Source organism: Stenotrophomonas sp. YJH_SMC_48-3, assembly GCF_059369375.1.
The window spans coordinates 1-52,952 of the sequence record NZ_JCAFSQ010000012.1 but is presented as its reverse complement, the minus strand read 5'-3'; the positions used below and the strand labels follow the sequence as shown (position 1 = coordinate 52,952).

At 65.8% G+C, this 52,952-nt stretch carries 58 protein-coding genes, 5 tRNA genes, 1 pseudogene and 1 riboswitch (1 of these 65 running past the window's edge); of the genes and pseudogenes, 45 read left to right on the top strand and 19 right to left on the bottom strand.

The features are described from left to right. A protein-coding gene (locus AC5P65_RS17560; RefSeq protein ID WP_180832792.1) for a hypothetical protein crosses the window boundary here: on the bottom strand, positions 1–72 show its beginning. Its footprint begins 129 nt before the window's first position; 72 of the gene's 201 nt are visible here — the first part of the coding sequence; its start codon is at positions 70–72; its stop codon lies beyond the left edge, outside the window. A gap of 238 nt (positions 73–310) precedes the next feature. Between AC5P65_RS17560 and AC5P65_RS17555 the strand changes: the two genes are divergently transcribed. Together AC5P65_RS17555 and AC5P65_RS17550 are read left to right on the top strand one after the other, a co-directional pair. Continuing rightward, positions 311–712, top strand: coding sequence for an NAD(P)/FAD-dependent oxidoreductase (locus AC5P65_RS17555; RefSeq protein ID WP_021203603.1), 402 nt, complete (start codon positions 311–313; stop codon positions 710–712). Positions 713–1,303: 591 nt separating this feature from the next. After that, complete coding sequence (locus tag AC5P65_RS17550) at positions 1,304–1,786, top strand: hypothetical protein (RefSeq protein ID WP_146205507.1); 483 nt, start codon at positions 1,304–1,306, stop codon at positions 1,784–1,786. Positions 1,787–1,890: 104 nt separating this feature from the next. Here AC5P65_RS17550 and AC5P65_RS17545 read toward each other — a convergent pair whose 3' ends face one another. Continuing rightward, positions 1,891–2,568, bottom strand: coding sequence for a hypothetical protein (locus AC5P65_RS17545; RefSeq protein WP_495215778.1), 678 nt, complete (start codon positions 2,566–2,568; stop codon positions 1,891–1,893). A gap of 343 nt (positions 2,569–2,911) precedes the next feature. On the opposite strand from AC5P65_RS17545, the pseudogene AC5P65_RS17540 reads away from it, so the two are divergent. The 6 genes and pseudogenes from AC5P65_RS17540 (at position 2,912) to AC5P65_RS17515 (ending at position 8,826) form a co-directional block, all read left to right on the top strand. After that, positions 2,912–4,017: pseudogene (locus AC5P65_RS17540) on the top strand (NAD(P)/FAD-dependent oxidoreductase). A gap of 117 nt (positions 4,018–4,134) precedes the next feature. Further along, positions 4,135–4,210, top strand: a tRNA-Gly gene (locus AC5P65_RS17535). Between the two features lie 360 nt (positions 4,211–4,570). Beyond that, the gene (locus AC5P65_RS17530) at positions 4,571–6,034 is read left to right on the top strand and encodes an efflux transporter outer membrane subunit (protein WP_111097910.1); all 1,464 of its coding nucleotides are present in this window, start codon (positions 4,571–4,573) and stop codon (positions 6,032–6,034) included. Beyond that, positions 6,031–7,170, top strand: a complete 1,140-nt coding sequence (locus AC5P65_RS17525) for an ABC transporter permease (RefSeq protein WP_111097911.1) — start codon at positions 6,031–6,033, stop codon at positions 7,168–7,170. Before AC5P65_RS17530 ends, AC5P65_RS17525 begins: the two co-directional genes overlap by 4 nt. Positions 7,171–7,180: 10 nt before the next feature. Further along, positions 7,181–7,909 carry an ABC transporter ATP-binding protein gene (locus AC5P65_RS17520; protein ID WP_111097912.1) on the top strand — a complete coding sequence of 243 codons (729 nt, stop codon included), beginning with the start codon at positions 7,181–7,183 and terminating at the stop codon, positions 7,907–7,909. Beyond that, positions 7,906–8,826: an HlyD family secretion protein gene (locus AC5P65_RS17515; RefSeq protein ID WP_111097913.1), complete on the top strand. Its 921-nt coding sequence runs from the start codon at positions 7,906–7,908 to the stop codon at positions 8,824–8,826. Before AC5P65_RS17520 ends, AC5P65_RS17515 begins: the two co-directional genes overlap by 4 nt. A 2-nt stretch (positions 8,827–8,828) precedes the next feature. On the opposite strand, the gene AC5P65_RS17510 is transcribed toward AC5P65_RS17515, so the two are convergent. After that, on the bottom strand, positions 8,829–9,257 hold the full coding sequence (locus AC5P65_RS17510; protein WP_111097914.1) for a hypothetical protein: 429 nt from the start codon (positions 9,255–9,257) through the stop codon (positions 8,829–8,831). Between the two features lie 133 nt (positions 9,258–9,390). Between AC5P65_RS17510 and AC5P65_RS17505 the strand changes: the two genes are divergently transcribed. The 5 genes from AC5P65_RS17505 (at position 9,391) to AC5P65_RS17485 (ending at position 11,344) form a co-directional block, all read left to right on the top strand. Beyond that, positions 9,391–9,466, top strand: a tRNA-Gly gene (locus AC5P65_RS17505). Between the two features lie 142 nt (positions 9,467–9,608). Continuing rightward, positions 9,609–9,684: transfer RNA gene (locus AC5P65_RS17500), tRNA-Gly, on the top strand. A 66-nt stretch (positions 9,685–9,750) separates the two neighbouring features. Beyond that, a tRNA-Cys gene (locus AC5P65_RS17495) sits at positions 9,751–9,824 on the top strand. Between the two features lie 117 nt (positions 9,825–9,941). Further along, positions 9,942–10,856, top strand: a complete 915-nt coding sequence (locus tag AC5P65_RS17490; RefSeq protein ID WP_111097915.1) for an ADP-ribosylglycohydrolase family protein — start codon at positions 9,942–9,944, stop codon at positions 10,854–10,856. Positions 10,857–11,074: 218 nt separating this feature from the next. Then, complete coding sequence (locus tag AC5P65_RS17485) at positions 11,075–11,344, top strand: hypothetical protein (protein WP_005415995.1); 270 nt, start codon at positions 11,075–11,077, stop codon at positions 11,342–11,344. A 22-nt stretch (positions 11,345–11,366) separates the two neighbouring features. Here the strand turns inward: AC5P65_RS17485 and AC5P65_RS17480 are convergent, their stop codons facing one another. Next, positions 11,367–12,443, bottom strand: coding sequence for an alpha/beta hydrolase family protein (locus AC5P65_RS17480; RefSeq protein WP_495215777.1), 1,077 nt, complete (start codon positions 12,441–12,443; stop codon positions 11,367–11,369). 173 nt (positions 12,444–12,616) lie between these two features. Between AC5P65_RS17480 and AC5P65_RS17475 the strand changes: the two genes are divergently transcribed. Further along, positions 12,617–13,450, top strand: a complete 834-nt coding sequence (locus AC5P65_RS17475) for an AraC family transcriptional regulator (protein WP_019658975.1) — start codon at positions 12,617–12,619, stop codon at positions 13,448–13,450. A gap of 4 nt (positions 13,451–13,454) precedes the next feature. Here the strand turns inward: AC5P65_RS17475 and crcB are convergent, their stop codons facing one another. Together crcB and AC5P65_RS17465 are read right to left on the bottom strand one after the other, a co-directional pair. Beyond that, positions 13,455–13,847, bottom strand: a complete 393-nt coding sequence (gene crcB, locus AC5P65_RS17470) for a fluoride efflux transporter CrcB (protein ID WP_021204393.1) — start codon at positions 13,845–13,847, stop codon at positions 13,455–13,457. Positions 13,848–13,929: 82 nt separating this feature from the next. Further along, positions 13,930–13,993, bottom strand: a riboswitch (Fluoride riboswitch). 22 nt (positions 13,994–14,015) lie between these two features. Then, on the bottom strand, positions 14,016–14,417 hold the full coding sequence (locus tag AC5P65_RS17465; RefSeq protein ID WP_019658973.1) for an XRE family transcriptional regulator: 402 nt from the start codon (positions 14,415–14,417) through the stop codon (positions 14,016–14,018). A gap of 111 nt (positions 14,418–14,528) precedes the next feature. Here AC5P65_RS17465 and AC5P65_RS17460 point away from each other — a divergent pair, with 111 nt between their 5' ends. Then, positions 14,529–14,738 (top strand): helix-turn-helix domain-containing protein, encoded by a 210-nt coding sequence (locus AC5P65_RS17460; protein WP_019658972.1) that lies wholly within the window; start codon positions 14,529–14,531, stop codon positions 14,736–14,738. Between the two features lie 353 nt (positions 14,739–15,091). Next, positions 15,092–15,328: a hypothetical protein gene (locus tag AC5P65_RS17455; RefSeq protein ID WP_019658971.1), complete on the top strand. Its 237-nt coding sequence runs from the start codon at positions 15,092–15,094 to the stop codon at positions 15,326–15,328. Between the two features lies 1 nt (position 15,329). Here the strand turns inward: AC5P65_RS17455 and AC5P65_RS17450 are convergent, their stop codons facing one another. Together AC5P65_RS17450 and AC5P65_RS17445 are read right to left on the bottom strand one after the other, a co-directional pair. Continuing rightward, a complete protein-coding gene (locus AC5P65_RS17450; protein WP_021204394.1) occupies positions 15,330–16,379 on the bottom strand; it encodes a 4Fe-4S dicluster domain-containing protein in 1,050 nt (349 codons plus the stop codon). Continuing rightward, the gene (locus tag AC5P65_RS17445) at positions 16,376–16,663 is read right to left on the bottom strand and encodes a hypothetical protein (protein ID WP_019658969.1); all 288 of its coding nucleotides are present in this window, start codon (positions 16,661–16,663) and stop codon (positions 16,376–16,378) included. Before AC5P65_RS17445 ends, AC5P65_RS17450 begins: the two co-directional genes overlap by 4 nt. 179 nt (positions 16,664–16,842) lie before the next feature. On the opposite strand from AC5P65_RS17445, the gene AC5P65_RS17440 reads away from it, so the two are divergent. Further along, the gene (locus tag AC5P65_RS17440) at positions 16,843–17,283 is read left to right on the top strand and encodes a group III truncated hemoglobin (protein ID WP_021204395.1); all 441 of its coding nucleotides are present in this window, start codon (positions 16,843–16,845) and stop codon (positions 17,281–17,283) included. Between the two features lie 44 nt (positions 17,284–17,327). Next, positions 17,328–18,737: an oxygen-independent coproporphyrinogen III oxidase gene (gene hemN / locus AC5P65_RS17435; RefSeq protein WP_058980175.1), complete on the top strand. Its 1,410-nt coding sequence runs from the start codon at positions 17,328–17,330 to the stop codon at positions 18,735–18,737. A 23-nt stretch (positions 18,738–18,760) separates the two neighbouring features. Here the strand turns inward: hemN and AC5P65_RS17430 are convergent. Further along, positions 18,761–18,847: transfer RNA gene (locus AC5P65_RS17430), tRNA-Leu, on the bottom strand. A 133-nt stretch (positions 18,848–18,980) separates the two neighbouring features. Here AC5P65_RS17430 and AC5P65_RS17425 point away from each other — a divergent pair. The 4 genes from AC5P65_RS17425 to AC5P65_RS17410 all read left to right on the top strand — a co-directional run bounded on the left by AC5P65_RS17425 (position 18,981) and on the right by AC5P65_RS17410 (position 23,089). After that, positions 18,981–19,415 (top strand): BLUF domain-containing protein, encoded by a 435-nt coding sequence (locus AC5P65_RS17425; protein ID WP_111097916.1) that lies wholly within the window; start codon positions 18,981–18,983, stop codon positions 19,413–19,415. A 142-nt stretch (positions 19,416–19,557) separates the two neighbouring features. After that, positions 19,558–20,844, top strand: coding sequence for a nucleotide sugar dehydrogenase (locus AC5P65_RS17420; RefSeq protein WP_111097917.1), 1,287 nt, complete (start codon positions 19,558–19,560; stop codon positions 20,842–20,844). Positions 20,845–20,899: 55 nt separating this feature from the next. Beyond that, on the top strand, positions 20,900–22,522 hold the full coding sequence (locus AC5P65_RS17415; RefSeq protein ID WP_021204397.1) for an FMN-binding glutamate synthase family protein: 1,623 nt from the start codon (positions 20,900–20,902) through the stop codon (positions 22,520–22,522). 105 nt (positions 22,523–22,627) lie between these two features. Then, complete coding sequence (locus AC5P65_RS17410) at positions 22,628–23,089, top strand: GNAT family N-acetyltransferase (protein WP_019658898.1); 462 nt, start codon at positions 22,628–22,630, stop codon at positions 23,087–23,089. Between the two features lie 91 nt (positions 23,090–23,180). On the opposite strand, the gene AC5P65_RS17405 is transcribed toward AC5P65_RS17410, so the two are convergent. Next, entirely contained in the window at positions 23,181–24,428 is a 1,248-nt protein-coding gene (locus AC5P65_RS17405; protein WP_021204399.1) for a TIGR03862 family flavoprotein, read from the bottom strand. Beyond that, positions 24,415–24,849 carry an FKBP-type peptidyl-prolyl cis-trans isomerase gene (locus AC5P65_RS17400; RefSeq protein ID WP_021204400.1) on the bottom strand — a complete coding sequence of 145 codons (435 nt, stop codon included), beginning with the start codon at positions 24,847–24,849 and terminating at the stop codon, positions 24,415–24,417. Before AC5P65_RS17400 ends, AC5P65_RS17405 begins: the two co-directional genes overlap by 14 nt. A 70-nt stretch (positions 24,850–24,919) precedes the next feature. On the opposite strand from AC5P65_RS17400, the gene AC5P65_RS17395 reads away from it, so the two are divergent. The 4 genes from AC5P65_RS17395 to AC5P65_RS17380 all read left to right on the top strand — a co-directional run bounded on the left by AC5P65_RS17395 (position 24,920) and on the right by AC5P65_RS17380 (position 28,103). Continuing rightward, entirely contained in the window at positions 24,920–25,285 is a 366-nt protein-coding gene (locus AC5P65_RS17395; RefSeq protein WP_021204401.1) for a DUF6164 family protein, read from the top strand. Positions 25,286–25,572: 287 nt separating this feature from the next. Continuing rightward, complete coding sequence (locus AC5P65_RS17390; RefSeq protein ID WP_019658894.1) at positions 25,573–26,340, top strand: sulfurtransferase; 768 nt, start codon at positions 25,573–25,575, stop codon at positions 26,338–26,340. 200 nt (positions 26,341–26,540) lie between these two features. Beyond that, positions 26,541–27,536: an LLM class flavin-dependent oxidoreductase gene (locus tag AC5P65_RS17385; protein ID WP_111097733.1), complete on the top strand. Its 996-nt coding sequence runs from the start codon at positions 26,541–26,543 to the stop codon at positions 27,534–27,536. Positions 27,537–27,605: 69 nt separating this feature from the next. Then, the gene (locus AC5P65_RS17380) at positions 27,606–28,103 is read left to right on the top strand and encodes a pyridoxamine 5'-phosphate oxidase family protein (protein WP_021204404.1); all 498 of its coding nucleotides are present in this window, start codon (positions 27,606–27,608) and stop codon (positions 28,101–28,103) included. A 92-nt stretch (positions 28,104–28,195) separates the two neighbouring features. On the opposite strand, the gene AC5P65_RS17375 is transcribed toward AC5P65_RS17380, so the two are convergent. Both AC5P65_RS17375 and AC5P65_RS17370 read right to left on the bottom strand, forming a co-directional pair. Then, positions 28,196–28,855: an exopolysaccharide biosynthesis protein gene (locus AC5P65_RS17375; protein ID WP_021204405.1), complete on the bottom strand. Its 660-nt coding sequence runs from the start codon at positions 28,853–28,855 to the stop codon at positions 28,196–28,198. Continuing rightward, a complete protein-coding gene (locus AC5P65_RS17370) occupies positions 28,839–30,143 on the bottom strand; it encodes a hemolysin family protein (RefSeq protein WP_005416017.1) in 1,305 nt (434 codons plus the stop codon). The genes AC5P65_RS17375 and AC5P65_RS17370 overlap by 17 nt, the downstream gene beginning before the upstream one ends. A 292-nt stretch (positions 30,144–30,435) precedes the next feature. Here AC5P65_RS17370 and AC5P65_RS17365 point away from each other — a divergent pair, with 292 nt between their 5' ends. After that, positions 30,436–31,062 (top strand): DUF47 domain-containing protein, encoded by a 627-nt coding sequence (locus AC5P65_RS17365; protein WP_004152833.1) that lies wholly within the window; start codon positions 30,436–30,438, stop codon positions 31,060–31,062. 13 nt (positions 31,063–31,075) lie between these two features. Continuing rightward, entirely contained in the window at positions 31,076–32,197 is a 1,122-nt protein-coding gene (locus AC5P65_RS17360; protein ID WP_019658889.1) for an inorganic phosphate transporter, read from the top strand. Positions 32,198–32,598: 401 nt separating this feature from the next. On the opposite strand, the gene AC5P65_RS17355 is transcribed toward AC5P65_RS17360, so the two are convergent. The 3 genes from AC5P65_RS17355 to parE form a co-directional block, all read right to left on the bottom strand. Continuing rightward, entirely contained in the window at positions 32,599–34,095 is a 1,497-nt protein-coding gene (locus AC5P65_RS17355) for a S10 family peptidase (protein WP_180832953.1), read from the bottom strand. A 110-nt stretch (positions 34,096–34,205) separates the two neighbouring features. Further along, entirely contained in the window at positions 34,206–34,784 is a 579-nt protein-coding gene (locus AC5P65_RS17350) for a GNAT family N-acetyltransferase (protein ID WP_019658887.1), read from the bottom strand. 153 nt (positions 34,785–34,937) lie between these two features. Beyond that, complete coding sequence (gene parE / locus AC5P65_RS17345; protein WP_019658886.1) at positions 34,938–36,827, bottom strand: DNA topoisomerase IV subunit B; 1,890 nt, start codon at positions 36,825–36,827, stop codon at positions 34,938–34,940. A gap of 170 nt (positions 36,828–36,997) precedes the next feature. On the opposite strand from parE, the gene AC5P65_RS17340 reads away from it, so the two are divergent. The 10 genes from AC5P65_RS17340 to truD all read left to right on the top strand — a co-directional run bounded on the left by AC5P65_RS17340 (position 36,998) and on the right by truD (position 44,891). Next, positions 36,998–37,231, top strand: a complete 234-nt coding sequence (locus AC5P65_RS17340) for a hypothetical protein (RefSeq protein ID WP_019658885.1) — start codon at positions 36,998–37,000, stop codon at positions 37,229–37,231. 400 nt (positions 37,232–37,631) lie between these two features. Beyond that, positions 37,632–39,296, top strand: a complete 1,665-nt coding sequence (gene pyrG, locus AC5P65_RS17335; RefSeq protein WP_005416023.1) for a CTP synthase — start codon at positions 37,632–37,634, stop codon at positions 39,294–39,296. A gap of 89 nt (positions 39,297–39,385) precedes the next feature. Beyond that, on the top strand, positions 39,386–40,216 hold the full coding sequence (gene kdsA, locus AC5P65_RS17330) for a 3-deoxy-8-phosphooctulonate synthase (protein ID WP_010485995.1): 831 nt from the start codon (positions 39,386–39,388) through the stop codon (positions 40,214–40,216). Next, complete coding sequence (locus AC5P65_RS17325) at positions 40,213–40,560, top strand: hypothetical protein (protein WP_134735897.1); 348 nt, start codon at positions 40,213–40,215, stop codon at positions 40,558–40,560. The genes kdsA and AC5P65_RS17325 overlap by 4 nt, the downstream gene beginning before the upstream one ends. Then, entirely contained in the window at positions 40,560–40,889 is a 330-nt protein-coding gene (locus AC5P65_RS17320) for a hypothetical protein (RefSeq protein WP_019658882.1), read from the top strand. The genes AC5P65_RS17325 and AC5P65_RS17320 overlap by 1 nt, the downstream gene beginning before the upstream one ends. Before the next feature lie 96 nt (positions 40,890–40,985). Next, positions 40,986–42,278 (top strand): phosphopyruvate hydratase, encoded by a 1,293-nt coding sequence (gene eno, locus AC5P65_RS17315; RefSeq protein ID WP_014036739.1) that lies wholly within the window; start codon positions 40,986–40,988, stop codon positions 42,276–42,278. Positions 42,279–42,282: 4 nt separating this feature from the next. After that, a complete protein-coding gene (gene ftsB / locus AC5P65_RS17310; protein WP_019658881.1) occupies positions 42,283–42,636 on the top strand; it encodes a cell division protein FtsB in 354 nt (117 codons plus the stop codon). Then, the gene (ispD, locus tag AC5P65_RS17305; RefSeq protein WP_019658880.1) at positions 42,633–43,331 is read left to right on the top strand and encodes a 2-C-methyl-D-erythritol 4-phosphate cytidylyltransferase; all 699 of its coding nucleotides are present in this window, start codon (positions 42,633–42,635) and stop codon (positions 43,329–43,331) included. Before ftsB ends, ispD begins: the two co-directional genes overlap by 4 nt. Positions 43,332–43,365: 34 nt before the next feature. Beyond that, positions 43,366–43,863, top strand: a complete 498-nt coding sequence (gene ispF / locus AC5P65_RS17300; protein WP_021204089.1) for a 2-C-methyl-D-erythritol 2,4-cyclodiphosphate synthase — start codon at positions 43,366–43,368, stop codon at positions 43,861–43,863. Further along, positions 43,860–44,891: a tRNA pseudouridine(13) synthase TruD gene (gene truD, locus AC5P65_RS17295; protein WP_111103050.1), complete on the top strand. Its 1,032-nt coding sequence runs from the start codon at positions 43,860–43,862 to the stop codon at positions 44,889–44,891. Before ispF ends, truD begins: the two co-directional genes overlap by 4 nt. Before the next feature lie 123 nt (positions 44,892–45,014). On the opposite strand, the gene AC5P65_RS17290 is transcribed toward truD, so the two are convergent. Then, on the bottom strand, positions 45,015–45,554 hold the full coding sequence (locus AC5P65_RS17290) for a Smr/MutS family protein (RefSeq protein WP_111103041.1): 540 nt from the start codon (positions 45,552–45,554) through the stop codon (positions 45,015–45,017). 209 nt (positions 45,555–45,763) lie between these two features. Here AC5P65_RS17290 and surE point away from each other — a divergent pair, with 209 nt between their 5' ends. Genes surE through AC5P65_RS17270 form a run of 4 tightly spaced genes read left to right on the top strand, consistent with a single transcriptional unit; the run spans position 45,764 to position 48,632 of the window. Then, a complete protein-coding gene (gene surE, locus AC5P65_RS17285; RefSeq protein ID WP_019658877.1) occupies positions 45,764–46,543 on the top strand; it encodes a 5'/3'-nucleotidase SurE in 780 nt (259 codons plus the stop codon). Continuing rightward, positions 46,540–47,217, top strand: coding sequence for a protein-L-isoaspartate(D-aspartate) O-methyltransferase (locus AC5P65_RS17280; protein ID WP_010485977.1), 678 nt, complete (start codon positions 46,540–46,542; stop codon positions 47,215–47,217). The genes surE and AC5P65_RS17280 overlap by 4 nt, the downstream gene beginning before the upstream one ends. A gap of 18 nt (positions 47,218–47,235) precedes the next feature. Then, positions 47,236–47,850 carry a YqaA family protein gene (locus AC5P65_RS17275; protein WP_021204087.1) on the top strand — a complete coding sequence of 205 codons (615 nt, stop codon included), beginning with the start codon at positions 47,236–47,238 and terminating at the stop codon, positions 47,848–47,850. Beyond that, entirely contained in the window at positions 47,847–48,632 is a 786-nt protein-coding gene (locus AC5P65_RS17270; RefSeq protein ID WP_180832955.1) for a peptidoglycan DD-metalloendopeptidase family protein, read from the top strand. Before AC5P65_RS17275 ends, AC5P65_RS17270 begins: the two co-directional genes overlap by 4 nt. A gap of 151 nt (positions 48,633–48,783) precedes the next feature. Here the strand turns inward: AC5P65_RS17270 and AC5P65_RS17265 are convergent, their stop codons facing one another. Both AC5P65_RS17265 and yhbY read right to left on the bottom strand, forming a co-directional pair. Further along, positions 48,784–49,158 (bottom strand): Mth938-like domain-containing protein, encoded by a 375-nt coding sequence (locus tag AC5P65_RS17265; RefSeq protein WP_180832956.1) that lies wholly within the window; start codon positions 49,156–49,158, stop codon positions 48,784–48,786. Between the two features lie 13 nt (positions 49,159–49,171). Beyond that, on the bottom strand, positions 49,172–49,477 hold the full coding sequence (yhbY, locus tag AC5P65_RS17260; RefSeq protein WP_019658872.1) for a ribosome assembly RNA-binding protein YhbY: 306 nt from the start codon (positions 49,475–49,477) through the stop codon (positions 49,172–49,174). A gap of 65 nt (positions 49,478–49,542) precedes the next feature. Between yhbY and rlmE the strand changes: the two genes are divergently transcribed. The 3 genes from rlmE (at position 49,543) to AC5P65_RS17245 (ending at position 52,466) form a co-directional block, all read left to right on the top strand. Then, a complete protein-coding gene (gene rlmE / locus AC5P65_RS17255) occupies positions 49,543–50,175 on the top strand; it encodes a 23S rRNA (uridine(2552)-2'-O)-methyltransferase RlmE (protein ID WP_495215776.1) in 633 nt (210 codons plus the stop codon). A 69-nt stretch (positions 50,176–50,244) separates the two neighbouring features. Further along, on the top strand, positions 50,245–52,179 hold the full coding sequence (gene ftsH, locus AC5P65_RS17250; protein ID WP_058980127.1) for an ATP-dependent zinc metalloprotease FtsH: 1,935 nt from the start codon (positions 50,245–50,247) through the stop codon (positions 52,177–52,179). A 101-nt stretch (positions 52,180–52,280) separates the two neighbouring features. Next, a complete protein-coding gene (locus AC5P65_RS17245; protein ID WP_019658870.1) occupies positions 52,281–52,466 on the top strand; it encodes a hypothetical protein in 186 nt (61 codons plus the stop codon). Positions 52,467–52,952: the final 486 nt, after the last annotated feature.

The following is a 52,952-nucleotide window of genomic DNA, read 5'->3' as shown; positions in this document are numbered from 1 at the left end:
CACGCCCTCGGCAATCGAGGCCAGGTTGGAACGTGCCAGTTCTTCGCGCATGGCCTTCTGCGCATTGATCATCACCGCGTGGATGCCGCACATACCGCGGTTGGCCCAGCGGGTGGGGCACCATCAAACAGCGCGCAGCGCCCACAGGGAGCTGGGTGTGTCCTGGCGTCTGGGCTCGGGCGTCGCTCGCGGGGATGCGGAGGGCGTGACGTTGGAAAACGGAGAACGCATCGACGCCGCCACCGTTGTCTGGAAGGCCGGTGCACGTGCCAGTGCGTTGACTGCTTAGATTCCTGGCTAGCACGATGCGGTGGGTCGCCTGCATGTGGATCGCACTCTCAAGGCGAAGAGTGTCGACGCGGTGTTCGCCACCGGCGACTGCGCGCATGCCGCCACCGATGACGAGGGCAACGTGGCGATGATGTCCTGCCAGCACGCGATGAACCTGGGGCGCTCCACCGGACACAACGCCGCGGCTGACCTGATCGGGGAAGCGATGATTCCGTATGCGCAGCCCAAGTACGTGACCTGCCTGGACCTGCGGCCGTGGGGTGCTGTCTACACCGAGGGCTGGGATCGCCAGGTAACGCTGTCCGGCGCTGAAGCCAAGGCGCTCAGGACCCGGATCAACACCGAATGGATCTATCCGCCCACGGGTGAGCGTGCGGAGATCCTGGCGTCTGCAGATCCGCTGCGGATTGTGGTGGCCTGACGGCGCAAAGCAGTCCTGCAAGCAACGTTCTCGAACGGGGGCGTTGCTTCTGCCCGATAGTGGACGCTGCGATCTCTCTCCACCTGGGATCTCGACATGGTCATCGTTGGTGTCAGCTTTGCGGACGGCACCTACCTGTTGGTCGTCGCACGAAACGGTTGTGGCTGGATGCAAGGCGGACGTCGGTGGCGAGTGAACAACGCAGGCAACTTTGAATGAATTGATCGTAGTGCTCGACAGCTGCGCAGAATGTCGCAAATGGTCAGCTGACATGACAGAGACCTCGGCGTTGTGCGATATCCAGAGCATCGGTAGCGCTTTCGCAAGCGACCTCTCTCTCACAGTGAGTTCAGCCGGGCTTGCCCCTTGGTACAGTTGCCATTGCTGACGTGATGGGCCAGGAAGAACCAAGAAAGTACGAGTTGATGGAGAAGCTGTGTTGGTGGGCCCCTTGCGCTCAGCTGCTTTTCCATCTGCATATTGACTGCACGGCGCAATGCTCATCGCTCAATGGACGGGCGTTGGAATGCCAGCTTCATTGATATGAATGGACGCCGAAACCTTCTATTCATCTACATCCGGAGTTTCATGATGATTCGACCGCTGGTTGCCGTCGGGATGCTCGTTTTTTCCGTCAATGCGCATGCGACTCCTCTGGGGTATGACAAGCAAGCCGAAGTTTCCCTTATTGATGGGCGGCCTGCGATCTGCCTTCCGAAAAAGGCCCGATCACCTTTCCCCATAGGCTGGGCAACGTTGTCTGAAGCCAGTGATCAGAACGATGGGGTCTGGAGCATTGAACTGAAGGATGGTGCTGCACCATTGATGCTGAAACCCGGTGACTGCTTCTCATATGGGCGTGTGCCCAGCTCATACGCTGTCGAACCCTTGAGAGGAAAGGAGAGAGTGTTGGAGCTGCGGCCAGGCTTGGCGTACGTGTTCAGGCTGAATTCTTCTGTGCACTCAGCAGAGGCCTATTCGGTGTTGTTCTGCACTGGCCGGAAGCAGACGGAAGGTCGCGAAATTGAATCCATCAAGAAGGTAGACGACAGGACGAGGCAGTCCTCATGCTGATTCATAAGGTCGGAGTCTGATGCGGCGGTCCTTTCGTAGCGCGCGGTGCTTCGTTGGCTGCGATGCATGGTGCGTGGATCAGTAGCGCTCCCTGACAATCCTTGTCATTTCTGATAGAGAGGAGCTTCCATCGGGTCCAGCGTAACGTGTAGGCGAACGCTCACTTCTTTAAGATTCTTACGATCGAGATTGACCTCTTTTCTCCCGTCGCAGATCAGTAACTTCCTCAACTCTTCCTTGGAAGAGCTGCTTCGATGAACGAGTTGCTTGCAGTACTGGGTGAGTCGAAGCTCCTTGATCCCCGCATTCAGAGAAGTAGCGTCTTCGGTTGCATCTCGGACATGTAGATGGAAGCGGTACTCCCCTGAATTGATTGCGCTCTTTCTAGGTTCGTTCTGGAGTGTTAGTCCGACCGTTTCCAGTGGCAGTTTGCAAGCTCCGATGGAGTAATGCACGGGGATGTCTACACGTGATGGCTTGGATTCATCCGGGCTGGATAGATGAAATGCCTTTGTGACAGATCTCGGGCCGGGGATGTTGCTCACAAAGGAGGTTACTCCGCTGCAGTTCAGATCTTTCGCATCTCGTGGTGCATAGTGTGCGACAAGAGTCATGTGCAGCTGTGCCGGCAGTTGGGCTGTCAAGTTGAATGTTCTCGAAGATGCGCGCGTGGTCGTGGAAAGTGCAATTTCCTTGCTGATGACAGCCGCCGTCCGGCATCCCGATGTGATTAATGCCATCGAAACCAATAGCAGTGAAAGGGTGGTGCGGCCGGTTGCCAAGATGAGAGGTCCTGTCGAGGCCCAATGGGTTGTGCGAAGTGACATTCGATAGTGCTGCCAGAGCGATGGAATCGCGACATTTCGTTATAGATGCTCGAAGTAGGATCAAACATGCAACTAGTTGCAGAATATGCTGAATAGGTAAGAATGAATGCATCAGGAGAGTAAGTTGCGTTTCCTGATGAGGTGATGCGCAAAGAGTCGAAGCAGAAAAGCGATCCCGAAACTGAAGACGTTTTCCCGTTGGCAAATTGCATGCTTCATCCCCACTTCACCCACACTCCATCGCCCCTCCAACCGCGCTAGCGAAGCTGCATCTCCGATTCTCCACGGCGATGCCGAAATGCCTCACACTTCCCCCGCCTACGACCACGACGTCGTCATCGTCGGCGCCAGTTTCGCCGGTGCCGCCTGCGCACTGGCTGCCGCCCAGTACGGTCTGCGCGTCTGCGTGCTGGAACGCAAGGCCGACCCCGGCGAGCGCCTGCACACCACCGGCATCGTGGTGAAAGAGGCGATGGAGCAGACCTGGCTGGGGCGCATGCCCGAGCACCTCGTGCAACGCGTCGCAAACGTGCGCCTGTATGCGCCGAACCTGCGCAGCGTGTTGCTGGCCGCGCCGGGCTATTACTTCCTCACCACCGATACGCCGAACGTGATGCGTTGGCTGGCCAGCGAACTGCGCGCGAACGGTGTCGACCTGCGCCTGCAGCAGTCCTTCACCGACGCTCGTCGCTGTGGTGACGGCTGGCAGGTGGAAGGGGCAGGGCGCTGCGCCTATCTGGTCGGTGCTGATGGCGCACGCTCACGCGTGGCCCAGCGCACCGGCCTTGGCCAGGTGCGCGACACCCTCTACGGCGTCGAGCGCGAGTTCGCCGGCCTGCAGGTGGCGCAGGGCAATGCGCTGCATTGCTTTGTCAGCAAGCGCTACGCGCCGGGTTATATCGGCTGGGTCGCGCAGAATCCGACCGGCCTGCAGGTCGGATTGGCGCTGCGTCATGACCCGCAACAGGTACGGCCGCCGGATATCGACGGCTTCCTCGACCACGTGCGCGATGGGGTCGGCATTCCGCCTTCGGCGCGTCCCTCGGGCACTCGCGCAGGGCTGGTGCCCTGCGGCCGGCCGGATGGGCCGATCACCGGCCAGCGCGTGATCCTGACCGGCGACGCGGCGGGCATCGTCTCGCCGCTGTCCGCCGGGGGCATCCACTCTTCGTGGCGGCACGGCTGGGCGGTCGGTGAGGCGATTGCCCGCCATCTGCGTGGCAAGGGCCAGAAGCGGAACGGGTGGCGCGTCAGGTCGCCCCGGCGTTCCATGGCAAGCGCGTGCTGCGCTGGGCGATGGATCATCTGCAGGCCGATTGGCCGCTCGATGTACTGCTGCATACAGCGGTCATGCGCCGCATTGCCGAACAGGTCTACTTCCATCGCCGCGGGCTGCGCACGTGAAGGGAGCAGGCAGGGGCGCCTGAACGCCACCCCCTCACTTCTCGTGAAAATTCCTGTTGACGCCGTGCAGCAATCCCGACACAATAGCGCTCCTTCGACGCAGGTCGAACGAAATCTGCGGGAATAGCTCAGTTGGTAGAGCGCAACCTTGCCAAGGTTGAGGTCGCGAGTTCGAGTCTCGTTTCCCGCTCCAGATTCAAGAAGAACGCTCCCGAAAGGGGGCGTTTGTCGTTTGTCGGGCCGGATGCGCCCATGGGTCGCCAGCAAGCGTTCGAGGCCGGTGGAGCGGTCAGCGCGACCACGATGCACCGACAGCCACCGCCGTGATCGAAGCGATTGGCTGCCAGCGGCGAGGATGTTCACGCGTGCGGCACGTCGAGCCGGGGAGACGTCGCAATGTGCAATGCGCCGTGAAAAGCATCCAGTGTTCTGTACCGGGAACGCGTTGAAAGCGCAGTGAAAGACTGGGGCAGCGCTGCCTGAACCGCACGCGTGTGGTGACCGTTTTCGGACCAATTCTCCATGTTCGCTCCACAATCGCACGGTAGCCTTCATGCTCCTTCTACACGTTGGCGGGCTGGTGGTCAGGCGTATCACTTCAGTGGCAGTGCCCAGGACCGGGCGCGGACTCTCCCTGCAGGCAGTGCTGCGCCCGGGCGCGCTGCTGACCAGCCTGGCGCTTGCAGGTTGCATGTCGGTGCCGGCTCCGGACCTGCCTGATCGCACACCCAGCACCTGGACCCAGGTGCCGCAGGGCCAGGGCGTAGCGGTGGATGCCAGGCAGTGGTGGAAGGTGCTGGCCGACCCGGCGCTGGACGGCCTGGTCGACCAGGCCATCGCCGGCAACCTTGATCTGCAGCAGGCCACGTTGCGCCTGCAGGCGGTGCGCATCGTCGCCGGCGCCTCCAACGCGCGCTTCCTGCCGGAAATCACCGCCAGCGCCAAGCAGGTACAGGACGCTGCCGCTGTCGACACCTACTTCCATGCCGGCATCGAAGCGATCTGGGACCTGGGCCTGTTCGGTGCCGCCGAGAGCGCGCAGTTGAGCGCTCAGGCCTCGGCCGGCAACGCCATGGCCCTGCGCAATGCAGCGCAGGTGGCGGTGATCGCCGATGTGGTACGCAGCTATCTCGACCTGACCGTGGCGCAGGCCCAGCAGGATCTGCTGGTCCGACAGCAGGCCGTGGACGAGCGCGGCGAACAGCTGGCGCTGGTCCGTCAGCGGCTGCGTCTGGATGAGCCGGGCGAGCTGGAACGGCTGCGCGCGCGGCAGGCGGCCACCCGTGCGGCCATCGCGCAGGCGCGGGAAAACGCCGACAACGCCGCCCGTGCGCTGGCATTGCTGCTGGGCCGCGAGCGTCCGGATCCGGCCTGGCACGCCTACCGCACCCCGCCGACGCTGGGTGCGTTCACGCTGCAGCAGGTCCCGGCTGACCTGCTGCGACATCGACCGCAGATCCTGCTGGCCGAATCGGAAGTGATGCAGGCCGCCGCCAGCAAGGGCGCGGCGCGCGCTGCGATGTATCCGCGGATCAGCCTGGGTGGCTCGATCCTGTACGCCTACAACCTCACCCAGAACGCCCGTTCCAATTCCGACTCCAGTCCGTCGATCGGCCCGTACATCGATATTCCGCTGTGGGACTGGGGGCAGCGCCGAGCGCGCTTCCATGCCGATGAGAAGCAATTGGACGCCGCCTTGCTGGGCTACCGCAAGGCGGTGCTGGAAGGCGTGAGCGAAGTGGAAGCTGCACTGGGCAGCCTGGCGCGGCAGGACAGCAGCATCCAGTCGCTGCGCGCGGCCAACGATGCCGCCGGGCAGCAGGTCAAGCGCCAGGCGCGGCAGGTGCAGCTGGGCCTGTCCAGCGAGTTCGATGGGCTGGATACGCAGCGTGCCGCATTGGCGTCGCAGGCCGACCTGATCGGTGCTCAGGGGGCGCGCGTGCTGGCCTTCGCGTCGCTGTACCGCGCCCTCGGCGGTGCACCGCTGCCGGTCGAGGCTGAGGGCGAACAGCAATGATCGCGCTGGCCCGCAAGACCCTTGCCTATGAGTGGCGCCGGTTCCTGCCGGTGGTGCTGGCGATGTGTTTCGCCGGTGTGCTGTTGATCGTGCAGGCTGCACTGGTGCTGGGCATCTTCGGTACCGCTGCGATCTACGTGAAAGCGTCCTCGGCTGATATCTGGGCCGGTTTCCCCGGCACCCAGAGTGTCAATTACGGCCATGCGATCAGCGCGGATGTGGAAAGCCATCTGCGCATGGACCCGGATGTCACCCGCGTCGAGCCCTACGAGTGGGTCGATGGCGAATGGCGGTCCGGCGCCCAGGGCACCGGCAATGTGTCGGTGTACCTGTCCGGCATCTCCACCCGGGACGACGCGATGATGTTCGCGCGCATCCTGCCTGCCGACCTGCGCGCACAGCTGCGCGAGCCGGGTGCGGTGATCGTCGACAGCGCCGATCTGGATACGCTGGGCGTGGACCTGCAGAACAACCGTGCCTGGATCAACGGCAAGGCGGTGCGCGTGGTCGCTGCACAACCCGGCCTGCGTGGCCTCGGTGGCGTCAACGTGCTGGCCTCGCTGGATACCGCGCGCGCCATCGCCGGTACCGATCCGCATGAGGGCAGCACCTATTTCGTGGCGGGCCTGCGCTCGCCGGACCTGGCCGACCGCGTGCGTGATCGCCTGGCCGCGTCGATGGGCCAGGCCACACCGGTCGAGTTCTGGACCGCGCCGGCGTTCGCCAGCCGTTCGCAGCAGTATTGGCTGTTCGATACCGGCGCAGGTATCGCCGTGTTGTTCATGGCCGTCATCGTCTGCTTCGTCGGTGCGGTGATCACCAACCAGTCGTTCGCCTCGGTGGTGGCCGGCTCGGTACGCGAGTACGCCACGCTCAATGCACTCGGTGCAGGCCGCTATGCGCTGGCACGGGTGGTGTTCGAGCAGGCATTGCTGATCGGTGGCGTGGGCATGCTGCTGGCGGCGGCGTTCAGCACGGTGGTGCTGTTGATCGCGCAGACCCAGCGCGTACCGGTGCAGCTGACGCCGATGGTGATCCTGGGCTGCGTGGCGCTGGTCGCGGTGATGGCCATGCTGTCGAGCATCATGGCGGTGCGCAGTGTGGTCCGCTCCGATCCATCGTTGCTGCTGCGTTGAGGACCGGCCGATGACTTCCACACGCGCCATCGCCCCGACCCTGCAGGCCGACGCATTGGAAAAAGGCTTCATGTCCGGTGATGTGCAGGTGCCGGTGCTGCGTGGCCTGTCGCTGGACATCTATCCCGGCGAGCTGACCCTGGTATCCGGCCCGTCCGGCTGCGGCAAGAGCACGCTGCTGTCGCTGCTGTCCGGCCTGGCCGCACCCGATGGCGGTCGCGTGCACGCGCTGGGCCAGGACGTGGGCCACATGACCCGCAGTGAAGTGGAGCGTTTCCGCCTGCACCATGTCGGGTTCGTGTTCCAGGGCTTCAACCTGTTCCCGGCACTGACTGCGTTGGAGCAGGTACAGCTGCCACTGGGCTACCGCGGCATGCGCAATCGCGAAAGCGAGCCGCTGGCCCGCCAGGCGCTGGAAGAAGTCGGCCTCAGCCACCGCAGCCACATGCGCCCGGCGCAGCTGTCCGGTGGCGAGAAACAGCGCGTGGCGGTTGCCCGCGCGTTTGCCAAGTCGCCAACCTTGATCTTCGCAGACGAACCCACCAGCGCGCTGGATGCCGAGAACGGCCAGCGCGTGATCGACATCCTGCATCGCTACGCACGTGCGCATGGTGCCACCGTGCTGTGCGTGAGCCACGATCCGCGCCTGATCCGGCATGCCGATCGGGTGATCGCCATGGAAGACGGCATGGTCCGTGATGACCGCCGCCAGAACGAAACCGTAGAGTCCGCCCCATGACCAAGACGTCGCATCTGCTTCCCCTCAGCCTGGCCCTGTCCGCGGCACTGCTGCTCGGCGCCTGTTCCAGGGAAGCGCCCACCGCTGCATCGGCCCCCTCAGGCAAGGAGGGTACTGCCGCCGCCGGCAAGGTCGCCGTGGCGCGGGGCATCATTGACGTCGAAGGTGGCCTGATCGCACTGGCACCGCCGGTGGATGGCTCGATCACTGCAGCGCCGGTGAAGGAAGGCGCCACGGTGAAGAAGGGGCAGCTGTTGTTGTCGCTGGATGGTGCCCTGCTGCAGCAGGAGGTGGCGATGGCCAGCGCCGATCTGGCCTTGGCCAATGACCGCCTGAAGGGCAGCCAGGCGCAGCTGCGCGAACTGGAGCGCAACGCCACTCGCCTGTCCACGGGCGCCAGCGAAGGCGTGTCCTCGAACCAGCAGGCCGATGCAGCCAAACAGCAGCTGGCCGGCGTGCGCGCCGATGTCAACGTGGCCGGTGCGCAGGTCGACATGGCGCAGCACAAGCTGGAGCACGCGAAGCTGAAACTGCAGCAGATGTCGTTGAGCGCGCCGGAAGCCGGCACCGTGGTCGGCCAGGTGCCGGGCGTCGGTGCCTTCGTGCAGGCGAGCAAGCCGGCGATCTCGTTGCTGCCGGCGCGCCCGCTGCAGGTGCGCGCCGAACTGAGCGCCGCCTACGCCGATGCGGTGCAGGTAGGCATGAAAGCGGCGGTGGTACCGGACAGTGATGGTGCCGAGAACACCGGCACGCTGCCGACCGCACGCGTGGTACGCATCAGCCCGGTGTTCGCGCAGGCACGCCTGCCTGAAGATGCAGGGCGTGGCGTGGCCAAGGTGGTGGAGTGTGTGCTGGAGTTCGATGGCGAGGCCAAGGCGCGCTTCGGCCAGCACGTGCGGGTGGAGTTCCGGAAATAGGCCTAGCGTGGTGGCGGACGCCTGAACGCCCGCCACGCGCTCACCGCCGACACCCCGCACAGCGCCAGCAGCAATCCCACGTCCAGCAGCAGCAACCACAGCAGGTGCATGCCTTGTACCGGCGGCTGGTGCATCGCCGACAGCATCCACGGTACCGACCACACCAGCAGCAGGGCAAAGGCGATCAGCAGACGCAGCCACAGGCGTTTCAGTTTCCAAGGCCGCACGATCAACGCGGCCACCACCAGCTCAACCGTTCCCAGCAGCGCGAACAGGATGACGGTGCTGGTCGGGTAGGGCAGCTCAGCGCCTTCCAGGTGGTGCAGCAGCCAGTAGTCCGGGGTGAAACCGGCATTGACCAGCGCGGCGATCAGCGCCAGCCAGGTCAGCGCGACCAGCAACCAGAACAGGCGGACGTAGCGTCTCGGCATCGGCGGTGTCCGTGCTTGGGCGGGGCAGCGTACCCCAGCGCGGACGCCCGTGACCGCATGATGTGAAGACTGTTGACGGCGTGAAGGAATTTGGACACAATGGCGCTCCTTCGACGCAGGTCGAACGGAATCTGCGGGAATAGCTCAGTTGGTAGAGCGCAACCTTGCCAAGGTTGAGGTCGCGAGTTCGAGTCTCGTTTCCCGCTCCAGATTCTACAGGGCCCCGGTAGGGGCCTTGTTTTTCTCCCGCCACGGCAAGGCGGGGTACGTTGGGCCACAAGGCTTTACGCGCAGTCAGAAAGGTGAAATCGCTGGTGTGTTTTCCGGATTTCCGGTAGCATGTCGGCTTACGCGGGAATAGCTCAGTTGGTAGAGCGCAACCTTGCCAAGGTTGAGGTCGCGAGTTCGAGTCTCGTTTCCCGCTCCATGTTCCGACAGGCCCCATCTTGGGGTTTTGTCTTGTCAGGGCTGCGTTCCTGGCGTGAAGTACGTTGGCCTCATGGCAGAGTGGCTATGCACCGGATTGCAAATCCGTTTACAGCGGTTCGATTCCGCTTGAGGCCTCCAATTGAAAAGCCCTGACTCCGGTCAGGGCTTTTTTGTTTGGCTGCGATCAATTCCCCGCTCGCGCGATCACCGCCCGGCAGTCAGTCATGTCAGATGCGGTGGCGCTACACTGGTCTGATGAACCAGATTGATCACTTCCGCGGGGCTTTGCTCGGCCTCGCGTGCGGCGATGCCGTCGGTACCACGCTGGAATTCAAGCCCCGTGGCAGCTTCACCCCGATTACCGACATGGTGGGTGGTGGGCCGTTCCACCTGCAGCCGGGGCAATGGACTGACGATACCTCCATGGCGATGTGCCTGGCCGAGAGCCTGGCGCGCTGCGACACCTTCGACCCGCGCGATCAGATGAACCGCTACGCCAACTGGTACCGGCACGGTTACTGGAGTGCGACCGGCGAGTGCTTCGATATCGGTATGGCAACGCGAGCTGCGGTCGACCGGTTCCTGCAGGACGGCCATCCGCTGGCGGGGAGTAACGACCCACGCAGCGCTGGCAATGGCTCGATCATGCGTTTGGCGCCGGTAGCATTGCGCTACGCCGGGACTCCCGATCTGCAGGCCATGGCCGAGCTGAGTTCGCGGACGACGCACGCTGCGCAGGAGTGCCTGGAGGCGTGCCGCTTGCTGGCGGTCGCGCTGGAGCGGGCGTTGGCAGGTGGCACCCGTGACGGGGTGCTGGATCTCAGCAATGTCCCCGTCGAGAGCGCGCGGCTGCAGCAGATCGCGGCGGGCGGCTACCGCGGTGCCGCGCGTGAGCAGATCCGTGGCAATGGTTATGTTGTTGACAGTCTGGAAGCAGCACTCTGGTGCTTTGATCGCCACGACACCTTTGAAGCCGTCGTACTCGAGGCGGCCAACCTTGGTGAGGATGCCGACACCACGGCCGCCATCGCCGGGCAGCTGGCGGGCGCATTCCATGGCGCGCGCGGAATCCCCGGGCGGTGGTTGCAGCGGCTGGCCCTGCGTGCCGAAATCCAGGCGCTGGCCGATGCGCTGCACGCCTTGAACCAGGGCAGCGACCGCGCTGCGTGAGTCGGGTTCCCTGCCTGTGAACTGCGCCGGCAGGATGCTCCCTGCTGCCGCCATTTCCGACGCCGCGCTGCTTCACCTGCAGCAGTCCGCCACGTCCCGATCGCCAGTCTCAGCCGGCCACGACATGGAAAGGCGCTATGGTCGAGTTCCACGTCTCAGGGAGCCGCAATGGCGAGCACAGACATCACGCGTCGTTCCAGCCACGGAGCGAAACGGAAATGAGCAAAGTCACGGCAGATGTGCGCTGGTTGACCTTCCGCTTGAAGAACGGGCAATCCATTGGCCCTGATCGGCTGAAGGACGGATGGGTCATCGCCTCGGAAACCGCCCGCTGCGGGGTGCGCCGCGAGCATATTGAAGGGTCGGGCCTGGTGTATGCCCTGTACGCGCCGGCCAACCTGGCCTCACCACGGCGCGCGGAAATGCGCATGCGCGAATTCCTGATGAGCTCGGGCTACACCTTCACGATGGGCACGCTGGGCGGCTGAGCTGCGCGCGGGCCGCGATTGTTCAACGCTGCGCGGCCTTCAACGCCTCGATGATCTGCGCTCCGGAGAAGCCACAATGGCCTTCGCCAACGGGCGGCAGCACCTGTGGCAGCGGACGGGCGCCGGCCCGTGCGGCCGTCTGCGGATACACTGTCTGCATGCGCGGCACGATCGTCGGGTCGTTGTTGTTGAACTGGATCACCAGCGGTCGCCTCAACGCACCGCTCAATGCCAGCTCCCTGCGGACAGCGGCCTGCGCGGCAGGCACGGCATCGACACGTTGCACGCCGGCATTGAACGCCATGTCGTCACCGAAGCCGCTGTAAGCCACGCCTCTGTTGCCCACCGGCATGCCGCCGCTGCGCGTGGCCAGTTCGTGCAGGACCAGTGCATGCAGGCTGATCGTGCCGGCCAGTGCATCAGCGGACACCTGCAGCCGCTGTGCCAGCAACGCGGCATGCGAGGGGCTGCGTTGCAGCGCATTGGAGATGCCTTGGTACAGTTCGCCCTGTGGCAGCGCAGCCGCTTCGGGTGAGAGCAGTCCCGCACCCGGCAGGCCTTCGGCCTTGGCAAAGAAGTAATCGAAAGCGACCAGCGTGGTCAGCAGATCACTCGTGATCTGTTCGCCACTGAGATTGGCGCCGCATAGCGACACACCACCGGCGTAGTGTTGCGGGAACCGCTCGAGGCTGGCGAGGGTCACGGCGCCGCCCATCGAAAATCCCAGCATCCAGATATGGCGCACATGCTTGAGTTCAGCCACTGCATGCCGGCGCAGGCGTTCCATGTCGGTGATCGCATCGGCCACCGCCCAGCCCTGGCTGGCATAGGCGCTCTGCGCGACGGCGTAGCCTGCAGCCAGCAGTGGCGCGGTGCCGTCATTGGCAGGCATTGGCGTAGCACGTGGCATGCCTACCGGCTCGTAGCCGTGCGCCAGCATCACCAGGTCACCGTTCCAGTCAGCCGGCACGTCCAGGCGCCACGGGGCCCTCTGCAACTGGCCACTGAACGTGCGCGGTGATGCAGCGGGTGCGGCCATCACCTGTGTCGCGGGGAATAGCAGGGCGAGGGTGAGGGCACATCGTAGCAAGTGACACATCACGGGCATTCCATCCGGGAATGGCGTCAGCTTAGACCCCGCCAGCAGCCTGCGCGCGCTGCACTGCCGCAGGAAGGGCGGGGGGCGCTCCCCGAGTCGATCACGTCCGCTACGGGAGGATTCCGATACGATGTGTCGCCTTGATCTCTTTCTACTTTACCCAGGGTCCCGTCATGGTCGACCGTCTCGCCATTCTGCTTGAACGCTTTGCGGTCACTGCCTCGGTGTTCCATGCCGGTGCGCTGTGCGGTATCAACATGCTGGAGGGGGAGAATGAGGCCGGGCAGCTGCACCTGGTGCGGCGCGGCCCGTTGCAGGTCAGCCACGGCCGGCAGACCGTGCAGGTCGAGGTCCCCAGCCTGCTGCTGTACCCGCGACCGATGCCGCATCGCTTCAGCACTGATCCGCAGCACGGCGCCGACATGGCCTGCGCCAACCTGCATTTCGAGGGCGGTCGGCTCAACCCGATCAGCGCCGCGTTGCCCGATTTCATCTGCATGCCGCTGGCGGATCTCCATGGCGGCAACGCAGCGCTGGAACTGCTGTTCGAGGAGGCCTTCGAGCAGCGCTGCGGACGTGCGGTGATGGTCAACCGGTTGTTCGAGGTAGTGATGATCCAGGTGCTGCGCCAACTGATGGAAGGGGGCGGGATGCGTGGTGGCCTGTTTGCCGGGCTGGGTCATCCACGGCTGCGGCTGGCACTGGTAGCAATGCATGAGGCGCCCGCACAGTCCTGGACCCTGGAAGACCTGGCCGAGGTTGCCGGCATGTCACGCAGCGTGTTTGCTGCCAGTTTCCGCGAGGCGATGGGTACCACGCCCGGGCAGTACCTGCAGGGTTGGCGGGTGGGCCTGGCGCAGCAGGCACTGCGTCAGGGGCGCCCGCTGAAACGGATTGCCGACGACGTGGGTTATGGCAGCGAAGCCGCGCTGTCGCGCGCGTTCAAGGCGCATACCGGGCTGTCGCCGCGGGAATGGCGCGGGCAGACCCGGGCCAGCGCGGCCTGAGCGCTCAGCCCAGCAGCAGCCGGGCCAGCTTCATGCCGCCGAACAGGCCGGCCAGGCCCAGTGCCACCGAGCCGCCGGCATACAGGGCCGCCAGCCCATGTTGGCCGCGCTGCAGCAGCAGGCCGATCTCCAGTGCATAGGTGGAAAACGTGGTGTAGCCGCCGAGGATGCCGGTGGCCAGCAACAATCGCAGCTGTGGCGAGGCGCCATTGCGCATCGCGAAGACCTCGACCACGACGCCCATCAGGAGCGCGCCGCTGATGTTGATCAGGAAGGTCGACCAGGGCCAGGGACTGCCGGCCACTACCCGCGCGCCGAGCAGATTGCAGGCGTGGCGCAGGCAGGCACCGATGCCGCCTCCGATGAAGACCAGGAAATAGCCGTTCAGTGCGTGCATGGGGTGCCTCGAATACGGGTTCGCAGGGTCAATGGCGAACGCCGAGGGCAGGCACGACCCGCCGTCGACGAACACCGGGTTCGTCATGGCAGGAGCCATCAGCCTTCTCAGGCGGTTATCGGGGGAGCCCCATCCCCATCGAGGCCCATGCTACCAGCGGCGGTGCATTTACGTCATCGAGGTCGTCAGAACCCGGGCAACCTTGCTGCGGCTGAAGCCGTCCATCAGTAGTTCAAACGCGAGCAGATCCAAGGCCGCGTGGCGCCGGTGGTCGATCTCCAGACCGTTCTCGGCCACCAGATGGCTGACCAGCTCGTAGGCGTCCTGCCAGACATCCAGGTGGGCCTGGCTGGGGATGTAGGCATTGCCAGGCTCTCCGACGCCAAGCCCGCTGACCCCGTACAGCAGTTCGCGTGCGTCCAGCTTGGCCGCATCGGCGATGCGGAACAGCTGTTCGGCCTTTACGTGCGAGGCGCTCACGTGGTCGTTGAGCCAGTTGCTGATGGTTGCTGTCGTTGATTTGGCGGCGCGTGCCAGATCGGCCGGGCGTGGGTGCCCGGCTTTCTTCATGGCTGCCGCGAGTCGTTGGCCAAGAGTATTCATCTATGCAAGCCAGCTTAACGCGTGGATTGCGAAGAAGCCTTGCCGCAAGAATCAGTCTGGTTAACAGAAGGACCGACCGTGACCGAATTCTGGAGCAAGCGGCAGGTACGAACCCGGCTGGGATTCCGCACCGACGCGGAACTGGCGCGCTTCTTTGGCATCAGCCGTTCCGCAGTGTCGCAATGGCCGAGGGACTTTCCCATTCCTCCATTGCGGCAGTACATCCTCCATCAGCGCTACCCGAACCTTTTTCCGACAACTGAAGCGCGGGCAGACGAATCCATCTGATTTGCGCCGCCTTTTGTCGCATCCAGCCTGCTTAGCCCGATGCGCTAAGTACACTTAGCAAAATAGGCAAGTTCAATCGATCCCAAGCTGATAATCAGTGCCGCCTACTGCGGACGTCGTGCTGTGCTTCCTGACGCCTGTCGGCTTCGCCCCATCCGGCACCCCCAGGGCCCCGTATGTAGTTTCGTGAACGATTAATAATTTCAATCACGAAAGTCGCTGCATGTAATTGACCTGTCGTGAAATCTGTGACTAATTGGAGTCAACCAGTCGTGAAGCCTGGGAGTCTTTCAGTAGCACGCAAGTGAGTCGGTAGACCGTCAACGATGCAGAACAAGTCCAACGGAGGTCGTATGGAATACGGCATGAATGGCTTGGCTGAACGGGTACGCCGCGAACTGGAAGCCAGTTATCACAAACACGGATGCGGTCCGGCGTTCTGGGATACCTACCAGCAGGTGCTGGATCGCCTGGTCCCACAGGGGACCGAGCGTACCGAAGTCACCAACGAGATGGCGCTGATCATCGAACAGTTGGGCATCGTCCGGCGCGCCCAGCTTGTGCCGCCGCACGCCAACGCGTCGCGTTGATTCACAGCAGGCGCCAGGCGCCGCAGGCAAGCAGCGCGAGCAACAAGGACAGCAGGGCCAACGTCCGGGGTCGCCACAGGCGCTTCGGTTGTCCGGCCATCGCCTGCGGACTGCAGTAGCGCACCAGCCCAGGACCGAAACCGGCCCGGAGCTGTTGTTGTGCGCAGGCCTCCAGGCAGGCGCCACAGGCCAGGCAATCGGCCTGCGGTCCCTGGCGGATGTCCAGTTGCATCGGGCAGGCACGGACGCAGGCTGCGCAATCGGTGCAGTCACCCAGGCGGTCGGCGCTGAAGGTCGGCATCGGTCCTGCCAGCAGCGGATGCGCAGCGCGGAATACGTAGTCCTGCGCAGTGGTCGGGTCGAGCAGGCCGCGGCCACGGCCCAGCACCCCGCCGAGACCGGACGGGCGTGGCCCGCGCGGCTCACCGCGGCGGGCGTCGTACAGCATGCGCGGCGTATGCGGATCGGTCAGCAGCGGCTGCATGCGTGCGAACGGGCACAGCGAACGGCACACCTGCTCACGCAGGAAACCGGCGTTTCCCCAGGTGGCGGCGGCGTAGAACAGCACCCAGAACGTTTCCCAGCCGCTCCAGCCAGCGTTTGGCGCGGCGGCCAGCAATCCGCTGATCGGGCTGAACAGGCCGACGAAGGTGATGCCGGTCCACACTGACAGCAGGCCCCAGGCCAGCTGGGTGGCTGGGCCCGCCGCAGGTGCGGGCAGTACCCGCGCCGCGCTGCGGGCGATCCAGTCGAAGGCACGGCGCCACAGCGTCTGCGGGCAGGCGTGGCCGCACCAGATGCGCCCGGCGAGGTGGGTCAGCAGCGCGAGGCTTACTACCAGTACCGCCAGCAGGCCGATCAGCGCGCCGACGTCGCCGGGCCACAAGGTCCAGCCAAACAGGTCGAATCGCCGCGCGCTGATGTCCAGCAGCAGCGCCTGGCGTCCTTCCCAGCGCAGCCACGGCAGTGCGTAGAACACCACCAGCAGGGCAGCGCTGAGCGTGCCGCGCCAATGCCAGGGACGGGGTACCCGGGTGCAGGACGTGCTCATCCCAGCGGCAGCTCCTCGTCGTCATCGCCCGGCAGGGGCCGCTGCAGGTACCAGGTGACCGCGCTGGACAGTGCAGTGACCGACCAGAACATGAAGAATCCTGCCGTATAGCCCAGTTCGCGGCTGATGGCCGTGCCCGGGAAACTGATGGCCTGCAGGCGCAATGGATCGACGAAGGCGAAGAACACCACGCTGGCAACGCCGGCGGCGATGAAGCTGGGCCAGAGGATCGCGCCCCAGTGCTGGATCAGCCGCTGGCGGCGGTTGGGAAAAGGTCTGTTCATGCTGTCCCCGATCGAAAAGTGGGCGGCGCGTATACTTCGCCAGGATCGGCGCCGTATCCGCAGGGCATGCTTCCTGCAAGCGTGCCAGCCTAGGCGCAGCGGATTGCGCCGACATTGATCTGGATCAACGGCGCTGCCGCCTGGGTGCGGCAGCCTGCCTGCAAGCTTTGGATGCCCCGATGAACGCAACACAGCCGCCTGTCCTCCCCGTCGCCTCGCCCGGGTTGTGCACCGAGCAGGAAGTGACCCGACTGGTCCACGATTTCTATGCCCGCGTGCGAGCGGAAGAGCGGCTGGGACCGGTGTTCGAGGCGCACGTGCACGACTGGCCCGGGCACCTGGCGCAGCTGGTCGATTTCTGGTCGGCGATGCTGCGTGGCACTCGCCGCTTCAAGGGCTCGCCGATGTCCAAGCACATGGCCATCGAGCTGGACAAGGACCTGTTCGACCGCTGGCTGGTGCTGTTCCGGGCCACCACTGCCGAGTGCGGTAACCCGCCGATGCAGGAACTGGCCAACGACGTGGCAGCGCGGATCGGTGACACCTTCTGGAAGCGCTACCAGATGCTGCGCTGGCCGCAGGTCGGCCTGCCGGTACTGGGGATCGCCGGCAAGCATTGATCTGGGTCAAGGCGGCATAGGCCGCCTGGCGCGATGCTGGCGGCATGGACACGTTCTCTCCCGCCGCCGGTGGCCTGGCCTGGACCTTCGACCCCGACCTTCTGCGCCGGCACGACCGGCCGGGCCCGCGCTACACCTCGTATCCGACCGCGCCGCATTTCCATGATGGCTTCGACGCGCCGGCGCTGCGCCAAGCGATCGCCGACAGCAACCAGCTGGCCCGCGCGCTGTCGCTGTACGTGCATGTGCCGTTCTGTTCCAGCCCCTGCTTCTACTGTGGCTGCAACCGGGTGATCACCCGCGACCGCGGACGTGGTCACAGCTATGTGTCGCGCGTGCTGGCCGAGGCCGACCTGCTGGCGCCGCAGTTCGAGGACGGCCGTGAGGTCATCCAGCTGCATCTGGGCGGTGGCACGCCGAATTTCCTCGAGGCCGAGGCGATGACCACGCTGGTGGAAGGGCTGCGCCGGCGCTTCGATTTCAGCGATTCACCGCAGCGCGATTTCTCGATCGAACTCGATCCACGCTTCATCGACACCCGCGACGTCGCCATGCTGGCGCGCCTGGGATTCAACCGGGCCAGCCTGGGCGTGCAGGATTTCGACCCGCAGGTGCAGGAATCGATCAACCGCATCCAGGGCGTGCAGCAGACACTGGACATCCTGAGCGCCTGCCGCGACAGCGGCATGCGTTCGGTCAACGTCGACCTGATCTACGGCTTGCCGGGGCAGAGCCTGGAGGGGTTCGGCCGCACCCTCGATAGGGTGCTGGCGCTGCGTCCGGACCGCCTGGCGGTGTACGGATACGCGCATCTGCCGCATCTGTTCCGTGCGCAGAAGCAGATCGACGAAAGCCGCTTGCCTTCGCCGGAGGACAAACTGGCGCTGCTGGGTCTGGCGGTGGAGACGCTCTCTGCGGCCGGCTACCAGTACATCGGCATGGATCACTTCGCATTGCCGGAAGAAGATCTGTCGCGCGCACAACGCGCCGGGCAGCTGCATCGCAATTTCATGGGCTATACCACCCACGCCGATACCGATCTGCTCGGCCTGGGCGTGAGTGCGATCAGCCACATCGGTGCCACCTACAGCCAGAATCCGCGCGACCTGCCGTCATGGGAGGATGCCGTGGACCAGGGGCAGCTGCCGGTGTGGCGCGGCGTGGCGCTGAGCGCTGACGACCAGCTGCGTGCGGAACTGATCCAGCAGTTGATGTGCCAGGGCGAGGTCGATGGCGTGCAGCTGGGTCAGCGCCACGGCGTGGATTTCGAACAGTACTTTGCCGAGGACCTGCATTCGGTACAGCGGCTGCAGGAAGACGGCCTGGCCGAATACCGCGATGGTGTGGTGCGTTCCAGCGAACCGGGGCGACCGCTGCTGCGGTTGCTGGCGATGTGCTTCGATCCGTACCTGCGTGCCACTCACGAGCAACCGCGTTACTCGCGGGCGATCTGAGTGTGGGTTGCGCGGCGTGCGTATGGTGCCCGGAGCCGGAATCGAACCGGCATGGGGTTGCCCCCGGCGGATTTTAAGTCCGATGCGTCTACCAGTTTCGCCATCCGGGCCAGCAGCGCGGCGCCGATTGTAGCCCACCTGCGGTGCCTCGGCCTGTTTGCATCACGGCGGTCGCGTGCTTAACTGCCGATCGTATTCATGTCATAGTCCCTGCCATCGTTCCCAGGGGGGGGGAGCCATCTGATGTCGCTGCACGCGATTGCCTATGCCAGCGAGGCCCGCGCCGATCTGCAGACAACCGATCTTGACCGCCTGCTGGCCGATGCCACGGCATTCAATCGTGTAGCTGGAGTCACCGGCGTCCTGATGTTCGATGGAGCACGCTTCCTGCAGTATCTCGAGGGCCCGGAGGACGGCATCGATTCGGTGTTCCAGCGCATCCTCAACGCGCGCAGCCATGGGCAGCTGCACGTACTGTGCCGCGCTCCGGTGGTGCAGCGGGCATTTCCGCGCTGGTCGATGGGTACGCGGCGCATCGAGCCAGAACCACTGGCGCAGATCGTCGACGCCGCTTGGCCCGGCTTCCTGCTTGGCAGCGGTGGATTTGAACGCCTGCTGCAGGCCTGGACCGGTGCCGACGGTGAGCTGGAACCGGCGGCGGTGGCGTTGGGGTCCTGAGCCCGCCTTGGCGGCAGGGCGCCGGGGCCGGTAGGCTGTAGCCTTTCTGGCGCAGGTTTTCCGGAGTGGTGCAGCAGATGAGTGTGTTGGCCGAAGCCATGGCAGCGTATGTGCGATTGCATCGATTGCATGGGATGTGCCGATGAGTGTGCCGGTTGCGGCGGCCAGTGACCCTCGGTTTGCGGTGGTCGGCCTGGGCTATGTCGGCCTGCCGTTGGCGGTGGCGTTTGGCCGGCACTGGCCGACGTTGGGCTTCGATATTGACGCCGGTCGCATCGCCGAGCTGCGCAGCGGCCAGGACCACACACTGGAAATGGAAGCCGACGAGCTGGCCAGTGCGCACCTGTTGCAGTACGGCAGCGATCCGGCACTGCTTGATGCCTGCAATGTCTACATCGTCACCGTGCCGACCCCGATCGATGCCTACGAACAGCCCGATCTGGAGCCGTTGCGTTCGGCCACGCGCCTGATTGCCAGCCATCTCCGCGCCGGAGATCTGGTGATCTACGAGTCCACGGTCTACCCTGGAACCACCGAGGAAGTGTGCGTGCCGCTGCTGGAACAAGGGTCCGGCCTGCGCTTCAACGAAGACTTCTACTGCGGCTACAGCCCCGAACGGGTCAGCCCCGGTGACCGCCAGCGGCGCCTTGCCGACATCCGCAAGATCACCTCCGGATCGACCCCGGAGGTCGCTGCGGTGATTGATGGCCTGTACCAGCGCATCATTGCCGCCGGTACGTTCCCGGCCCCTTCGATGCGCGTGGCTGAAGCGGCCAAGGTGGTCGAGAACATCCAGCGTGACGTCAACATCGCGCTGGTCAACGAGCTGGCCCTGATCTTCGACCGGCTCGGCATCGACACCCAGGACGTGCTGGATGCCGCCGGCAGCAAGTGGAACTTCCTGCCGTTCCGCCCGGGCCTGGTCGGTGGTCACTGCATCGGCGTCGATCCGTACTACCTGCTGCACAAGTCCGAGAGCGTGGGTTACCACCCGGACCTGATCCACACCGCGCGACAGGTCAATAACCGCGTCGGCGAGCACGTAGCGGCTCGGGTGCTGGCGATGCTGGCCGAGCGTGGCCGTGCGCCGGCGGATGCACGCATCCTGGTCCTGGGCGTGACCTTCAAGGAGGATTGCCCGGACCTGCGCAACAGTCGCGCGTTGGAACTGGCACAGCGCTTGCGCGATGCCGGTGCGAGGGTCGAGGTAAGCGACCCGTGGGTCGGCCCGGCGGCATTGACCGGCGAGGGCCTGGACTGGCTGGCCGAGCCCGGGGCAGGGCGCTATGACGCGGTGGTGCTGGCGGTGGCCCACGCCCGGTTCAAGGCGATGGATGAATCCGCAATCCGGGCGCTGCTGGCGCCCGGTGGCCTGGTCTACGACGTGAAATCGGCCTGGCCGCGCAACGTGGTTGACGATCGTTTGTAAGCCCCGGCTGCGAACGGCGCGGTAGACTCGGGGGCAGTTGCAACCGAGGAACGCCATGCACCGGTATATCGTCTACCTGCTCGCCATCCTGATGTTCCCGATATGCCTGTGGCTGGCCACGATCTGGCCAGCGTGGTACTGGGGCGTCGGCCTGACTGCCGCGATGGTGGCGCTGGGGACCTGGGACCTGCTGCAGAAACGCAGCACGTTGCGCCGCAATTATCCGGTGATGGCGCACTTCCGTTACGGGCTGGAGTCGATCGGTCCGGAGATCCGCCAGTACTTCGTGCAGAGCGACCTGGAAGACGTGCCGTTCTCGCGCCAGCAGCGCGCGCTGATCTACCAGCGCGCAAAGAACGAGATGGACACGGTGCCGTTCGGCACCCTGCGCAGCACTTATGCGGTGGACTACGAGTGGATCAACCATTCGCTGGCACCGACGACGATTGCCAAGCATGACTTCCGCGTCCTGATCGGCCCGAACTGCGCCAAGCCTTATTCGGCCAGCGTGTTCAACATCTCGGCGATGAGCTTTGGCTCGCTGTCAGCCAATGCGATCCGCGCACTGAACGAAGGCGCGCGCCGCGGTGGCTTCTACCACGACACCGGCGAAGGATCGATTTCGCCCTACCACCGCGAAATGGGCGGCGACCTGGTGTGGGAGATCGGCTCGGGGTACTTCGGTTGCCGTGACGAGAAAGGTGGTTTCAGCGAGGAGCGCTTCGTTGCCAACGCTACCCACGATCAGGTCAAGATGATCGAGATCAAGCTGTCGCAGGGGGCCAAGCCGGGCCACGGCGGTGTGCTGCCGGCACCAAAAGTGACCGCCGAGATCTCGGTGACCCGTGGCGTGCCGATGGGCGTTGACTGCGTGTCGCCGTCGCGCCATTCGGCGTTCTCCACGCCGGTTGAACTGTTGCAGTTCGTGGCCCGCCTGCGCGAACTGTCCGGTGGCAAGCCGGTCGGTTTCAAGTTGGCCATCGGCCACCCGTGGGAATGGTTCGGCATCGCCAAGGCGATGCAGGAAACCGGCCTGTTGCCGGACTTCATCGTGGTGGATGGTGCCGAAGGCGGCACCGGCGCGGCACCGGCCGAGTTCGTCGATCATGTCGGCGTGCCGATGCATGAGGCACTGCTGCTGGTGCACAACACCCTGGTCGGCCTCGACCTGCGTGAGCGCATCCGCATCGGCGCGGCCGGCAAGATCACCAGTGCGTTCGACATCGCACGGACCATCGCGTTGGGGGCCGACTGGTGCAATGCCGGCCGAGGCTTCATGTTCGCGCTGGGCTGCATCCAGTCGCTGAGCTGCCATACCGACAAGTGTCCGACCGGGATCGCTACCCAGGATCCCGCGCGCTGGAAGCATCTGGATGCACCGGACAAGGCTGCTCGTGTCTACAGCTACCACGAGCACACGCTGCATGCCTTGAAGGAACTGCTGTGTGCCGCTGGCCTGAACGACCCGGCTGAACTTGGGCCGGAGCACATCCTGCGTCGTGTTTCGCCGGTGGAGATCCGTTCGCTGGCCTCGCTGTACCGTTACCTGGAACCGGGCGAGCTGTTGCACAAGGTGCCCGACCATGCGGTGTTCCATGCGTTCTGGGCCGATGCACGCAGCGATTCCTTCCAGCCGCCGCCGAAGATCCAGGCACTGCGCGCCAGCAAGTCGCGATAACGTGTTGCTGTAGAGCCGAGCCCATGCTCGGCTGCTTCTCTCATCGCGATGTTGGAACGAAGAACAGCCGAGCCGAGCATGGGCTCGGCTCTACAGGGAGATGTCATGCGGTTCAGGACCGGCACCATCGACGATGTCGCCATGCTGTGGGCACTGCGCACGCGTTGCGTTCGCGAGACGTGCAGCAGCCACTACCCGGCGGAGGTGATCGATCCGTGGTCTGCTTCGCCGCCGCCGTCGCAGTACGCACGGTTGCTGGGGCAGGGAGGCTGCGTAGTGGCCGAGGACGGGCAGGGAGGCCTGCTCGGCTTCGGCGTCTTTGATGCCGATGCCAATGAAGTCGATGCGTTGTTCGTCAATCCAGATCATGGCGGCCAGGGCATTGGCCAGGCGTTGATGCAGCGCCTGCTGGCGATGGCCGATCGTGAACGTGAGGTGGTGCTGTCGGCCTCGCTCAACGCCGTGCCGTTCTATCAACGCCAGGGGTTCGTCAGCGTGCGCGAAGAGGCCTACCCGCATCCCAGCGGCGTGGCGCTGGCTTCAGTGAGCATGCGCCGGCCGTGGTGAGTGACCTTTCCCGGCGTCAGATTCAAGCCGAGCATGGGCTCGGCTCTACAGGTAACGCCGTCGAGCATGGCTTGACGCTACAAGGCAGGCGTCACCGCCCGGCCAGGCACCTGATTACGCCTTCCGCAGCACGCAGGCCACTGGCGTAGCACGCGGTCAACAGGTAGCCACCTGTCGGCGCTTCCCAGTCCAGCATCTCGCCGGCGCAGAACACGCCGGGCACTGCCCGCAGCATCAGGCCATCATCCAGCGCATCCAGGCGCACGCCGCCGGCGGTGCTGATCACCTCGGCCATCGGCCGGGGACGCAGCAGGCGCAGCGGCAGGCGCTTGAGCGTAGCCGCCACGGCAGGCAGGTCGCTGCCCGCTTCTTTACCCAGAATCTCGAACACCAGTGCGGCTTTCACTGCATCCAGTCCGGCTTGGCGGCGCAGGTGCTCGCCGAAGCTGCGGCCCTTGCGTGGGCGTGACAGATCGGCAAGCAGGCGCGCCTCGTCGCGGCCCGGTACCAGATCCAGCCACAGCATCGCGTGGCCCTCGCGGTTGATGGTCTCGCGCAGGTCCGCCGCCATCGCATAGATCAGGCTGCCTTCGATGCCGTACTCGCTGGCCACGCATTCGCCCTGCAGCGACCGTGGCTGTCCGGCCAGGTCGATCCAGTGCGCGACCACCGGCTTCAACGGCGCGCCGGCATTGCGTTGGGCGAAGAATGGGGTCCAACCCACGTCGAAACCGCAGTTGGCCGACTGCAGTGGTGCGATGTCCACGCCACGGGCCTGCAGTGGCGCGACCCAGGCGCCGTCACTGCCCAGCTGCGGCCAGCTGCCGCCGCCCATGGCCAGCAGGGTGGCATCGGCATGTACTTCAACGGCGCCATCTTCGGTTTCAAATCGCAGCGCGCCATCCTCACCCCAGCCGATCCAGCGGTGGTTGGCATGCAGGCGCACACCCTGTTCCTTCAGCCGGCGCACCCAGCCACGCAGCAGCGGCGCAGCCTTCCGGTCGACCGGGAACACGCGGCCGGAGCTGCCCACATAGGTCTCCACGCCCAGGCCGGCGGCCCAGTCGCGCAGCGCCTGCGCATCGAAGTCGTCCAGCCAGCGGCCCACGGCCGTGGACTGCTCGCGGTAGCGGCTGTCGAACAGCGGACGCGGATCGGAATGGGTGAGGTTGAGCCCGCCCTTGCCGGCGATCAGGAATTTGCGGCCGGGCGACCCCTTGGCCTCGTACAGGTCGACGTCCAGCCCGGCGGCGCGCAGGCGCTCGGCGGCGAACAGGCCGGCCGGGCCACCGCCGATGACGGCGACGCGGTGGGGCATGGCGGCATCACGGTTTGACATCGAGCAGCTCTACGTCGAACACCAGCGACGATCCGGCCGGAATCGGGCCGACCTTGCGGTCACCGTAACCGTAGTCCGGCGGGATCATCAGCGTGCGCTTGCCGCCAACTTTCATGCCGGCCACGCCCTCATCCCAGCCGCGGATGACCTGGCCGGCGCCAAGCGCGAAGGTGAACGGTTGGCCGTGCTTGAAGGAGCTGTCGAAGGTCCTGCCGTGCTTGGTCTCGGTACGGTTGTCGTAGATCCAACCGGTGTAGTGCACGGTGACCTTGCTGCCGGGAACGGCTTCAGCACCGGTACCTGGCACGGTATCGATCCGCTCGAAGGCGGTCAGGGTGCCGCCGGGCGGCGGGCCGGACGGTTCGGTCGAGCAGCCAGCGGCGGCGAGGGACAGCAGCAGGGGAAGCAGCAGGCGGCGCATCGGGCGTCTCCGGTAGGGCGCAGGTCGAGGGCGGCAAGGGTAGCGCATCGGCGCCGGGTATCATGGGGACATGGCAAAACTCCTGCTCAATCTGCGCAATGTCGGTGACGACGAATACGCCGATGTCTGCACGCTGCTCGACCAGCACGGCATCGCCTGGTACCGCACCGAACCCAGCCCCTGGGGCATTTCCAACGGAGGCCTGTGGCTGCGCGAGGACGCCGATCATCCACGTGCGAAGGCGCTGATGGCGGAGTACCAGGCCGAACGCGGGCCGCGCATCCGTGCCGAGCGTGAGCAGGCATTGCGTGATGGCACGGCGGAGACCTTCGGCAGCCTGTTCCGGCGGCGGCCGCTGTTCGTAATGCTGGTGCTGCTGGGGATGGCCGCTGCCGCTGCGCTGGTGCTGCTGCCGTTCGTACTGTTGCGGGGGTAAGGGGTTTCGGCCGGGTTGCACCCGGCACCCGCAGACGCAACGTCGACGTCAAAAGCCGGGCTTCAGTGGGAGGGTGGGGCGGTGTGGGGAGGCGGGGGACGGCAAACGCTGCTCCTGCGTGCCTCGTAGAGCGCCATCCATGGCGCTCTGCGCCCCCGCCTGCCCACACCGCCCCACCCCTGACAGATTCCGGGTGTCTGCCGGGCTTGGGGTCGGATCCCTCTGCTGTGCAGAGGGCACTGACCCCTGAATCTGTCTGTGCGGGCGGGAGGCGCTAAAATGGCGGGATGATCGCCAATACCGCTGCCTACCATTTCGCCGTCATCGACGCCCCTCAGGCCCTGTGTGACCAGCTGCTGGCGCGTGCCGAGGCGGCACAGCTGCGCGGCACGATCCTGGTGGCGGGCGAGGGGCTGAACCTGTTCCTGGCGGGTGCGCCAGAGGCGGTCGAGGGTTTCTACGCAGCGCTGCGCTCTGACGCGCGCTTTGCCGATATGCGGGTCAAGACCAGCTTCAGCGAGCACCAGCCGTTCGCCCGGCTGAAGGCCAAGGTGAAGGACGAGATCATCAGCTTCCGCCGTGATGACGGCCAGCCGCTGGACTATCCGCGTGCGCCGGCGGTCGATCCGGCCACCGTGCAGCGCTGGCTGCGGCAGGGGCATGACGATGCCGGCAAGCCGGTGGTGATGCTCGATACGCGCAATCTGCAGGAAGTGGAGTACGGCACCTTCAAGGATGCGCTGGTGTTGCCCATCCACAAGTTCACCGACCTGCCGGAGGCGCTGGCGCCGCACCGCGAAGCACTGAAGGACAGCACCGTGGTCAGTTTCTGCACCGGCGGCATCCGCTGCGAGAAGGCGGCGCTGTGGATGGTCAACGACGGCATGGACAACGTGCTGCAGCTGGACGGTGGCATCCTCGGCTACTTCGAGGAAGTGGGCGGCGAAGGCTACGAAGGCCGCTGCTTCGTGTTCGATGAGCGCATTGCGCTGGATGCGGAACTGAAGCCGATGGTCGACCAGCCGTTGCCTGATCCGCGCCCCAGCGCGTTCTAAGCCGGGATGTCGATTCCCCGGTAGAGCCGGCCGCTGGCCGGCTGCCAGGGCACGTTGCCTGCCGGCCAGCGGCCGGCTCTACCGGATCAAGCGCAGTCAGTCGTGGACCCGCGCTGCGGGAATCAGCATCCCGCCACCGGCACTGGCCGCTGCGCCGGGTCGTCCCCATGCATGGGGATCCTGTGACGGAAAAACGCCTGATGATCCCGTTGTCGATCCTTGACCTGGCCCCGGTCTGCGAGGGCAGTGACACCACCACCGCCTTTGCCAACATGCTGGAACTGGCCCAGCACGGCGATGCGCTGGGCTACCGCCGCTACTGGCTGGCCGAACACCACAACATGCCCGGCATCGCCAGTGCGGCCACCGCCGTGCTGATCGGCCATGTCGCCGGCGGTACCCTTCGCATCCGGGTCGGTGCCGGCGGCATCATGCTGCCCAACCATGCCCCGCTGCAGGTGGCCGAGCAGTTCGGCACGCTGGCCTCGCTGTATCCGGACCGGATCGACCTGGGCCTGGGCCGCGCACCGGGTACTGACCAGCCGACCGCGCGTGCATTGCGCCGCTACTTCGACAGCGCGGACCAGTTCCCACAGGACGTGCGCGAGCTGCTGCACTACTTCGAGCCGGTTCAGCCGGGGCAGGCTGTGCAGGCCGTTCCAGGTGGCGGCCTGCGGGTACCGACCTGGATCCTCGGTTCCAGCCTGTTCGGCGCGCGCATGGCCGCGTCGATGGGCCTGCCGTATGCGTTCGCCTCGCACTTCGCACCCGACGCGATGGACGAAGCCCTTGCTGTCTACCGCCGCGAGTTCCGCCCCTCGGCGACGCTGAAGCAGCCGCACGCGATGCTGGCCCTGAACGTCGTTGCCAGCGACAGCGAGGCGGAGTCGCGCCGCCTTTTCACCAGCCAGCAGCAGAGTTTCGTCAACCTGCGTCGTGGCCGGCCGGGCAAGATTCCGGCACCGATCGACGACATCGAGTCCTTCTGGGAGCCGCACGAAAAACTGGGGGTGGAGCGGGCGCTGGCCTGCACCGTGCTGGGCGATCCGCAGCAGGTCGGGGAGGGCATCGCCGCGTTTGTCGAACGGCACAGGCCCGACGAGCTGATGCTCACCGCCAACCTGTACGACCACCGCGCGCGCTTGCGCTCGTTCGAACTGACCATGCAGGCCTGGCACGCCCGCCACGCGGGCTGAACAATTGCGTCACGGGCTGTTGCGGCCGTGCCCGGTCTGATGGGGGCTCATTCCGATGGAGTCCCCCACATGGCCGACACCCGTGCCGAACACGTCAACCAGCTGGCCGAACTGATCAAGGATGTGGAGGTGGCCATGTTCACCACCACCGGCGTCGACGGACGGCTCTACAGTCGGCCGCTGGCCACCCAGCAGGTCGCCTTTGACGGCGACCTGTGGTTCGTGATCACCGGCGACAGCCCGAAGGTGGCCGAGATCGCGCTCGACCCGCGGGTCAACGTGGCGTATGCCTCGCCCTCGAACAACACCTATGTCTCGGTGGCCGGGCGTGCCCGCGTCGTCGATGACCGCGCGAAGATCGAGGAGCTGTGGTCGCCGGCGATGAAACTGTTCTTCCCGGGTGGCAAGGACGATCCGAACCTGCGCCTGATCCACGTGCGCGCCGAGAGCGCCGAATACTGGGATGGCCCGGGCACGCTGCTGGGCAAGGCATTGAGCTTCGTGCTGTCGGCGGTGCAGGACGAACCGGCGGCGCTGGCCGACAACGGCTTCATCGATCTTCGGTGATGACCGATGTCCGGTATTGGTAGTGCCGGCCGCTGGCCGGCAACCCTGGAAACGTGGCAGCCGGCCAGCGCCCGGCTCTACCGGATGCCGCTTCAGAACCAGCGCTGGAACAGCTCCACTGTATAGCCCACCAGCTGCCCCGAACTGAAGCCGAAGAACGCGATCGCCACCAGTGCGGCGATCCAGTTGAACAGCATCAGCGCACCATCGCGTTCCAGCAGCGCCAGCGAGAACAGCAGCAGCTGGAAGCCGAACAGGAAGTTGGTGAACGGAATCGGCAACGACAGCAGCAGGCCCAGCAACACCAGCAGCAGGCCAGTGAACGCGTGTGCGGGCAGCGGTGTCAGCAGCTGCGGCAGGCGTGGCTTCAGCATCCTGTCCAGCCGCCGCAACGGGCGATCGATACGGTCCAGGAAGCGGTGCATGGTGCCGCGCTTCGGCCCGCGTCGGGCAATGAAACCGGGCAGCCAGGGGCGGCGCAGGCAACACAGCATCTGCAGGCCGATCAGGACCACCAGTGGGCCGCTGACCGCACCCCCCATGCCCGGGATCGGGATGAACGAGGGCAGGATCGCCACGAACAGGAACACGCCGAACGCGCTCTGCTGCAGGTTGCTGAGGATCTGGCCGAGCGGCATGTGCTCGGCGGGATCGCCGGAGGCGAACATCTCCAGCAGGGTGCGGATGCCCTCGTTGCGGTAGGCCGCGCGCTGAGCGCCTTGGCCCTGGCCGGTCTCAGGCGGTGAGCTCATCGGCCTGCTCGTCGGACAACGTGCGCAGCAGCAGCTTGTCCACCCGCGCACCGTCCAGGTCGACCACCTCGAAGCGCCAGCCGGCCCAGTCGAAGTACTCGCCTGCGTGCGGGATGCGGCCGAAGTAGTGGATGCACATGCCGGCCAGCGTGTAGTAATCGCCGTCCTCGGCATCGGGCAGGTCGTTGCTTCCGATCAGCTCGCGCAGGTCTTCGATCGGCAGCGAGCCGTCCACCAGCAGCGAGCCGTCCTCGCGGGTCACCACCAGGGCATCCTCGTCGGCATTCTCGACCGCCTGCAGGCGGCCGACCACGGCGCCCATCAGGTCGCTGATGGTCACCAGGCCCTGGATCTCGCCGTACTCGTCCACCACCAGCGCCATCGACTGCTGTTCCTCGCGGAAGATCTCCAGCAGCTTCATCGCGTGGGTCGATTCGGAGACGTACAGCGGTTCGCGCAGGGTCTGGAACAGCGCGTTGTCGCCGCGCGCCATGCGCGTGGCCAGCGATTTCAGCTCCAGCACGCCGACCACGTCCATGTCGTTGTCGCGGTACACCGGGTAACGGGAGAACTCGTGCTCGGCCATGATGTCCAGATTGCGCTCCAGCCCGGCCTGGGTGTCGAGCCAGGCGATGCGGTTGCGCGGCGTCATCAGGCTGTCGGCGGTGCGGTCGCCCAGGCGCATGACGCGGTTCATCATGTCGCGCTCGTGGGCGTCGATCACGCCGGCCTCGTGGCTCTCGGCCACCAGCATCCGGATCTCTTCTTCAGTCACCTGCGCGGCCTCGTCCTTGCCCAGGCCCAGCACCTTCAGCACCAGCTGGGTAGTCTTGGACAGGAGCCAGACGAAGGGCAGGGCGAGCCTGGCCAGCCAGCTCATCGGCATCGCGACCAGGCCGGCAATGGCCTCGGAACGTGTCAGGGCCAGGCGCTTGGGCACCAGTTCGCCGAAGATCAGCGTGATGAAGGTGATCAGCGAGACCGCCAGGGCGGTGCCTACTTCGCGCGCGTACGCAAAGCCGGGCATCAGGCCCTGCAGCCAGCCGGCGATCGCGTCGCCGATCGCATCACCACCGAGGTAGCCGGTGAGTACGCCGATCACGGTGATGCCGATCTGCACGGTGGACAGGAAGCTCTCCGGCTTCTCCGACAGCTCCAGCGCCTTGGCGGCGCGCTTGGAGGTGGCGGCCATCTGCTTCAGGCGGCTCTTGCGCGAGGTCATGACCGACATCTCGGACATGGCGAAGAAGCCGTTCAGCAGAACCAGCGCGAAGACAATCAGGATCATTTCAAACACGGGCGTCGTCCCCGGTTGGTGGCAGGGAGGGCGGGTGCTTGCGATGGCGGCAGGCGCTCAGGAACGGGGTCCGGCGCGGCGCAGGGGGATAAGGGTCGTCGTCCATAAGGTGCGCCTGAAGGCGCGCTGGCATCTTAGCAAAGGGGCGTGGCAGGGTGGCAACCGCCTGTTCAGGTTGGGGCTCCCAGAGCCCGGAAAGGGCGCGGGGATACCCGTGATGGTCATCTAGCCGTCATAATTCGCTCTGGTGCCGTCCTTCCCGCGACGGCTGACAGGTTTCTCAATGTTCTCTCTGCAGACCATTTTCGGTTCCGGCAAACAGTTCTACACCCTGCTCGATGAGGCTGCTGTCGCGGCTTCCGATGCCGCCAAGGCGCTGCATTCCATGCTGCGCGAGGCCGACCGCCAGCCCGCGCTGGACGCCTTCAAGCTGGCCCGCCTGCGCGAACGCGCGGCCTCGGACAAGATCAGCCAGGCGCTGGTGGACAGCTTCATGACCCCCATCGAGCGCGAAGACATCGAAGCGCTGGGTTCGGCCCTGTACAAGATTCCAAAGCAGATCGAGAAGTTCGCCGATCGCTATTCGCTGGCCACGACCCACCTGGAGCACATCGACTTCGCGCCGCGCGCGGCGATGCTGGAGCAGGCCGCCGGCGTGGTGGTGGAGATGGTGGCCGACCTGCGCCACATGAACCTGGACCGGATGACCGCGCTGAACGAGAAGCTGCGCTCGCTGGAGAACGAGGCCGACCGCCTGATGCTTGAGCTGTACCGCGACATCTACTCCGGTCGCCTGGACAACCTGCAGATGTTCCTGCTGAAGGAATTCTTCGAGATCCTGGAAAAGGCCATCGACCGTTGCCGCGAGGCTGGCGTGGTGGCGTACCAGATCGTGTTGAAGAACAGCTGACGGACGCCGCCGCATGTTGACCCTTGTCCTGGTAGTGATCCTGGCCGCGCTCGTCTTCGAGTTCATCAACGGCTTCCACGACACTGCCAATTCCATTGCCACCGTAGTGGCGACCAAGGTGCTCTCGCCCGGCTGGGCGGTGATGCTGGCCGCCTTCATGAACCTCATCGGTGCGCTGACCGGTACGGCGGTGGCGCTGACCATCGCCTCGGGCCTGCTCAACACCAACGTGGTGGAAGTCACCCCGCAGGTGATCCTGTGCGCGCTGCTGGGCGGCATCATCTGGAACCTGATCACCTGGTGGAAGGGACTGCCGTCCTCGTCCTCGCACGCGCTGATCGGCGGCCTCTGCGGCGCCGGCCTGGCTGCGGCCCACAACAACTGGGATGCCCTGATCTGGTCCGAGCGCCTGGGCAGCTGGGCGCAGAACAAGGGCCTGCTGTGGAAGGTGTTCGTGCCGATGATCACCTCGCCGATCGCCGGCTTCCTGCTCGGCATTGTGGTGATGGTGCTGCTGTGGGCGCTGATCGCCGGCCTGGCCAAGGTCGGTGGCGCCATCGGCCGCCTGGCCCGCCCGCGCATCGTCAATGCCTTCTTCGGCAAGGCGCAGATCGCCTCGGCGGCCTACATGGGCTTCGCCCACGGCCACAACGACGCGCAGAAGACCATGGGCATCATCGCGATGACCCTGATTGGTGCCGAAGCCACCGGCGCACTGAACGATCTCCCGTCCTGGCTGGCCTTCATGCACCCGGACGCGCACGCCGGTGACGGCATCGCCATGTGGATCGTGCTGACCTGCGCGGTGGTGATGGCGGCCGGTACCGCTTCGGGTGGCTGGAAAATCATCAAGACCCTGGGCCACAAGATGGTCAAGCTGCACCCGATCCACGGCTTCGCCGCGGAGACCAGCTCGGCCACCATCCTGACCCTGGCGGCCCACTTCGGCATGCCGGTCTCGACCACGCACAGCATCTCCACCGCGATCATGGGTGTCGGCTTCGCCAAGAACCCGCGTTCGCTGAAGTTCGGCGTGATCGAGCGCATCGTCTGGGCCTGGATCCTGACCATCCCGGCGGCCGGCGGGTGTGCGTACCTGATCCTGAAGCTGTTCGAACTGTTCGGCTGGACCTGATCGCCACGCCAGGGTTGCAAACGAAAAAGCCCGCCATATCAGGCGGGCTTTTTCATGGGCAAAGAATTTTTCCGCATACAACGTGTCGACCAAGGTCGACACCTACCAGAGCAGAACCAGGGTCAGAGCCCGTTGCCAAACAACGGGATCCACCCCCGTGCCGACCAACGGTCGGCACCTACCAACAGCGCCCGGAAACTGTCGAAGGCGGGGTGGGGTGGGCAGGCGGGGGCGCAGAGCGCCATGGATGGCGCTCTACGAGGCACGCAGGAGCAGTTTTTGCCGTCCCCCGCCTGCCCATCCCACCCCGCCATCCCACGGAATCCAGGCCTTTGCAGTCGCAGCTGCAGTTGCAGTTGATCCAGCGGGTGCCGGGCCGCAGGCCCGGCCGCCACCACCCATCAATTACGCTGGAACAGCGCCTTCACATCATTCCGGAACGCCGCCTGGCTGTCGGCCCGGCTGTAGAACATGTGCCCGCCCGGATAACTGCGCACCTGCACCCGGTCCGGATTGCTGCCCATCGTCGGCATCTGGTCCACGGTCAGGATCGAACCCATGAACGGGCACGACAGGTCGTTCCAGCCATGCACGATCAGCACCTGCAGGTGCGGGTCGATCGCCACGGCCTGGCGCAGCTGGGTCACCGCGCCATCGCGCAGCTCGCCATTGCGGTCCCACAGCCGGTTCACGTCGTAGTTCAGCGCCTGGTACCGCGCATCCACCTTCCAGCCGACCACGCGCGTCACGAAGTCGACCATCGCCGTGGTGGTCGGCGCGATGATGCTGTCCAGCAGCGGATCGTTGGCGCGCTGCTCCGGATCGTTCGGGAATGGATCGAACGCGGTCACGTTGGAGTCGTAACGGCTGCCCAGCGTGCCCTTGTCGCGGAATACTTCGCGCAGGTAGGCCTGCGTTTCCAGGCGGCCACCGGCACGGCGCACGAACTGCGGCTCCAGGCCGGTCAGTTCGGTCACCCGGCGCAGCATCGCCTCGGTTGCCTGCGGATCGCTACGGCCTTTCATCAAGGCGGTGGCGTAGTCGCCACGGGTGTATTCCACTACTTCGCGCATCGCTGCATCGGTCAGTTTGCCCTGGCGCTCCAGGTGCGCGGCGGCGATCGACGGCAGGGTCTGCATCCACGCCATCGGCGAGACATCGGCGTTGTCTTCCAGGGTCGGGCTCAGGTACGGCGAGACCAGTACCAGGCCGTTCATCGCCACGCCCAGCCGGGTCTGCAGGTAGTGGGTGATGCGCGGGCCGCGATAGCCGCCGTAGCTCTCGCCAGTCAGGTACTTGCGCGACGCCATGCGCTGGTTGCGCAGCAGCCAGTCGTAGATCGAGCGTGACAGGTATTCGATGTCGGCGCTGGGGTTGTACAGTGCCTTCTTCGCTTCATCGTCGCCGATCCGCGCGCGGCTGAAGCCGGTGCCGACCGGATCGATGAACACCAGGTCGGTGAAGTCCAGCCAGGTGCCGGGGTTGTCGTGCAGGGTCGCCGGCGCCGACGCGCTGTCACCCTCGGAGCCGAAGGTCACCACCTTGGGTCCGATCGCGCCCATGTTGAGGTACACCGACGACGCGCCGGGACCGCCATTGAGCGCGAAGGTCACCGGCCGGTCCTTACCCGGCATCGTATAGGCGGTGAACACCACATCGGCGATCACCTTGCCCTTGGCATCGCGTACCGGCAGGGTGCCGACGGTGGCGGTGTAGTCCAGGGTGCGGCCGGCCAGGCGCATGCTCTGGCGGGCTGAGGCGTCTGCGGGCAACGCAGACGCCTCGGTCTTGTCGTCTTTCGGATCGGGCTTGGCGTCGGCATCAGGCGCGGCCAGCACGCTGGCTGGGGCGATGAGCAGGCCGACGCAGAGCGCGGCAGTGTGCAGCAGGGACTTCATGGCACCGGGTGGGCAGCGGAAGGGGATTCCGATGCTAGGCCGGTGGCGGCCCATGTCGTATGTGTCCAAAGGCATGGCCGTGCGTTGAGCCCGCTACTGGCCAGATTGGGTCAAGCGGGCAGGGTGGCGGCCGCTTCGTCATCGGCCAGCAGGCCATAGACGGCCGAGTCGGCCAGTTCCCCCTGGATCCGCCAGCGCTGGCGCAGCACTCCCTCGCGGCGGAAGCCCAGGCGTTCGAGCACGTGCGCGGAGGGTGCGTTGCGCGGGTCGATCTCGGCTTCCACGCGATGCAGGTGGAGGGTGCCGAACAGGTAGGCCAGTACCTGCTGCAGGGCCTCGTGCATGTAGCCCTGGCCCTGGCGATCCGGTGCCAGCAGGTAGCCGATCTCGGCGCGTGCCGCATCGCGGTCCAACGCAAACACCACGCAGATGCCCAGCAACGGGCCGTCCAGCGTTTCGCGCACGGCCAGCTTGAGCTGGGTGCCGGTGGCCTGTGCCGCCAGGTCATCGTCGATCTGCGCGCGTGCCTCGGACGGTCGTGTCCATGCAGGATGGTTCCAGAACCGCATCACGTCCGGATCGGACTGGATTGCGAACAGGGCGGCCGCATCGTCGCGGCGGATCGGGCTCAGGACGAGGCGCGCGCTGTGCAGCGGCAGGCCGGGAAACAGCAGGGAGTGGCTGGCCAATACATTGGTCCACACGGATGGACGCGCATTATGGCGCCGCCGGGTTTGCCGATGGGGGTGGGATCTCTGTAGAGCCGAGCCGATGCTCGGCTGCCCGGCACGGCGCGGAATGCAGCCGAGCGTGGGCTCGGCTCTACAGGAGGGCTGCGGGAGTCAGACTTCCAGCGAAGCCAGGTCGCCCTTCGACTCCAGCCAGCCCTTGCGGTCGGAGGCGCGCTTCTTGGCCAGCAGCATGTCCATCAGCGAGCTTGTCTGCTCGCGATCGTCCACGGTCAGCTGCACCAGCCGGCGCGTATCGGGGTGGATGGTCGATTCACGCAGCTGAGGCGGGTTCATCTCGCCCAGGCCCTTGAAGCGGGTCACGTTGATGGCGCCCTTGATCTTCTCGCGTTCGATCTTGTCCAGCATCGAGCGCTTTTCTTCCTCGTCCAAGGCATAGAACACCTGCTTGCCCACGTCGATGCGGAACAGTGGCGGCATGGCCACGAACACGTGGCCGGCATCGACCAGCGCAGGGAAGTGCCTGAGGAACAGCGCGGTCAGCAGTGTTGCGATGTGCAGGCCGTCGGAGTCCGCGTCGGCCAGGATGATGACCTTGCCGTAGCGCAGGCCGCTGATGTCGTCCTTGCCCGGGTCGCAGCCGATCGCGATCGCCAGGTTGTGCACTTCTTCCGAGGCCAGCACGCTGTTGGAGGAAACCTCCCAGGTGTTCAGGATCTTGCCGCGCAACGGCATGATGGCCTGGAAATCCTTGTCGCGGGCCTGCTTGGCGCTGCCGCCTGCCGAATCACCTTCCACCAGGAACAGCTCGGTGCGCGACAGGTCCTGGCTGATGCAGTCGGCCAGCTTGCCGGGCAGGGCCGGGCCCTGGGTGACCTTCTTGCGGACGACCAGCTTTTCGGTCTTCAGACGGGCGCTGGCGCGCTCGATGGCGATCTGCGCGATCTTCTCGCCCAGCTCCACGTTCTGGTTGAGCAGCAGGCTGAAGGCATCATGGGCGGCACCTTCGATGAAGCCGGCCGCCTGGCGTGAGGACAGGCGTTCCTTGGTCTGGCCGCTGAACTGCGGGTCGGTCATCTTCAGCGACAGCACGAACGACACGCGGTCCCACACGTCTTCCGGGGCCAGCTTGACGCCACGCGGCAGCAGGTTGCGGAAGTCGCAGAACTCGCGCAGCGCCTCGGTCAGGCCGGTACGCAGGCCGTTGACATGGGTGCCGTGCTGGGCGGTGGGGATCAGGTTGACGTAGCTTTCCTGCACCAGCTCGCCTTCCGGCAGCCAGGCCACTGCCCAGTCCACGACCTCGGTGTCCTTCTTCAGGCTGCCGACGAACAGCTCGGCCGGCAGCATCTCGCGATCACCCAGCTCCAGCTTCAGGTAATCGCGCAGGCCGTCTTCGTAGTACCAGGTATCGACTTCACCGGTGGCTTCATCGGTCAGCTTCACGGTCAGGCCCGGGCACAGCACGGCCTTGGCGCGCAGCAGGTGCTTGAGCGCGCGCACCGCGAACTTCGGCGTATCGAAGTACTTCGGGTCCGGCCAGAAGCGCACGCGGGTACCGGTGTTCTTCTTGCCGACGCTGCCAACTACTTCCAGCGGTGTGGCGCGGTCGCCATTGCGGAAGGTGATGCGGTGTTCGGCACCGTCGCGCTTGATGTGCACTTCCACCAGGGTCGACAGCGCGTTGACCACGCTGACGCCGACGCCGTGCAGACCACCGGAGAAGGTGTAGTTGTTGTTGCTGAACTTGCCGCCGGCATGCAGGCGGGTGAGGATCAGCTCGACGCCCGGGATCTTCTCTTCCGGATGGATGTCCACCGGCATGCCGCGGCCGTCATCGCTGACCTCCACGCTGCCGTCCTTGTACAGGGTGATCTCGATCGAGCGGGCGTGGCCGGCGAGGGCCTCGTCCACCGAGTTGTCGATCACTTCCTGCGCCAGGTGGTTCGGGCGCGCGGTGTCGGTATACATGCCGGGACGGCGCTTGACCGGGTCAAGGCCGGACAGGACTTCAATATCGGCGGCGTTATAGCGGGCGTTCATCTGTCTTCGAAAGCTTGGAGCGACGGGCAAGTGTGGGGTCTGGCACGGGATTTTGCACGCCTGCGGTTCAGTCTCGGCGACGCAGAGGGGGTAAAATGGCAGCCGCTGGAATCTGAACGCCGGCGCTCCGTTGGATCAGAACGTCCAAGCCATACCGCGAGGAGGACTCCATGAAGAAGTTGCTGACCATTGCGATCCTGGCCGCTGCCGCCGTTGCAGTGCCGCTGGTGGTGGCGCAGAACGCCGGCCAGTCGGCCCCGCAACAGGGTGATCAGGCCGACAAGGCCCAGGCCGAGGCCGATGCAAAGGCCAAGCGCCGGGCCCAGGCCAATGCCCAGATGAAGGCGCAGGGCCAGCCGGCCCCGCAGCAGGAAGAGGAAGAGGAAGCGCGCAAGAAGCGCTGATCCTGCAGCCTGCCAGGCGCCCTTGCGACAAGGGTTGCGCACCGGAACGCCCCGCTCAGCGGGGCGTTTCTTTTTGGGAACGTGGCGTCTGCCCCTTGGGTTGGCGGCCATCAATCTGTAAACTATGGCTTTCCGGGAGTAAGTGCGTGTCCACCATTTGCGAATGGGCTGGAGCGGCCAAGCGTGGCTTCCAGCATGGCGGGTCGCAGGTGACGGTCGATTTGGCCGGCACGGCCGCCCCGACCTCGCACGATGGTTCCGGTCCGGCGCCTGCCGCCGCACGGATCCGCACCTCCCTCGCTGCCTCAGCGAACCGGAAAACCCCCTCTGAGCACCATGCCCGCCCACCGGGTGCGCGTGGTGCTGCCGTTTTCCATTTCCAGACAGGATGCTTGCAGCCATGACTCCCTTGATTTTCGTAACCGGCGGCGTGGTGTCCTCGCTCGGCAAAGGCATTGCCGCCGCGTCGCTGGCCGCCATTCTTGAAGCCCGTGGCCTGAAGGTCACGATGATGAAGCTCGACCCGTACATCAACGTCGACCCGGGCACCATGAGCCCGTTCCAGCACGGTGAGGTCTACGTCACCGACGACGGCGCGGAGACCGACCTCGACCTGGGCCACTACGAGCGCTTCGTGCGCACCCGCCTCAGCCGCAAGAACTCGGTCACCACCGGGCGCATCTACGAGAACGTGATCCGCAAGGAGCGCCGCGGCGACTACCTGGGCGCGACCGTGCAGGTCATTCCGCACATCACCGACGAGATCCGTCGCTGCATCGACGAAGCCACCGAAGGCTACGACGTGGCACTGGTCGAGATCGGCGGCACCGTGGGCGACATCGAGTCGCTGCCGTTCCTGGAAGCGATCCGCCAGGTGCGCACCGAGCGCGGCCCGGAGAAGGCGCTGTTCATGCACCTCACCCTGGTGCCGTACATCGGTGCCGCCGGTGAGCTGAAGACCAAGCCGACCCAGCACTCGGTGAAGGAACTGCGCTCGATCGGCATCCAGCCGGACGTGCTGTTGTGCCGTTCAGAACAGGCGGTGCCGGATTCGGAGCGCCGCAAGATCGCCCAGTTCACCAACGTCTCCGAGCGTGCAGTGATCAGCGTGCCGGACGTCGACGTGCTGTACCGCATTCCGTCGGGCCTGCATGCACAGGGCCTGGACGAAATCGTGGTGAACCAGCTGAAGCTGGCCGACAAGGCCGGTCCGGTCGATCTTTCGATGTGGGAAGACGCGGTCGACGCGACCCTGCACCCGCTGGATGAAGTGACCATCGCCGTGGTCGGCAAGTACGTCGACCACCAGGATGCCTACAAGTCGGTCGGCGAAGCACTGAAGCACGGCGGCCTGCGCCAGCGCACCAAGGTCAACCTGAAGTGGCTGGAAGCACAGGACCTGGAAGGCACCGACATGGCTGCACTGGCCGATGTCGACGGCATCCTGGTGCCGGGTGGCTTCGGTGACCGTGGTTTCGAAGGCAAGGTGCTGACCTCGAAGTTCGCCCGCGAGCAGCAGGTGCCGTACTTCGGCATCTGCTACGGCATGCAGGCGGCCGTGGTCGACTACGCGCGCAACGTGGTCGGCCTGGAAGGTGCCAACAGCACCGAGAACGACCGCCAGTCGCCGAACCCGGTGATCGGCCTGATCACCGAATGGCGCACCGCCAGCGGCGATGTCGAGAAGCGTGACGACAAGAGCGACCTCGGCGGCACCATGCGCCTGGGCCTGCAGGAACAACGCCTGAAGCCGGGCACGCTGGCCCGCGAGCTGTACGGCAAGGACGTGGTCGCCGAGCGCCACCGCCACCGCTACGAGTTCAACAACCGTTACCGCACCCAGCTGGAAGATGCGGGCCTGGTGATCGCCGGCAAGTCGATGGACGACACCCTGGTGGAAGTGGTCGAGCTGCCGCGCGATGCCCACCCGTGGTTCCTGGCCTGCCAGGCGCACCCGGAATTCCTGTCCACGCCGCGTGACGGCCACCCGCTGTTCATCGGTTTCATCCGTGCCGCGCGCGAGCGCAAGGCCGGCGGCAAGCTGCTTTCCGAAGCGCGCGCCTGACTTGTGAATGGGGGCTTCGGCCCCCATCCTGCATGCTTCAACCCCCAGCGCACCGGCCCGTCCGGTGCTGCGGACAACAAGGAAACGCCATGAAACTGTGTGGATTCGAGGTCGGGCTGGACCAGCCCCTGTTCCTGATCGCCGGCCCCTGCGTGATCGAGTCGATGCAGCTGCAGCTCGATACCGCCGGCAAGCTGAAGGAGATCACCGACAAGCTCGGCGTCAACTTCATCTTCAAGTCCAGCTTCGACAAGGCCAACCGCACTTCGGGTACCGCATTCCGCGGCCCGGGCATGGAAGAGGGCCTGAAGGTGCTGGCCGAAGTGAAGAAGCAGATCGGCGTGCCGGTGCTGACCGACGTCCACGAGTACACCCCGATGGATGAGGTGGCCTCGGTGGTGGATGTGCTGCAGACCCCGGCGTTCCTGGTCCGCCAGACCGACTTCATCCGCAAGGTGTGCTCGGCCGGCAAGCCGGTCAACATCAAGAAGGGCCAGTTCCTGGCGCCGTGGGACATGAAGCCGGTCGTGGAGAAGGCCAAGGCCACCGGCAACGAGCAGATCATGGTCTGCGAGCGCGGTGCCAGCTTCGGCTACAACAACCTGGTCAGCGACATGCGTTCGCTGGCGGTGATGCGCGAGACCGGTTGCCCGGTGGTGTTCGACGCTACCCATTCGGTGCAGCTGCCGGGCGGGCAGGGCACCAGTTCCGGTGGCCAGCGTGAGCACGTGCCGGTGCTGGCCCGTGCCGCCGTGGCGGTGGGCATCTCCGGCCTGTTCGCCGAGACTCATCCGGACCCGTCCAAGGCGCTGTCCGATGGTCCCAACGCGTGGCCGCTGGACCAGATGGAGGCCCTGCTCGAGACCCTGATGGAACTGGACGCGGTGACCAAGAAGCACGGCTTCTCGCGCTTCGCGTGAGTCGTGACCCGTGGCTGGCGCTGGAAAACCAGCGCCGCCGCCGGCACTGGAAACAGTGGCCCTGGGGCCTGATCGCACTGGGCCTGGCCGTGCTGTTCACCGTGGGCATGTTCGGTCTGGTGCTGATCGGCGCCGCGTCAGTGCGCCCACCAGGTGATGGCGGCAGCGCGCTCAATCTGCGCGTGTACTTCATTGCGCTGCAGGTTGCAGAGCTGGTCGGCGCCGTGGGATGCGTCGCTGCCGCCGTACTGGCCTGGCGCCTGAACCGTGGCAAGGTGGCCGCCGGGTTGGCGATCATCCTGCTGTCGCTGTGGCTTGGCGCCCTGTTCTACGGGCTGTTTTGATGAATGCGACCCTGGCAACCCGTGATCGGCCCTGGGGCCTGATCGCGCTGGCGCTGGCTGTTCTTGCCTGGGCCGGCCTGGTGGCAGCTGTATTCGCCTTCGCCGCCAGTTTCGGTTCGCCCGGGGATGGCAGCCATGGCATGCAGGCCATGCAGTACTGGATCTGGGCTGCACTGGCCATGCTCGTGCTGTCCTTCGTTGGCAGCCTGGTGGCGATGGTGATGGCCTGGCGTTGCCGCCGCGGCGGCGTAGTGGCGGCCATTGCTGGTGGCCTGCTGGTGGTGATGGTGTCGTTGATCCTGATGGTGATCGGGGCCACTCTGGCCTGACGGCGCCCACGCCATTTGGCAAGTGGCGGGCAGCCGGGGATAATCACGCGGCATTCGTTTTGTCGCCCCCTCTCCAGACAGGTAACCGGCCCGACCATGAGTACGATCCGCAGCATCCACGCCCGTGAAATCCTCGACAGCCGTGGCAACCCCACGCTGGAAGCCGAAGTCATCCTGGAGGACGGTTCGTTCGGTCGTGCCGCGGTTCCCTCCGGCGCCTCGACCGGCACCAAGGAAGCGGTCGAGCTGCGTGATGGCGACAAGACCCGTTACCTGGGCAAGGGCGTGCGCAAGGCCGTCGACAACGTCAACACCACCATCGCCAACGCGCTGAAGGGTTTTGAAGCCACCGACCAGGCCGGCCTCGACCGTCGCCTGATCGATCTTGATGGCACCGAGAACAAGGGCCGCCTGGGCGCCAACGCGCTGCTGGGTGTTTCGATGGCCGCCGCGCACGCCGCCGCTGCATCGAACAAGCAGGCGCTGTGGCAGTACCTGGCCGCCAAGACCGGCGTTACCCCGTCGCTGCCGGTGCCGATGATGAACATCATCAATGGTGGCGCGCACGCCGACAACAACGTGGACTTCCAGGAGTTCATGGTGCTGCCGGTCGGCTTCACCTCGTTCTCCGAAGCGCTGCGCGCCGGCACCGAAATCTTCCATTCGCTGAAGTCGGTGCTGAAGGGCCACGGCCTGAGCACGGCGGTGGGCGACGAAGGCGGTTTCGCGCCGGACTTCCGCAGCAACGTCGAAGCGCTGGACACCATCCTCGAAGCGATCGGCAAGGCCGGCTACACCGCCGGTGAAGACGTGCTGCTGGGCCTGGACGTGGCGTCCAGCGAATTCTTCGAGAACGGCAAGTACAACCTGGTCGGCGAGAACAAGCGCCTGACTTCCGAGCAGTTCGTCGACTTCCTCGCTGACTGGGCCGCGCAGTACCCGATCATCACGATTGAGGATGGCCTGGCCGAGAATGATTGGGCGGGTTGGAAGCTGCTGACCGACCGCATCGGCAAGAAGGTGCAGCTGGTCGGCGACGACCTGTTCGTGACCAACCCGAAGATCTTCCAGGAAGGCATCGACTCGGGCACCGCCAACGCGATCCTGATCAAGGTCAACCAGATCGGCACGCTAAGCGAAACCCTGGAAGCGATCGCCATGGCTGATCGTGCCGGCTACGCCGCCGTGGTTTCGCACCGCTCGGGTGAAACCGAAGACACCACCATCGCTGACATCGCCGTGGCTACCACCGCCACCCAGATCAAGACCGGCTCGCTGTGCCGCAGCGATCGCGTGGCCAAGTACAACCAGCTGCTGCGCATCGAGGAAGCCCTCGGCGCCGGCGCGCGTTACGCCGGTCGTGACGCGTTCGTTTCGCTGAAGCGCTGAGCCGATGCGCGACTGGCGCTGGATGCTGCTGGTGCTGGCCCTGTTGCTGGGCTGGCTGCAGTACCGCTTCTGGTTCGGTCCGGGCAATTCGGGTGAAGTGATGATGCTCGAAGCCCAGGTCGCCAACCAGGAGCGGGACAACGAGGGCCTGCAGCAGCGCAACGACGCGCTGGCCGCCGAAGTGAAGGACCTCAAGGAAGGCCAGTCCGCCATCGAGGAGCGCGCGCGCAGCGAGCTGGGCATGATCAAGCCTGGCGAGAAGTTCTACCGTGTGGTCGAGGATGCGCCGGTCCAACCGGCGCAACCTGCGGCAGGTGTCAGCGCCCAGGTCGGCGATCATCCGGCGGACGTGCCATGAGTGGGGCGATCTGGGTGGTGGTTCCGGCCGCCGGCCGTGGCGCCCGCTTCGGCGCACCGCTGCCCAAACAGTACCTGCAGGCCGGCGGGCAGATCCTGCTCGCCCATACCCTGGACGCGCTGCTGGCGCACCCGGCCGTGGCCGGCGCGATGGTGGTGATCGGACAGGACGACGGTGACTGGCCTGGCTGGAGTGAATGGGCCGGCAAGCCGGTGCTGACCTGCATCGGCGGCGCGACCCGTGCCGCCTCGGTGCTGGCCGGGCTGCAGGCCCTGCCGGACTCGGTGCGTGCCGATGAATTCGTGTTGGTCCACGATGCGGCGCGGCCGAACCTGTCACTTGCCGATCTTGGGCGGCTGCTTGAAGTCGGTCGTGCCGACCCGGTCGGGGCGATCCTGGCCGCACCGGTGCGCGACACCCTCAAGCGCGCGGGCGATGACGGTGGCATCGATGGCACCGAGCCGCGCGAGCGCCTGTGGCGTGCATTGACGCCGCAGCTGTTCCGCCGCCACCAGCTCAGCCGCGCGCTGTCCGAAGCCGCTGCCGCCGGTGTCGAAGTCACCGACGAGGCCATGGCCATGGAGCGCCAGGGCCAGCGCCCGCTGCTGGTGGAAGGCAGCGAGGACAACTTCAAGGTAACCACTCCGGCCGATCTCGACCGGTTCGAATTCGTACTTTCCCGTCGCGCCGGCTGATTGCCCGCGCGGCCCTGCTGCAAGGGTTGCATCCATGAGCACCGCACCGTTCCCGCCCGTCCGCATCGGCCAGGGCTACGACGTCCATGCCTTCGGTGAGGGCGATCACATCATGCTCGGTGGGGTGAACGTGCCGCACAGCTGTGGCGTGCTCGCGCACAGCGACGGCGACGTGATCCTGCATGCCCTGTGCGACGCGATGCTCGGTGCGCTGGCGCTGGGTGACATCGGCCAGCACTTCCCGCCGAGTGATGACCGCTGGAAGGGCGCTGACAGCAGCGATTTCGTACGCCATTGCGACAGCCTGCTGCGCGAGCGTGGCTGGCGCGTCGGCAACACCGACATCACCGTGATCTGCGAGCGTCCGAAGGTCGGTCCGCATGCGCTGGCCATGCGTGAGCGCATCGGTGCGCTGCTGCAGCTGCCGCTGGATGCGGTCAGCGTCAAGGCCACCACCTCGGAGAAGCTGGGCTTTACCGGCCGTGGAGAAGGCATCGCCGCACAGGCGGTGGTGCTGCTGGTGGCGGCATGATCCCGCTGCCGCTTGCGTTTGGTGCGCCGTTGCTGTCGGCGCGCATCCGCACCACGCCGGAAGATTTCCAGGTCGACGAGTTGCCGGCGTTCGAGGCCACTGGCGAGGGCGAGCACCTGCTGCTGCACATCCGCAAGCGCGGTGCCAACACCGTGCATGTGGCCAAGCTGCTGGCCAAGTGGGCCGGCCTGCCGGAAATGGCGGTGAGCTACGCCGGCATGAAGGACCGCCATGCGGTCACCACCCAGCGCTTCAGCGTGCACCTGCCCAAGCGCATTGCACCGGATCTGGCCGAGCTGGACAGTGATGAGATCGAAGTGCTCGAAGCCACCTGGCACAACCGCAAGCTGCAGCGCGGCGCCTTGGCCGGCAACCGCTTCAAGCTGGTGCTGCGCCAGGTGCGGGGCGATGCTGCAGCGATCAGTGAGCGTTTGCAGCAGATTGCCAGCCGGGGCCTGCCGAACTGGTTCGGTGAGCAGCGCTTCGGCCGCGACGGCGGCAACGTGCCGGCCGCATTGGCGATGTTCGGGGGCCGCCGCATGCGCAAGGACCAGCGTTCGCTGCTGTTGTCTGCCGCCCGTTCGGCGCTGTTCAACCGCGTGCTGGCCGCGCGCGTGGAGCAGGGCAGCTGGGATCAGCCACTGGAGGGCGAAGTGTGGATGCTGGACGGCAGTCGCAGCGTGTTCGGCCCCGAGCCGTACACCGACGTGCTGGCCGAGCGCCTCGCGCGGTTCGACATCCATCCCAGCGCACCGTTGTGGGGCGAAGGCGAGCTGCGCAGCGCCGACGCTGCACGTGAGCTGGAGCTGGCCGCGCTGGACGACGAGGAATCGAAGGCGCTGCGCGCTGGCCTGGAAGACGCACGGTTGAAACAGGAGCGCCGCGCGCTGCGCCTGCGCCCGGCGCTGCTGCAGCATCAGTGGCTGGCCAGTGATGTACTGGAACTCTCGTTCGCGCTGCCGCCGGGCTGCTACGCCACCGCTGTACTGCACGAGCTGGGCCCGGTCGAAGACGCCTCGCAGGCCTGAGCAGGGCGCACGGTAGAGTCGACTGTCAGTCGACTTGCGCGCGCAGCGCGGGGTATTCGCTTGCCGCTGGAAGAGCAGTCGACTGACAGTCGACTCTACCTGGACTCATGGCGTCCCCTTTTTTCAGCGCCGCGCCAGCAGCACCAGTACCGCGCCGGTCCCGCCTTGTCCGGTCGGCGCTGAATGGAACGCCAGCACGTCGTTGCGCAGCCGCAGCAGGCGGTCAACCAGGTTCTTCAGCACCGGCGCACCGCCATCGGCTTGCAGGCCCTTGCCGTGGATGATGCGCACGCAGCCATATTCGTGTGCATGCGCTTCAAGCAGGAACTGGCGCAGCAGCGTCTCCGCCTGCGCGGCGGTGGCGCCGTGCAGGTCCAGCTCGTCCTGCACCGAGTACTGGCCACGCTTGAGGCGCTGGAACAGGCGTGGTGGCAGGTTGTCGCGTCGATAGCTGGCCACATCGCCGGCTTCCAGCGGGGTGCTGTCGCGCAGCAGCCGGGCGAACTCGCCGGCGGCGTCGGCCTCGTCACGTTCGGCCATCCGCGCACGCGGCTTCGGTCGCGGCGCGGCAGGTGCCGGCTCGGCATCCTTGCGCAGCGGCGTCACTTCGCCGATGGCCGCACGGAACAGCGCGGCGGGATCTTCGTCTTCAGGGTGCGACATGCGCACAGGGTAAACCGCCGGCGCAGGTCTGCCTATGACGGTTCGATGTCGGCCGTGACCGCCGGCAGGGTAGGACCGGCGGCTCGCATGCGGCACAATAGACGATGCGCTTGCAGGGTCGACGGCTTCCGCAGGGGAGCGCGGCGGTCCCGCTTACACTGCACGGTGACGGAATCGAATTCTTGGAAAATCAAGCGGTTAAATCGAAGATGCGAATCCTGGTCAGCAATGACGATGGTGTCGACGCTGCAGGCATCCGGATGCTTGCCTCGGTCCTGCGCGAGGCTGGGCACGAGGTTACGGTGGTCGCACCCGACCGCGATCGCTCCGGCGCCAGCAACTCGCTGACGCTGGATCTGCCGATACGGCTCAAGCGCATCGACCATTACACCGTCTCGGTGGCCGGCACCCCGACCGACTGCGTGCACCTGGCGCTGACCGGCCTGCTTGAATTCGAGCCCGACATTGTCGTGTCCGGCATCAACAACGTCGCCAACCTCGGTGATGACGTGATCTATTCCGGCACTGTTTCGGCGGCGATGGAAGGTCGCTTCCTGGGCCTGCCCGCCGTGGCGGTGTCGCTGGTCAGCCGCAACCACGATCCGAAGCACTACGAAACCGCTGCGCGCGCCGCGGTCGAGATCGTTGCACGGCTCAAGGCCGACCCGCTGCCGGCCGACACCATCCTCAACGTCAACGTGCCGGACCTGCCGTGGAGCGAGGTCAAGGGCTTCGAGGTCACGCGCCTCGGCAACCGCCATCGTGCCGAAGGCTGCATCGCGCAGAAGGATCCACGCGGCAACGAGGTGTACTGGATCGGCCCGGCCGGCCGCGAGCAGGACTCCGGCCCGGGTACCGATTTCCACGCCGTGCGCACCGGCCACATCTCGATCACGCCGATCCAGGTCGACCTCACCCGCTACCAGGCGCTGGAGAAGGTGGCCAGCTGGGTCGGCGGCCTCAGCGCAGCCCTGGACCAGCCGGCATGAGCCCACGCCTGCGCCTGCAACCGGAAGCTGTGGGTATCGGCATGACCTCGCAGCGCGTGCGTGACCGTCTGGTCGACCGCCTGCGCGAAGCCGGCATCGTCGACGAGCCGACCTTGAACGCGATCCGGGTGGTGCCGCGCCATCTGTTCATCGACGAAGCGCTGGCCTCGCGTGCCTACGAGGATACCGCGCTGCCCATCGGCCACGGCCAGACCATCTCTCAACCCTGGGTGGTAGCGCGGATGACCGAAGCGGTCCTCCAGGTCGCGCCCAAGCGCGTGCTGGAAGTGGGCACCGGTTCCGGGTACCAGGCCGCCATCCTCGGTGCGCTGGGCCTGGAGGTCTACACCGTGGAGCGCATCGGCGACCTGCTGCGCCAGGCGCGCAAGCGCTTCCGTGCGCTGGGCATGAACATCCGCACCAAGCATGACGACGGTCGCGTCGGCTGGGCCGAGCACGGTCCCTTCGATGCCATCGTGGTCACTGCGGCGGCGCCGGCACTGGTCGACGCGCTGATCGAGCAGCTGGCCGAGGGCGGCCGGCTGGTGGCGCCGGTCGGTGGTCCCGGGGCGCAGTCGCTGGTGCAGCTGGACCGCAAGGCCGACGGCAGCATCGAACAACACGTGCTGGCGCCGGTCACCTTCGTGCCGCTGCTGTCTGGCATGCTCGACTAATCCACGGAGCAGGGTTGCATGAAGATTTTCGGGCCGCTGTACGAGCGGGCGATGAAGTGGGCGGCGCACGAACGCGCGCCGACCTACCTGACGGTGTTGAGTTTCTTCGAAGCGATCATTTTCCCGGTGATGCCGGAGGTGATGCTGGCGCCGATGTGCGTGGCCCAGCCCAAGCGCGGCTGGTGGTTCGCTACCCTCAGCCTGGCCGGCTCGATGCTCGGCGCGCTGGTTGGCTATGCACTGGGTCACTACGCCTTCGAGGCGATCAAGCCGTTGTTCGAAGCGCTGGGCATGCTGCCGGCGATCGAGCAGGGCATCACCACCGTGCAGGCGAAGATGGCCGAGTCGCCCTGGGCGGTGTTCACCTTCCTGGTGCTGGGCGGATTCATGCCCATCCCGATGAAGGTCTTCACGTGGGCATCGGGTATCGTCGGCGTACCCATGCCGCAGTACCTGCTGAGCATGCTGATCGGTCGCGGCAAGCGCGTGTTCGTGCTGGCCGCGGTCATCCGTATCGGTGGTGCGCGTGCCGAAGCCGCACTGCGTCGCTGGATTGAACCGCTGGGCTGGATCGCCACTGCGCTGGTGGTGGTGCTGATCGCCTGGCTTGTATGGAGGTCGAAGTTCGCATGAGTCCTGATCGTCTGAGCAAGGGAGTGCGCATCGGCGCGCTGGCGTTGCTGGTTTCCACCCTGGCCGCCTGCGGTACCGCCACCGTGGTCCGCCCGGGAGGCGGCAGCGCCGGTGGCGGCGTGAGCACGCCGAAGACCTCGGTGCCCAAGCCCGGGCAGACCGTGGTGGTGCGCAAGGGCGACACCATCTATGCGCTGGCTCGCATCCATGACATCACCCCGGCCGACCTGATCGCCTGGAACCGCCTGGACAATCCGTCGACCATCTACCCCGGCCAGGTGATCCGCCTGTATCCGCAGGGGGCCACCAGCGGCCGTGCGCCGACCACGGTGGTCACCGCGCCGCGCCAGGGTGGCGGCAGTGCTGGCAGCACCGCACCGACGACGGCGCCGGTGGGGCCGGTGAAGAGCAACATTGCCTGGCGTTGGCCGGCCGACGGCGCGATTGTCGGCCGCTACGTGGCCGGTGACGCGACCAAGCAGGGCGTGGACATCGCCGGTACCAGCGGCCAGCCGGTAAAGGCCGCCGCCAATGGCGTGGTGGTGTATTCCGGTGCCGGCCTGGTCGGCTACGGCGAGCTGATCATCATCAAGCACAGCGACCAGTGGCTGTCGGCCTATGGCCACAACCGCAAGCGCCTGGTGAATGAAGGGCAGAGCGTGAAAGCCGGCGAGCAGATCGCCGAAATGGGCCGCACCGGTGCGAACCGCGACATGGTCCACTTCGAGATTCGCTACAACGGCAAGCCGGTCGACCCGCAGCAGTATCTGCCGGCGCGCTGACGCAGGCAGAGACGGGTAGCGCCGGGCCGTGCCCGGCGGCTTTCCGCGCCGCGATGCGGCGCCGCCCGGGCACGGGCTCGGGCTCGGGCTCGGGCGCTACAGAGTCAAGTGTGATCCAGGGTGGCGCCGGGCCATGTCCGGCGGCACCACGTCAGCCTTCGAGAATGAAGGCGGCGGCGACCTTGCGGCCTTCGCCGGCCAGGATGTTGAACGTACGCGCGGCGGCTGGATTGTTCATCACTTCCAGGCCGATGCCGCGTGACAGGCAGGCGGCCATCACCGCCGCCGGCGGGAACACCTGACGGTCACCCGTGCCGAGCACGATCAGCGCCGGGTTCAGCGCCAGGATCGGCTCCAGGTCAGCCAGCTGCAGCGCAGTGGCGCTCACCGCCGGCCATTGCGTGACCAGCTGGTCCGGGGTCAGGAAGAAACTGCTGCCCAGCAGCTGGTCATTGACCTTGGCCGAGCGGCCATCGGCGGCGCGCAGGCTGTAGGCGTAGTCCGGCGGTTCGTGGTTCAGCTGCATGGCAGTAGGCCGATCAGCCGCGCGGCAGCACGATCTGGCGCTGTTCCCTGCTCGGGCGGTACAGCACGGCGACGTGGCCGATGCGCTGCACCAGCGCGCTTTCGGTGGCTTCGACGATCTCGCCGATCATCACGTCACGGGCCTCGCGGTCTTCGGCAGCGACCTTCACCTTGACCAGCTCGTGGCGCTCCAGCACTTCGTTCAGCTCCGCAATGAAGGCCGGGGTCACACCCTTGCCGCCGGTCTGCAGCAGGGCCTTCAGGTCGTGGGCTTGGCCGCGCAGGAAACGGGTCTGGGAGGCGGTCAGGGCGATGGACATGCAGGAAAAGACGGTTGAATGGGGCGATCAGGGTATCATGAGGACCCCATCAGCCCCTATTTTCAATGGCTACCCGCAGCAAAAGCAGCCAGCGCTGGCTCAAGGAACACTTCTCCGACCCCTTCGTGAAGAAGGCCCAGGCCGAAGGCATGCGCTCGCGTGCCGCCTACAAGCTCGAAGAGCTGCTGGAACGTGACCGGTTGCTGAAGCCGCACATGGTGGTGGTCGACCTCGGCGCGGCCCCGGGCGGCTGGTCTCAACAGGTGCGGAGACAGATCGGCGATACCGGCCGGGTGCTGGCCCTGGATATCCTGGACATGCCGCCGCTGGCCGGCGTGGAGTTCCTTCATGGTGACTTCAGGGAAGAAGCCGTCCTATCGCAGATTGAAGCCATGCTCGGGGACCAGCCGGTAGACCTTGTGCTGTCGGACATGGCCCCCAATAAGAGTGGTGTGGGTGCGGTCGACCAGCCGCGGATGATGCACCTGGCGGAGCTGGCCCTGGATTTTGCCGACAACCACCTCAAGACCGGTGGGGCGTTCCTGATCAAGCTGTTCCAGGGTGAAGGCTTTGACGACTACGTGCGCGACATGCGCCGCCGGTACGACAAGGTCTCCATCCGCAAGCCGGAAGCCTCGCGCAAGCGCTCTCCCGAGGTGTATGCCTTGGGTCAGGGAAAACGCGCCCACATGAAGTAAGCTCGCAATGTACGCAAGTTCGACCCCCACGCAACGCCAGCACTGAGAGGAACACCGGAGCCAATGAGGATGAACGACTTGACCAAGAACCTCCTGCTATGGGTGGTCGTCGCCGTCGTGCTGATGGTGGTCTTCCAGAGCTTCTCGCCGAAGTCCTCCGGAGCCGGCGCGCAGGGCGCGTCGTACTCGCAGTTCCTGGACCAGGTGGACAGCGGAAACGTGCAGAAGGTCGCCTTCGGCGGCGACATGCGCGGCGGCACCAGCCAGCTGACCTACACCACCCGCGGCGGGCAGACATCCACCATCACCGCACCGTTCGATCGCGACCTGATCAACGTGCTGCGCACCAAGAACGTGGAGATCGTGCAGGAGGAGCCGTCCAGCGGCATTTCCCTCGGCGCGATCCTGATGAATTTCCTGCCGGTCATCCTGATCATCGGCTTCTGGTTGTTCATCATGCGCCAGATGCAGGGCGGCGGTGGCGGTGCCAAGGGCGCGATGTCCTTCGGCAAGTCGCGCGCCAAGCTGCAGGGCGAGGACCAGATCAAGGTCACCTTCGCCGACGTCGCCGGCTGCGACGAGGCCAAGGAAGAAGTGGGCGAGCTGGTCGACTTCCTGCGCGACCCGTCCAAGTTCACCAAGCTGGGCGGCAAGATTCCGCGCGGCGTGCTGATGGTGGGCCCGCCGGGTACCGGCAAGACGCTGCTGGCCAAGGCCATTGCCGGCGAAGCCAAGGTGCCGTTCTTCTCGATCTCCGGTTCGGACTTCGTGGAAATGTTCGTCGGCGTCGGCGCCAGCCGCGTGCGCGACATGTTCGAGCAGGCCAAGAAGCATGCCCCGTGCATCATCTTCATCGATGAAATCGACGCTGTCGGCCGCCACCGTGGCGCCGGCCTGGGCGGCGGCCACGACGAGCGCGAGCAGACCCTGAACCAGCTGCTGGTCGAGATGGACGGTTTTGAAGGCGGCGAAGGCGTGATCGTGATCGCCGCGACCAACCGTCCGGACGTGCTGGACCCGGCGCTGCTGCGCCCGGGCCGTTTCGACCGCCAGGTCGTGGTCGGCCTGCCGGACGTGAAGGGCCGCGAGCACATCCTGAAGGTCCACATGCGCAAGCTGCCGCTGGCCGACGACGTCGAGCCGATGGTGATCGCGCGCGGTACCCCGGGCTTCTCCGGCGCCGACCTGGCCAACCTCTGCAACGAGGCCGCCTTGTTCGCTGCGCGTGGCAACGAGAAGGAAGTCCGCATGGACCACTTCGACCGTGCCCGCGACAAGATCCTGATGGGCGCCGAGCGCCGCTCGATGGCCATGAGCGAAGAGGAGAAGACCCTCACTGCCTACCACGAAGCCGGTCACGCCATTGTCGGCCGTCTGGTACCCGAGCATGATCCGGTCTACAAGGTCACGATCATTCCGCGTGGCCGTGCGCTGGGTGTGACCATGTACCTGCCGGAAGGCGACAAGTACTCGATGAACCGCGTCGCGATCCAGTCGCAGCTGTGCTCGCTGTACGGCGGCCGCGTCGCCGAAGAGCTGATTTTCGGCGAGGACAAGGTCACCACCGGTGCCTCCAACGACATCGAGCGTGCCACCAAGATGGCCCGCAACATGGTCACCAAGTGGGGCCTGTCCGAGCAGCTCGGTCCGATCGCCTATGGCGAAGAGGACGATGAGGTGTTCCTGGGCCGGTCGGTTACCCAGCACAAGAGCGTGTCCAACGACACGGCGCGCCGTATCGACGAGGAAGTGCGCAATATCCTCGACAAGGCCTACGCCCGTACTACCCAGCTGCTGACCGAGAACATCGACAAGCTGCACGCGATGTCCCAGCTGCTGCTGCAGTACGAGACCATCGATGCGCCGCAGATCGACGCGATCATGGAAGGTCGTGATCCGCCGCCGCCGGCGGGCTGGAGCAAGTCGAACAAGGACGGTGGCAACGACAAGGGCGGCGACGCCCGTCCGCTGCCGCCGATCGCGGGTCCGGCCGAATCGCACTGACGGTCCCCTGCAGGTGCACCAGACGAGGCCGGGGCAACCCGGCCTCGTCGTTTCCGGGCCACTGGCCCATCCCGAAGATCCGATCTGACGCTGGAGCCCGCATGTCCGCCCCGAAGCCCGAACCTATTTCCCACACCGCTGAAATGGTCATCGCCACCGTGGTCGGCGTGGGTGTGGGCCTTGGGGCCGACAACCTGCTGCTGGGCTGCGTGGTGGGTATCGGTGTCGGCATTGTGCTGAGCATTGCCAGGACCCTGTACGTGGACCGCAAGCGCCGCCGCCACTGAGGAGGGGGCGGGAGGGCTGCGCCCTGCACCCGTGGTAGTGCCGGCCGCTGGCCGGCAACCTCAACAGCAACAGCGGGCTTTCCGTAGGATGGCGGGGCGGTGTCGGAGTGCGGGGACGCCGTAAATCCGTCCATGGAGGCTTGGCAGCCGCATCCATGCGGCTGACACCCCGCACTCCGACACCGCCCCACCTCTGACAGATTCCGGGAGCTGTTGGTAGGTGTCGACCTTGGTCGACACGTAGATCCACGCCATGCGTGGATGAATCTCCATCTAAATCGAACATCTCGATATCCGGGAGATCTGAGCCGAGCATGGCTCGGCTCTACAGAAAACAGGGCCCGACAGATCGTGGAAATCTGTCGAAGGCGGGGTGGGTCCGGTTGCGGGGGCGTGAGCCGCATGGGCCCGAGGCATGCCTCGGGCGGGTTGGGCAGGACGCCCAACCCCGGTCTTGCCGTGTGCGCAGGACAGCGCACACGAGCA

Bases quoted from the DNA above. Each gene is read 5' to 3' on its own strand.
- AC5P65_RS17265 (WP_180832956.1), bottom strand. From the start codon at position 49,158: ATGCAGCTGAACCACGAACCGCCGGACTACGCCTACAGCCTGCGCGCC.
- ftsH (WP_058980127.1), top strand. From the start codon at position 50,245: ATGAACGACTTGACCAAGAACCTCCTGCTATGGGTGGTCGTCGCCGTC.
- AC5P65_RS17270 (WP_180832955.1), top strand. From the start codon at position 47,847: ATGAGTCCTGATCGTCTGAGCAAGGGAGTGCGCATCGGCGCGCTGGCG.
- hemN (WP_058980175.1), top strand. From the start codon at position 17,328: ATGGACACGTTCTCTCCCGCCGCCGGTGGCCTGGCCTGGACCTTCGAC.
- yhbY (WP_019658872.1), bottom strand. From the start codon at position 49,477: ATGTCCATCGCCCTGACCGCCTCCCAGACCCGTTTCCTGCGCGGCCAA.
- AC5P65_RS17520 (WP_111097912.1), top strand. From the start codon at position 7,181: ATGACTTCCACACGCGCCATCGCCCCGACCCTGCAGGCCGACGCATTG.
- AC5P65_RS17485 (WP_005415995.1), top strand. From the start codon at position 11,075: ATGAGCAAAGTCACGGCAGATGTGCGCTGGTTGACCTTCCGCTTGAAG.
- ispD (WP_019658880.1), top strand. From the start codon at position 42,633: ATGAGTGGGGCGATCTGGGTGGTGGTTCCGGCCGCCGGCCGTGGCGCC.
- AC5P65_RS17405 (WP_021204399.1), bottom strand. From the start codon at position 24,428: ATGTCAAACCGTGATGCCGCCATGCCCCACCGCGTCGCCGTCATCGGC.
- AC5P65_RS17340 (WP_019658885.1), top strand. From the start codon at position 36,998: ATGAAGAAGTTGCTGACCATTGCGATCCTGGCCGCTGCCGCCGTTGCA.
- AC5P65_RS17410 (WP_019658898.1), top strand. From the start codon at position 22,628: ATGCGGTTCAGGACCGGCACCATCGACGATGTCGCCATGCTGTGGGCA.
- AC5P65_RS17245 (WP_019658870.1), top strand. From the start codon at position 52,281: ATGTCCGCCCCGAAGCCCGAACCTATTTCCCACACCGCTGAAATGGTC.
- AC5P65_RS17515 (WP_111097913.1), top strand. From the start codon at position 7,906: ATGACCAAGACGTCGCATCTGCTTCCCCTCAGCCTGGCCCTGTCCGCG.
- AC5P65_RS17490 (WP_111097915.1), top strand. From the start codon at position 9,942: ATGAACCAGATTGATCACTTCCGCGGGGCTTTGCTCGGCCTCGCGTGC.
- AC5P65_RS17550 (WP_146205507.1), top strand. From the start codon at position 1,304: ATGATTCGACCGCTGGTTGCCGTCGGGATGCTCGTTTTTTCCGTCAAT.
- AC5P65_RS17355 (WP_180832953.1), bottom strand. From the start codon at position 34,095: ATGAAGTCCCTGCTGCACACTGCCGCGCTCTGCGTCGGCCTGCTCATC.
- AC5P65_RS17380 (WP_021204404.1), top strand. From the start codon at position 27,606: ATGGCCGACACCCGTGCCGAACACGTCAACCAGCTGGCCGAACTGATC.
- AC5P65_RS17375 (WP_021204405.1), bottom strand. From the start codon at position 28,855: ATGAGCTCACCGCCTGAGACCGGCCAGGGCCAAGGCGCTCAGCGCGCG.
- rlmE (WP_495215776.1), top strand. From the start codon at position 49,543: ATGGCTACCCGCAGCAAAAGCAGCCAGCGCTGGCTCAAGGAACACTTC.
- pyrG (WP_005416023.1), top strand. From the start codon at position 37,632: ATGACTCCCTTGATTTTCGTAACCGGCGGCGTGGTGTCCTCGCTCGGC.
- eno (WP_014036739.1), top strand. From the start codon at position 40,986: ATGAGTACGATCCGCAGCATCCACGCCCGTGAAATCCTCGACAGCCGT.
- AC5P65_RS17365 (WP_004152833.1), top strand. From the start codon at position 30,436: ATGTTCTCTCTGCAGACCATTTTCGGTTCCGGCAAACAGTTCTACACC.
- AC5P65_RS17465 (WP_019658973.1), bottom strand. From the start codon at position 14,417: ATGAAGAAAGCCGGGCACCCACGCCCGGCCGATCTGGCACGCGCCGCC.
- ftsB (WP_019658881.1), top strand. From the start codon at position 42,283: ATGCGCGACTGGCGCTGGATGCTGCTGGTGCTGGCCCTGTTGCTGGGC.
- AC5P65_RS17320 (WP_019658882.1), top strand. From the start codon at position 40,560: ATGAATGCGACCCTGGCAACCCGTGATCGGCCCTGGGGCCTGATCGCG.
- surE (WP_019658877.1), top strand. From the start codon at position 45,764: ATGCGAATCCTGGTCAGCAATGACGATGGTGTCGACGCTGCAGGCATC.
- AC5P65_RS17385 (WP_111097733.1), top strand. From the start codon at position 26,541: ATGATCCCGTTGTCGATCCTTGACCTGGCCCCGGTCTGCGAGGGCAGT.
- AC5P65_RS17400 (WP_021204400.1), bottom strand. From the start codon at position 24,849: ATGCGCCGCCTGCTGCTTCCCCTGCTGCTGTCCCTCGCCGCCGCTGGC.
- AC5P65_RS17475 (WP_019658975.1), top strand. From the start codon at position 12,617: ATGGTCGACCGTCTCGCCATTCTGCTTGAACGCTTTGCGGTCACTGCC.
- AC5P65_RS17275 (WP_021204087.1), top strand. From the start codon at position 47,236: ATGAAGATTTTCGGGCCGCTGTACGAGCGGGCGATGAAGTGGGCGGCG.
- crcB (WP_021204393.1), bottom strand. From the start codon at position 13,847: ATGCACGCACTGAACGGCTATTTCCTGGTCTTCATCGGAGGCGGCATC.
- AC5P65_RS17445 (WP_019658969.1), bottom strand. From the start codon at position 16,663: ATGAACAGACCTTTTCCCAACCGCCGCCAGCGGCTGATCCAGCACTGG.
- AC5P65_RS17370 (WP_005416017.1), bottom strand. From the start codon at position 30,143: ATGATCCTGATTGTCTTCGCGCTGGTTCTGCTGAACGGCTTCTTCGCC.
- AC5P65_RS17415 (WP_021204397.1), top strand. From the start codon at position 20,900: ATGCACCGGTATATCGTCTACCTGCTCGCCATCCTGATGTTCCCGATA.
- truD (WP_111103050.1), top strand. From the start codon at position 43,860: ATGATCCCGCTGCCGCTTGCGTTTGGTGCGCCGTTGCTGTCGGCGCGC.
- AC5P65_RS17360 (WP_019658889.1), top strand. From the start codon at position 31,076: ATGTTGACCCTTGTCCTGGTAGTGATCCTGGCCGCGCTCGTCTTCGAG.
- AC5P65_RS17440 (WP_021204395.1), top strand. From the start codon at position 16,843: ATGAACGCAACACAGCCGCCTGTCCTCCCCGTCGCCTCGCCCGGGTTG.
- AC5P65_RS17395 (WP_021204401.1), top strand. From the start codon at position 24,920: ATGGCAAAACTCCTGCTCAATCTGCGCAATGTCGGTGACGACGAATAC.
- AC5P65_RS17510 (WP_111097914.1), bottom strand. From the start codon at position 9,257: ATGCCGAGACGCTACGTCCGCCTGTTCTGGTTGCTGGTCGCGCTGACC.
- kdsA (WP_010485995.1), top strand. From the start codon at position 39,386: ATGAAACTGTGTGGATTCGAGGTCGGGCTGGACCAGCCCCTGTTCCTG.
- parE (WP_019658886.1), bottom strand. From the start codon at position 36,827: ATGAACGCCCGCTATAACGCCGCCGATATTGAAGTCCTGTCCGGCCTT.
- AC5P65_RS17525 (WP_111097911.1), top strand. From the start codon at position 6,031: ATGATCGCGCTGGCCCGCAAGACCCTTGCCTATGAGTGGCGCCGGTTC.
- AC5P65_RS17280 (WP_010485977.1), top strand. From the start codon at position 46,540: ATGAGCCCACGCCTGCGCCTGCAACCGGAAGCTGTGGGTATCGGCATG.
- AC5P65_RS17455 (WP_019658971.1), top strand. From the start codon at position 15,092: ATGGAATACGGCATGAATGGCTTGGCTGAACGGGTACGCCGCGAACTG.
- AC5P65_RS17480 (WP_495215777.1), bottom strand. From the start codon at position 12,443: ATGTGTCACTTGCTACGATGTGCCCTCACCCTCGCCCTGCTATTCCCC.
- ispF (WP_021204089.1), top strand. From the start codon at position 43,366: ATGAGCACCGCACCGTTCCCGCCCGTCCGCATCGGCCAGGGCTACGAC.
- AC5P65_RS17530 (WP_111097910.1), top strand. From the start codon at position 4,571: ATGCTCCTTCTACACGTTGGCGGGCTGGTGGTCAGGCGTATCACTTCA.
- AC5P65_RS17425 (WP_111097916.1), top strand. From the start codon at position 18,981: ATGTCGCTGCACGCGATTGCCTATGCCAGCGAGGCCCGCGCCGATCTG.
- AC5P65_RS17420 (WP_111097917.1), top strand. From the start codon at position 19,558: ATGAGTGTGCCGGTTGCGGCGGCCAGTGACCCTCGGTTTGCGGTGGTC.
- AC5P65_RS17290 (WP_111103041.1), bottom strand. From the start codon at position 45,554: ATGTCGCACCCTGAAGACGAAGATCCCGCCGCGCTGTTCCGTGCGGCC.
- AC5P65_RS17390 (WP_019658894.1), top strand. From the start codon at position 25,573: ATGATCGCCAATACCGCTGCCTACCATTTCGCCGTCATCGACGCCCCT.
- AC5P65_RS17450 (WP_021204394.1), bottom strand. From the start codon at position 16,379: ATGAGCACGTCCTGCACCCGGGTACCCCGTCCCTGGCATTGGCGCGGC.